This window comes from Frigoribacterium sp. CF331, from assembly GCF_057787905.1.
The window spans coordinates 2,946,497-3,003,779 of the sequence record NZ_CM173545.1 but is presented as its reverse complement, the minus strand read 5'-3'; the positions used below and the strand labels follow the sequence as shown (position 1 = coordinate 3,003,779).

At 71.6% G+C, this 57,283-nt stretch carries 54 protein-coding genes (2 of these 54 cut by a window edge); 9 read left to right on the top strand and 45 right to left on the bottom strand.

Annotated elements, in window-relative coordinates:
- Positions 1 to 69, bottom strand: the 5' portion of a protein-coding gene (locus AC3CCI_RS13960) for a hypothetical protein (RefSeq protein WP_354595185.1). Its footprint begins 573 nt before the window's first position; only the first 69 of its 642 coding nucleotides appear in the window; it begins with the start codon at positions 67 to 69; the stop codon falls past the left edge of the window.
- 88 nt (positions 70 to 157) lie between these two features.
- On the opposite strand from AC3CCI_RS13960, the gene rplU reads away from it, so the two are divergent.
- From rplU to AC3CCI_RS13940, 4 genes are all read left to right on the top strand, one after another.
- On the top strand, positions 158 to 469 hold the full coding sequence (gene rplU / locus AC3CCI_RS13955; protein WP_194594007.1) for a 50S ribosomal protein L21: 312 nt from the start codon (positions 158 to 160) through the stop codon (positions 467 to 469).
- 14 nt (positions 470 to 483) lie between these two features.
- A complete protein-coding gene (gene rpmA, locus AC3CCI_RS13950; RefSeq protein ID WP_488627549.1) occupies positions 484 to 750 on the top strand; it encodes a 50S ribosomal protein L27 in 267 nt (88 codons plus the stop codon).
- A gap of 125 nt (positions 751 to 875) precedes the next feature.
- A complete protein-coding gene (locus AC3CCI_RS13945; RefSeq protein WP_354592813.1) occupies positions 876 to 2,051 on the top strand; it encodes an alcohol dehydrogenase catalytic domain-containing protein in 1,176 nt (391 codons plus the stop codon).
- A gap of 230 nt (positions 2,052 to 2,281) precedes the next feature.
- Positions 2,282 to 3,250 carry a phosphodiesterase gene (locus tag AC3CCI_RS13940; protein ID WP_354592814.1) on the top strand — a complete coding sequence of 323 codons (969 nt, stop codon included), beginning with the start codon at positions 2,282 to 2,284 and terminating at the stop codon, positions 3,248 to 3,250.
- 9 nt (positions 3,251 to 3,259) lie between these two features.
- On the opposite strand, the gene AC3CCI_RS13935 is transcribed toward AC3CCI_RS13940, so the two are convergent.
- A complete protein-coding gene (locus AC3CCI_RS13935; RefSeq protein WP_488627548.1) occupies positions 3,260 to 4,093 on the bottom strand; it encodes an oxygenase MpaB family protein in 834 nt (277 codons plus the stop codon).
- 38 nt (positions 4,094 to 4,131) lie between these two features.
- Between AC3CCI_RS13935 and AC3CCI_RS13930 the strand changes: the two genes are divergently transcribed.
- On the top strand, positions 4,132 to 4,608 hold the full coding sequence (locus AC3CCI_RS13930; protein WP_488627547.1) for an NUDIX hydrolase: 477 nt from the start codon (positions 4,132 to 4,134) through the stop codon (positions 4,606 to 4,608).
- 9 nt (positions 4,609 to 4,617) lie between these two features.
- Here AC3CCI_RS13930 and AC3CCI_RS13925 read toward each other — a convergent pair whose 3' ends face one another.
- The 5 genes from AC3CCI_RS13925 to AC3CCI_RS13905 form a co-directional block, all read right to left on the bottom strand.
- Positions 4,618 to 6,279: a stealth family protein gene (locus tag AC3CCI_RS13925; protein ID WP_354593301.1), complete on the bottom strand. Its 1,662-nt coding sequence runs from the start codon at positions 6,277 to 6,279 to the stop codon at positions 4,618 to 4,620.
- Positions 6,280 to 6,406: 127 nt separating this feature from the next.
- Positions 6,407 to 6,778: a DUF6804 family protein gene (locus AC3CCI_RS13920; protein ID WP_488627546.1), complete on the bottom strand. Its 372-nt coding sequence runs from the start codon at positions 6,776 to 6,778 to the stop codon at positions 6,407 to 6,409.
- Positions 6,779 to 6,781: 3 nt separating this feature from the next.
- Positions 6,782 to 7,366 carry a GDSL-type esterase/lipase family protein gene (locus AC3CCI_RS13915; protein ID WP_354592818.1) on the bottom strand — a complete coding sequence of 195 codons (585 nt, stop codon included), beginning with the start codon at positions 7,364 to 7,366 and terminating at the stop codon, positions 6,782 to 6,784.
- Between the two features lie 79 nt (positions 7,367 to 7,445).
- A complete protein-coding gene (locus AC3CCI_RS13910) occupies positions 7,446 to 7,652 on the bottom strand; it encodes a hypothetical protein (protein WP_488627545.1) in 207 nt (68 codons plus the stop codon).
- Positions 7,649 to 9,265 (bottom strand): SDR family oxidoreductase, encoded by a 1,617-nt coding sequence (locus AC3CCI_RS13905; RefSeq protein WP_488627544.1) that lies wholly within the window; start codon positions 9,263 to 9,265, stop codon positions 7,649 to 7,651. Before AC3CCI_RS13905 ends, AC3CCI_RS13910 begins: the two co-directional genes overlap by 4 nt.
- Before the next feature lie 26 nt (positions 9,266 to 9,291).
- Here AC3CCI_RS13905 and deoC point away from each other — a divergent pair, with 26 nt between their 5' ends.
- The gene (gene deoC, locus AC3CCI_RS13900) at positions 9,292 to 10,020 is read left to right on the top strand and encodes a deoxyribose-phosphate aldolase (RefSeq protein ID WP_488627543.1); all 729 of its coding nucleotides are present in this window, start codon (positions 9,292 to 9,294) and stop codon (positions 10,018 to 10,020) included.
- Between the two features lie 121 nt (positions 10,021 to 10,141).
- Here deoC and AC3CCI_RS13895 read toward each other — a convergent pair whose 3' ends face one another.
- Genes AC3CCI_RS13895 through AC3CCI_RS13875 form a run of 5 tightly spaced genes read right to left on the bottom strand, consistent with a single transcriptional unit; the run spans position 10,142 to position 13,504 of the window.
- Entirely contained in the window at positions 10,142 to 11,083 is a 942-nt protein-coding gene (locus tag AC3CCI_RS13895) for a bifunctional riboflavin kinase/FAD synthetase (RefSeq protein ID WP_488627542.1), read from the bottom strand.
- 5 nt (positions 11,084 to 11,088) lie between these two features.
- Complete coding sequence (locus tag AC3CCI_RS13890; protein WP_354592823.1) at positions 11,089 to 11,592, bottom strand: hypothetical protein; 504 nt, start codon at positions 11,590 to 11,592, stop codon at positions 11,089 to 11,091.
- Positions 11,593 to 11,638: 46 nt separating this feature from the next.
- Positions 11,639 to 12,007: a hypothetical protein gene (locus tag AC3CCI_RS13885; RefSeq protein ID WP_354592824.1), complete on the bottom strand. Its 369-nt coding sequence runs from the start codon at positions 12,005 to 12,007 to the stop codon at positions 11,639 to 11,641.
- Positions 12,004 to 12,903, bottom strand: a complete 900-nt coding sequence (gene truB, locus AC3CCI_RS13880; RefSeq protein ID WP_488627541.1) for a tRNA pseudouridine(55) synthase TruB — start codon at positions 12,901 to 12,903, stop codon at positions 12,004 to 12,006. The genes AC3CCI_RS13885 and truB overlap by 4 nt, the downstream gene beginning before the upstream one ends.
- Positions 12,904 to 12,949: 46 nt before the next feature.
- Positions 12,950 to 13,504 (bottom strand): nucleoside/nucleotide kinase family protein, encoded by a 555-nt coding sequence (locus AC3CCI_RS13875; RefSeq protein ID WP_488627540.1) that lies wholly within the window; start codon positions 13,502 to 13,504, stop codon positions 12,950 to 12,952.
- A gap of 80 nt (positions 13,505 to 13,584) precedes the next feature.
- Here AC3CCI_RS13875 and AC3CCI_RS13870 point away from each other — a divergent pair, with 80 nt between their 5' ends.
- Complete coding sequence (locus AC3CCI_RS13870; RefSeq protein ID WP_488627539.1) at positions 13,585 to 14,454, top strand: HhH-GPD family protein; 870 nt, start codon at positions 13,585 to 13,587, stop codon at positions 14,452 to 14,454.
- Between the two features lie 31 nt (positions 14,455 to 14,485).
- Here the strand turns inward: AC3CCI_RS13870 and rbfA are convergent, their stop codons facing one another.
- The 20 genes from rbfA to AC3CCI_RS13770 all read right to left on the bottom strand — a co-directional run bounded on the left by rbfA (position 14,486) and on the right by AC3CCI_RS13770 (position 35,734).
- Positions 14,486 to 15,028, bottom strand: a complete 543-nt coding sequence (gene rbfA / locus AC3CCI_RS13865) for a 30S ribosome-binding factor RbfA (RefSeq protein ID WP_354592828.1) — start codon at positions 15,026 to 15,028, stop codon at positions 14,486 to 14,488.
- A gap of 102 nt (positions 15,029 to 15,130) precedes the next feature.
- Entirely contained in the window at positions 15,131 to 17,923 is a 2,793-nt protein-coding gene (infB, locus tag AC3CCI_RS13860; RefSeq protein ID WP_488627538.1) for a translation initiation factor IF-2, read from the bottom strand.
- A gap of 89 nt (positions 17,924 to 18,012) precedes the next feature.
- Entirely contained in the window at positions 18,013 to 18,315 is a 303-nt protein-coding gene (locus AC3CCI_RS13855) for a YlxR family protein (protein ID WP_488627537.1), read from the bottom strand.
- A 106-nt stretch (positions 18,316 to 18,421) separates the two neighbouring features.
- Positions 18,422 to 19,411, bottom strand: a complete 990-nt coding sequence (gene nusA, locus AC3CCI_RS13850) for a transcription termination factor NusA (RefSeq protein ID WP_354592831.1) — start codon at positions 19,409 to 19,411, stop codon at positions 18,422 to 18,424.
- A gap of 164 nt (positions 19,412 to 19,575) precedes the next feature.
- Positions 19,576 to 21,336, bottom strand: a complete 1,761-nt coding sequence (locus AC3CCI_RS13845) for a proline--tRNA ligase (RefSeq protein WP_354592832.1) — start codon at positions 21,334 to 21,336, stop codon at positions 19,576 to 19,578.
- Positions 21,337 to 21,362: 26 nt separating this feature from the next.
- A complete protein-coding gene (locus AC3CCI_RS13840) occupies positions 21,363 to 22,196 on the bottom strand; it encodes a hypothetical protein (protein WP_488627536.1) in 834 nt (277 codons plus the stop codon).
- Positions 22,193 to 23,281, bottom strand: coding sequence for a VWA domain-containing protein (locus AC3CCI_RS13835; protein ID WP_488627535.1), 1,089 nt, complete (start codon positions 23,279 to 23,281; stop codon positions 22,193 to 22,195). The genes AC3CCI_RS13840 and AC3CCI_RS13835 overlap by 4 nt, the downstream gene beginning before the upstream one ends.
- Positions 23,278 to 24,276, bottom strand: a complete 999-nt coding sequence (locus AC3CCI_RS13830) for a vWA domain-containing protein (RefSeq protein WP_488627534.1) — start codon at positions 24,274 to 24,276, stop codon at positions 23,278 to 23,280. The genes AC3CCI_RS13835 and AC3CCI_RS13830 overlap by 4 nt, the downstream gene beginning before the upstream one ends.
- Positions 24,267 to 24,749 (bottom strand): hypothetical protein, encoded by a 483-nt coding sequence (locus tag AC3CCI_RS13825; RefSeq protein WP_488627533.1) that lies wholly within the window; start codon positions 24,747 to 24,749, stop codon positions 24,267 to 24,269. Before AC3CCI_RS13825 ends, AC3CCI_RS13830 begins: the two co-directional genes overlap by 10 nt.
- The gene (locus AC3CCI_RS13820; RefSeq protein WP_488627532.1) at positions 24,736 to 25,623 is read right to left on the bottom strand and encodes a DUF58 domain-containing protein; all 888 of its coding nucleotides are present in this window, start codon (positions 25,621 to 25,623) and stop codon (positions 24,736 to 24,738) included. The genes AC3CCI_RS13825 and AC3CCI_RS13820 overlap by 14 nt, the downstream gene beginning before the upstream one ends.
- 5 nt (positions 25,624 to 25,628) lie before the next feature.
- Positions 25,629 to 26,660: an AAA family ATPase gene (locus AC3CCI_RS13815; RefSeq protein ID WP_488627531.1), complete on the bottom strand. Its 1,032-nt coding sequence runs from the start codon at positions 26,658 to 26,660 to the stop codon at positions 25,629 to 25,631.
- 56 nt (positions 26,661 to 26,716) lie between these two features.
- Entirely contained in the window at positions 26,717 to 27,376 is a 660-nt protein-coding gene (locus tag AC3CCI_RS13810) for a methionine ABC transporter permease (protein WP_354592839.1), read from the bottom strand.
- Position 27,377: 1 nt separating this feature from the next.
- On the bottom strand, positions 27,378 to 28,460 hold the full coding sequence (locus AC3CCI_RS13805; protein ID WP_488627530.1) for a methionine ABC transporter ATP-binding protein: 1,083 nt from the start codon (positions 28,458 to 28,460) through the stop codon (positions 27,378 to 27,380).
- Positions 28,461 to 28,543: 83 nt separating this feature from the next.
- On the bottom strand, positions 28,544 to 29,467 hold the full coding sequence (locus AC3CCI_RS13800) for a MetQ/NlpA family ABC transporter substrate-binding protein (RefSeq protein WP_488627529.1): 924 nt from the start codon (positions 29,465 to 29,467) through the stop codon (positions 28,544 to 28,546).
- Between the two features lie 229 nt (positions 29,468 to 29,696).
- Positions 29,697 to 30,845: a flavodoxin-dependent (E)-4-hydroxy-3-methylbut-2-enyl-diphosphate synthase gene (gene ispG, locus AC3CCI_RS13795; RefSeq protein ID WP_354592842.1), complete on the bottom strand. Its 1,149-nt coding sequence runs from the start codon at positions 30,843 to 30,845 to the stop codon at positions 29,697 to 29,699.
- 113 nt (positions 30,846 to 30,958) lie between these two features.
- The gene (locus AC3CCI_RS13790) at positions 30,959 to 32,290 is read right to left on the bottom strand and encodes a M50 family metallopeptidase (protein ID WP_354592843.1); all 1,332 of its coding nucleotides are present in this window, start codon (positions 32,288 to 32,290) and stop codon (positions 30,959 to 30,961) included.
- Between the two features lie 147 nt (positions 32,291 to 32,437).
- Positions 32,438 to 33,514: a 1-deoxy-D-xylulose-5-phosphate reductoisomerase gene (gene dxr, locus AC3CCI_RS13785; RefSeq protein ID WP_354592844.1), complete on the bottom strand. Its 1,077-nt coding sequence runs from the start codon at positions 33,512 to 33,514 to the stop codon at positions 32,438 to 32,440.
- A gap of 39 nt (positions 33,515 to 33,553) precedes the next feature.
- Positions 33,554 to 34,570, bottom strand: a complete 1,017-nt coding sequence (locus AC3CCI_RS13780; protein WP_488627528.1) for an FKBP-type peptidyl-prolyl cis-trans isomerase — start codon at positions 34,568 to 34,570, stop codon at positions 33,554 to 33,556.
- A 37-nt stretch (positions 34,571 to 34,607) separates the two neighbouring features.
- The gene (locus AC3CCI_RS13775; protein WP_488627527.1) at positions 34,608 to 35,168 is read right to left on the bottom strand and encodes an FKBP-type peptidyl-prolyl cis-trans isomerase; all 561 of its coding nucleotides are present in this window, start codon (positions 35,166 to 35,168) and stop codon (positions 34,608 to 34,610) included.
- Positions 35,169 to 35,242: 74 nt separating this feature from the next.
- Positions 35,243 to 35,734, bottom strand: a complete 492-nt coding sequence (locus AC3CCI_RS13770) for an OsmC family protein (RefSeq protein WP_354592847.1) — start codon at positions 35,732 to 35,734, stop codon at positions 35,243 to 35,245.
- 68 nt (positions 35,735 to 35,802) lie between these two features.
- Here AC3CCI_RS13770 and AC3CCI_RS13765 point away from each other — a divergent pair, with 68 nt between their 5' ends.
- Entirely contained in the window at positions 35,803 to 36,819 is a 1,017-nt protein-coding gene (locus AC3CCI_RS13765; protein WP_488627526.1) for an asparaginase, read from the top strand.
- Positions 36,820 to 36,830: 11 nt separating this feature from the next.
- On the opposite strand, the gene AC3CCI_RS13760 is transcribed toward AC3CCI_RS13765, so the two are convergent.
- From AC3CCI_RS13760 to AC3CCI_RS13720, 9 genes are all read right to left on the bottom strand, one after another.
- Complete coding sequence (locus tag AC3CCI_RS13760; protein ID WP_488627525.1) at positions 36,831 to 37,610, bottom strand: hypothetical protein; 780 nt, start codon at positions 37,608 to 37,610, stop codon at positions 36,831 to 36,833.
- 197 nt (positions 37,611 to 37,807) lie between these two features.
- A complete protein-coding gene (locus AC3CCI_RS13755) occupies positions 37,808 to 39,874 on the bottom strand; it encodes a zinc-ribbon domain-containing protein (protein ID WP_488627524.1) in 2,067 nt (688 codons plus the stop codon).
- A complete protein-coding gene (locus tag AC3CCI_RS13750) occupies positions 39,874 to 42,288 on the bottom strand; it encodes a transglutaminase TgpA family protein (protein WP_488627523.1) in 2,415 nt (804 codons plus the stop codon). Before AC3CCI_RS13750 ends, AC3CCI_RS13755 begins: the two co-directional genes overlap by 1 nt.
- Entirely contained in the window at positions 42,285 to 43,748 is a 1,464-nt protein-coding gene (locus AC3CCI_RS13745) for a DUF58 domain-containing protein (RefSeq protein WP_354592852.1), read from the bottom strand. Before AC3CCI_RS13745 ends, AC3CCI_RS13750 begins: the two co-directional genes overlap by 4 nt.
- Complete coding sequence (locus AC3CCI_RS13740) at positions 43,745 to 44,716, bottom strand: AAA family ATPase (protein WP_488627522.1); 972 nt, start codon at positions 44,714 to 44,716, stop codon at positions 43,745 to 43,747. The genes AC3CCI_RS13745 and AC3CCI_RS13740 overlap by 4 nt, the downstream gene beginning before the upstream one ends.
- 36 nt (positions 44,717 to 44,752) lie before the next feature.
- Positions 44,753 to 50,572 (bottom strand): Ig-like domain-containing protein, encoded by a 5,820-nt coding sequence (locus AC3CCI_RS13735; RefSeq protein WP_488627521.1) that lies wholly within the window; start codon positions 50,570 to 50,572, stop codon positions 44,753 to 44,755.
- Entirely contained in the window at positions 50,572 to 51,993 is a 1,422-nt protein-coding gene (locus AC3CCI_RS13730) for a serine/threonine-protein kinase (protein WP_488627520.1), read from the bottom strand. Before AC3CCI_RS13730 ends, AC3CCI_RS13735 begins: the two co-directional genes overlap by 1 nt.
- A 173-nt stretch (positions 51,994 to 52,166) precedes the next feature.
- The gene (locus AC3CCI_RS13725) at positions 52,167 to 52,964 is read right to left on the bottom strand and encodes a PP2C family protein-serine/threonine phosphatase (RefSeq protein WP_354592856.1); all 798 of its coding nucleotides are present in this window, start codon (positions 52,962 to 52,964) and stop codon (positions 52,167 to 52,169) included.
- Positions 52,961 to 53,509, bottom strand: coding sequence for an FHA domain-containing protein (locus AC3CCI_RS13720; protein ID WP_488627519.1), 549 nt, complete (start codon positions 53,507 to 53,509; stop codon positions 52,961 to 52,963). The genes AC3CCI_RS13725 and AC3CCI_RS13720 overlap by 4 nt, the downstream gene beginning before the upstream one ends.
- A 192-nt stretch (positions 53,510 to 53,701) precedes the next feature.
- Between AC3CCI_RS13720 and AC3CCI_RS13715 the strand changes: the two genes are divergently transcribed.
- The gene (locus AC3CCI_RS13715) at positions 53,702 to 54,262 is read left to right on the top strand and encodes a methylated-DNA--[protein]-cysteine S-methyltransferase (protein WP_354592858.1); all 561 of its coding nucleotides are present in this window, start codon (positions 53,702 to 53,704) and stop codon (positions 54,260 to 54,262) included.
- A gap of 48 nt (positions 54,263 to 54,310) precedes the next feature.
- On the opposite strand, the gene AC3CCI_RS13710 is transcribed toward AC3CCI_RS13715, so the two are convergent.
- The 4 genes in view from AC3CCI_RS13710 to AC3CCI_RS13695 are tightly spaced (at most 41 nt apart) and all read right to left on the bottom strand, a layout consistent with a single transcriptional unit that may run on beyond the window.
- Positions 54,311 to 55,063 carry a YaaA family protein gene (locus tag AC3CCI_RS13710; protein ID WP_488627518.1) on the bottom strand — a complete coding sequence of 251 codons (753 nt, stop codon included), beginning with the start codon at positions 55,061 to 55,063 and terminating at the stop codon, positions 54,311 to 54,313.
- 28 nt (positions 55,064 to 55,091) lie between these two features.
- The gene (locus AC3CCI_RS13705; RefSeq protein WP_056256999.1) at positions 55,092 to 55,352 is read right to left on the bottom strand and encodes a F0F1 ATP synthase subunit epsilon; all 261 of its coding nucleotides are present in this window, start codon (positions 55,350 to 55,352) and stop codon (positions 55,092 to 55,094) included.
- A 2-nt stretch (positions 55,353 to 55,354) separates the two neighbouring features.
- Complete coding sequence (gene atpD / locus AC3CCI_RS13700; RefSeq protein WP_354592860.1) at positions 55,355 to 56,815, bottom strand: F0F1 ATP synthase subunit beta; 1,461 nt, start codon at positions 56,813 to 56,815, stop codon at positions 55,355 to 55,357.
- A 41-nt stretch (positions 56,816 to 56,856) separates the two neighbouring features.
- A protein-coding gene (locus AC3CCI_RS13695) for a F0F1 ATP synthase subunit gamma (RefSeq protein WP_043594511.1) crosses the window boundary here: on the bottom strand, positions 56,857 to 57,283 show its final stretch. It continues 473 nt past the right edge of the window; 427 of the gene's 900 nt are visible here — the last part of the coding sequence; its start codon lies beyond the right edge, outside the window; it ends in the stop codon at positions 56,857 to 56,859.

The window sequence follows — 57,283 nt, the reverse complement described above, 5'->3', positions numbered from 1 at the left end:
TTCACGCGCGTCGTCGACGATCTCGGCCGTGAACTGCGGAGGGCGACGAAGTTTGATCGGTCGTGACATTTGTGAAAGACTATCCAAGTTGCCCTCGCGGCACCACGACGTCGTCCGGCAGTCCGGGCGTCACACCCCCCACATCTTTGGAGTTCCCATGGCTTTCGCAATCGTGCGCGCCGGTGGTCGGCAGGAGAAGGTCGAGGTCGGCACCATCCTGACCGTCGACCGCCTCAAGGCCGCGACCGCCGAGACCGTCTCGTTCGTCCCCGTCCTGCACGTCGACGGCGACACCATCCTCTCGGGCGACGACCTGGCGAAGGTCACGGTCGAGGGCGAGGTCCTGAACGACCTGCGCGGCCCGAAGATCGTCATCCAGAACTACAAGAACAAGACCGGCTACAAGCGTCGCATGGGCTTCCGTGCCGACCTGACCCGCGTCAAGATCACCTCGATCACCACCAACTAAGGGGCTGACACCACATGGCACACAAAAAGGGCGCATCGTCCACCCGCAACGGCCGTGACTCGAACGCACAGCGCCTCGGCGTGAAGCGCTTCGGCGGCCAGGTCGTGCTCGCCGGCGAGATCATCGTCCGCCAGCGCGGCACCCACTTCCACCCCGGCGTCAACGTCGGCCGCGGCGGCGACGACACCCTGTTCGCCCTCGCCCCCGGCTCGGTCCAGTTCGGCGCCAAGGGCGGCCGCAAGGTCGTCAACATCGTCGCGGCCGAGACGGCCATCGTCTAGTCGACGACGTCACGCAGCATCCGCCTCGGGGCGGTCGGGCACACGCCCGGCCGCCCCGAGGCTTTTCCGTGGCCGGTGTACCCCTCGTCCAGGAGGCACGGCGTGCGTGCGCGTAGACGGGACGGATGAAGGCACTCACCTACCAGTCCGTCACCAACGTCTCCGTCGAGGACGTCCCCGACCCCACGATCGTCGACCCCACCGACGCGGTCATCAAGGTCACCTCGGCGGCGATCTGCGGCAGCGACCTCCACCTCTACGACGCGCTCGGCGCGTTCCTCGACAAGGGCGACGTGCTCGGGCACGAGACCATGGGCGTCGTCACTCAGGTCGGTTCCGAGGTCAGCCGCATCAAGGTCGGCGACCGCGTCGTCGTCCCGTTCGTCATCTCCTGCGGCCACTGCTTCATGTGCGACCGGGGGCTCTTCTCGCAGTGCGAGACCACGCAGGTCACCGAGTACGACTCGGGCGCCACCCTCTACGGCTTCAGCAAGCTCTACGGCCAGGTGCCCGGCGGGCAGGCCGAGCAGCTGCGCATCGCCCGCGCCGACGCCAACCTCGTCACGGTCGGCGCCGACCTGCCGGACGAGCGCTACCTCTTCCTCAGCGACATCCTGCCCACGGCGTGGCAGGGCGTCGAGTACGCACAGGTGCCCGAGGGCGGCACCCTCGTCGTGCTGGGGCTCGGTCCGGTCGGCCAGTTCGCCTCGCGCATCGGGAAGTACCGCGGCTACCGCGTCATCGGCATCGACCCCGTGCCCGAGCGTCGCGCCATGGCCGAGCGCCACGGGATCGAGACCCTCGACCTCACGAAGGACGTCGCCGACGTCGTCAAGGGCATGACCGACGACCGCGGACCCGACTCGGTCCTGGACGCCGTCGGCATGGAGGCGCACGAGCACGCCGGCATCGGCCTCGTGCAGAAGTTCGCCGCGGCCCTGCCCGACTCGATCGGTCAGGCCGTCATGCAGAAGGCCGGCATCGACAGCCTCGGTGCCATGCACCTCGCCTTCGAGATCGTCCGTCGCGGCGGCACCGTCTCGCTGAGCGGCGTGTACGGCGGCACGGCCGACCCGACGCCGTTCCTGACGCTGTTCGACAAGCAGATCACCCTCAAGATGGGCCAGTGCAACGTCCAGAAGTGGATGGACACCCTCATGCCCCTCGTCGAGGACCCCTCCGACCCGCTCGGCACCGAGGACCTCGTCACCCACCCGGTGCCCCTCTCCGAAGCGGCCGCCATGTACGACGTCTTCAAGAACAAGGAGGACGGCTGCATCAAGGTCGTCCTCAAGCCCTGACGCCTCGACACGTCAGCGGCCTTCACGACGCGACCCCCGCCTCCTGGGGGTCGCGTCGTCCCGTGAGCTGAGCTACCTTCGTCCACCGTGGCGGCGGCCGTTCGTCGACCGTTCACCGAAACGCGCACGCACGTTCACCACCTTCATGGCATCCGGGTGATGGACTGGTGACGAATCAACAACGAGGGTCTCGCCCCGAGCCCCCGTCGGCGACATCGAATGAGAGAACCATGGATCTCCGGACGGCCGAACACCCCAGGCCGAACCACTTCATCCTGCACCTCAGCGACACGCACCTCGTCGGCGGCGACCGCGACCTCTACGGCGCGGTCGACAGCGAGGCCCGACTGCGTCAGATCATGGACGAGATCGAGGCGTCCGCCGGTCGGCCCGAGGCCATCGTCTTCACCGGCGACCTGGCCGACAAGGGTGAGCCCGACGCCTATCGCAAGCTGCGCGCGCTCATCGAGCCCGTCGCCGAACGCCTGGGCGCCCAGGTCATCTGGGCCATGGGCAACCACGACGAGCGGGGTGCCTTCCGGTCGGAACTCTTCGGGCAGCTGCCCTCGCAGCGGCCGGTCGACCTCGTCTACGACGTGAACGGCCTGCGGGTCATCACGCTCGACACCAGCGTCCCCGGGCACCACTTCGGCCGCCTGTCGGGCGACCAGCTCGACTGGCTGGCCGAGGAGCTCTCGACCGACGCGCCCGACGGCACCATCATCGCCATGCACCACCCGCCGGTGCCGAGCGTGCAAGACCTGTCGACACTCGTCGAGCTGCGCGACCAGGCCGCGCTGGCCGAGGTGGTCGAGGGCAGCGACGTCCGGTCCATCATCGCCGGGCACCTGCACTACTCGACCAACGCCACCTTCGCGGGCGTGCCCGTCTCGGTCGCCTCGGCCACCTGCTACACGCAGGACCTCAACGTCGCCGGCGGCGGCACCCGCGGCCGGGACGGCGCGCAGGCGTTCAACCTGGTGCACGTCTACGAGGGCACCGTGGTGCACTCGGTGGTGCCCATCGGCACCTACGAGACCGTGGGCGAGCACGTGCCGGCCGACGTCGTGGCCGAACGGCTCGCGGTCGCCGGGGTCCGCATCGCCCCGGCCGCGCCCCGACACCGGGCGACCGACACGGCCCCCGTGCCCGTCGTCCCGCGCGACCTCGCGCTGACCGGGCCGATCGACACGCTCTGACGCGACGGGTCAGCCGCCCCCGGTGGTACGGGCCTCGGCGGCCATCGTCGCCCGCAGCCGCCGGAGGTACGCGTCGCGCAGCACGTGACGGAGGCGCGGGGGCAGCTTCGGAACGATCGTCGCCGTCAGTCGCATGACCCCGTCGTACCGCCGCTGCGTGGCCGCCGTCCAGGTCAGGCCGAAGTCGTCGCGGAGTCGAGGAGGCAGCGACCCCGCCGTGACGAGCCGGGCGAGCGGCATGACGAGCCGCAGCCACCACGGGCCCGTCGTCGGGTGCAGCAGCTCGTGCGCGACCCGACGGGTGACGTCGTCGACCACGAGGCCCTCGACGGCCTCGTCCCAGTAGCGACGGAACGCCGCGAGGTCGGTCGGCCACAGCTCGCGGGGCATCTGCAGCGAGGTGCCGACGAGGGCGTAGTCCTGGTACACCGCCTCGGCGTGTGCCGGGTCGAGCGGCCCGTGCACCCGCTCGAACAGCCGCACGGCGGAGTCGTAGAGCGTCGCCGCCACCCAGAGCTGCAACCCGGGGTCGAAGGCGTCGTACCGCACGGACGAGGTCCCGCCGTCGTGCACCGGCCGGTGCGCCCGGCCCACCACGCGTCGGACCTGCGCGACCTCGGCCGGGGTGCCGAAGACGATGGCGTACAGGTACGTCATCGTGCCGTGCAGGCGCGAGAGCGGTCGTTCGACGAAGTCGCTGTGCTCGGCCACGCCGTGGCCGACCCCGGGGTTCGCGATCTGCAGCAGGATGGCCCGACCGCCACCCGCGAGCAGCACCGCCTCGCCCGCCATGTCGGAGATGCGACGCACGTCCGAGCCGTGAAGGGTCCAGGGCAGTCGCATCCGGTCAGCCTACGGCCGCCCCTCGGTAGGGTGCTGACATGGCCACCCCGGAGTTCGTCCTGTCACTGCGCGAGAAGATCGGCACGGCGCCTCTGTGGCTGGCCGGCGTGACGGCGGTGGTGGTCCGTGGCGACGAGGTCCTGCTCGTCCGGCGGGCCGACACGGGGGCCTGGACCCCCGTGACCGGCATCGTCGACCCGGGTGAGCACCCGTCCGACGCCGCCGTCCGCGAGACCCTCGAAGAGGCGGACATGCGGGTCACCGCGGAGCGCCTCGCGTCGATCGGGGTGACCCGCGAGGTCGTCTACGCGAACGGCGACCGGGCGCAGTACCTCGACCACACCTTCGTCATGAGCTACGTCTCGGGCGAGCCCTCCCCCGCCGACGGTGAGAACACCGAGGCCCGGTGGTTCGCCCTCGACGACCTGCCGCCGATGGACGACGACATGCTCGGGCGTCTCGACGCCGCCCTCTCGGGCGAACGGGCCGCCCGCTTCGGCACCCCGACCCGCTGACGCCAGGGCTCAGTCCGAGCCCTCGACGCCCCGCGTCGACGGACCGGCCGCCTCGTCCGTGCGTCCGGCCTGTGCGGCCTCGGCTCCGAGGGAACGGCGATCCTGTTCGGCGTTCTCGAGGGCGACGCGCTGCATCTCGTCCTTCTCCCACGGGGCCGCGAACGGGTAGTAGCGCTCGAGGAAGTCGGTGACCGTCGCCATGCGTTCGTCGTCGGTCACCTCGGGGAAGCTGCCGTCGTTGAGGCAGAAGAAGTCGAACGACCGTTTCTTGAGCACCTCGGACAGCGAGGCCAGGCCCGAGACCATCGTCGTGTCGACGTAGCTGACCTTGGCGTTCTCCTGCACGATCGCCCGACCGGTCATCAACGCGTAGTAGTGGTACAGCGAGTTGGTGACCGAGATGTTCTCCTTCGCCCGGAAGGGGCTGCCCGCCGTCGCGGCGAACTCGTCGGCGAACTCGTGCTCCATCTCGAACAGCACGCTGCGGCGCAGCGGGGCGGCGGTGTGCTCGAGGTGCCGGGTGGTGACGCGACCGAAACGCTGCTGCAGCAGGCGTCGGTTGACCCGGGCGGCGTTCTCGAAGCCGCTCCGCTCGATGTTGTTGTGCCCGAGCCCGATGCGCGTGTCGGCCTCGATGAACTTCGTCACCGACCCGGGTGAGAAGAACATGCTCGGGGCGACGGGGCGTCCGAAGAACATGTCGTCGTTCGAGTACAGGAAGTGCTCGCTGAGGCCCTCGATGTGGTGCAGTTGCGCCTCGACGGCCTGCGAGTTGTGCGTCGGCAGCATCGAGAGGTCGCTGAAGAACTCCTCGCTGCGCACGACGCGCACGCGGGGGTGGTCTCCCAACCACTCGGGCACGGGCGAGTCGGTGGCGATGTAGATGTTGCGCACCCACGGGGCGAACATGTAGACCGACCGCAGGGCGTACTTGAGCTCGTCGATCTGGCGGAACCGGGCTGCCGAGTCGTCGCCCTCGCCGACGACGTGGCGCTTGGCCTGTGCCGCCCGGGCACGCTGGTACTCGACCGAGTTGCCGTCGACCCACGAGAACACGATGTCGATGTCGAAGGTGATGTCGGTGGCGTGGTCGTCGAACATGTGCTCGAGGGTCGGCCACTCGATGCCGTAGCGCTCGACCGTCTCTTCTACCGCCTCGTCACGGGGCAGGGTCGTCCGCATGAGGGCGTTCTCGGTCGGGGCCAGGATCTCGTCGTCGGTGATGATCCAGAACTCGACCTGGACGGCGGTGCCGGCGCCGTACCGCAGGCGGCCGATGGGTTCGACACGCGGTCGGTAGACGCGGAACACCCGCTCGTTCTCGAGCTCGAGGCCCCCCTCGACGACGAGCGAGGCCTGGCCCTTGCGCGGCTTGGCGTAGAAGGGCTCGGTCGCCGAGGCCGCGACCATGGCCGCGGTGAATCGCTCACGGTGCACCGCGTCGACCGCGATCACCGGTCGGACGTCGTTGCCCCGGACCAGCAGGAACGGCACCTGGGCCGCGTCGAGCACGCGCCGGATGTACAGGAGGTCCTCGATCATCGACTGCTGGGGCGTGAGGTGACCGTTGAGCAGGGTGAACTGGCCCTTGCGGACGACGACGTCCTCTCGGTCGAGACCGCCGGCTCGGTGTCGAGGGGTCAGCAGAGGGCTCTCGGACGTGCCGACCATCTCCGACGTACCGGGCATCTCGGGGGCCATGCAGACTCAACCTTCCGTGCGGGCCTCGGGCGGGCAGGCGCACCTTCGGCATTTTACGGGGTCGCGACGACCCCCGCGGGCACGAGCCCCCCGGGGCTCAGCGACGACCGCGAGCGGGCGCCCCCCGTGACGTCGTCGCACCCTCGGTCGGCACCTTGACGAGCACCCCGACGGCGATCATCACCGCGGCCGCGACGAACTGCAGCCCCTGCCAGAGCTCGGCCTGGACGGGCACGACGAACACCGGGTTCCAGAGCACGGCCACGGCGGCGAGCAGCGGCAGCGCCCACCAGGCCCGGCCGCGGTAGGCGAAGACGAGCACGATCAGGGCGAAGATCGACACGACGTACCGGAAGACCGTGAACACGTCGGAGTCGAGCAGTGCGGTGCCCGCCAGCAGGGCGACCGCGGCGAGCAGGCCGGGCGCCAGGGCCGGGCGGGTGAACGCGGGGGCGGTGGGGGTGGGCACCGCCTACTCGATGTCGTACGCGACGTCGAGGACGCTGATCGGCCGGCTCATCGGCGGCTCGTCGCGGAGCCGCTCGAGGGCGGGACGCAACTCGGCGAGCCACGCCTCGTAGCCGGCCTCGGTCAGGTGGACGTGGTCGGCCGCGAACTCGGGCCGGAGCGCGTCGCCCGACTCGTCCGACAGGGCCGGCCACAGGTCGAGCCACTGCGCCCGCACCGTCGACGAGAACTGCCGCAGGTGCCGGTTGGCGTCCTTGAGGCGGGGAGCGAACTCGGCGCCCCGCGGGGCGATCGACTGCAGCAGCAGCCGGGTGCCCGGCAACTCGCGTCGCATGGCGACCATGAGGTTCTCGATGCCGCGGACGACCTGTTCGACCGACCGGCGGGCGGTGAAGTCGTTGGTGCCGATCATCAGCACCACCGAGTCCGGGTTCGCGTCCACGACGTCGTGGAGCCTCTCGGTCAGGCCGGCGACCGTGTCGCCGCCCACGCCCAGGTTGACGACCTGTTCGTCGGGCAGCCAGGCCGCCCAGTCGCCGCTCTCGGTCAAGCTGTCGCCGACGAACGCGACGGTCTCTCGGTGTGTCATCACGACCTCCTGGTGGTCTGCTGAAGTGCGTCCATCGTGCCATCACCCGCTGGGAAGCGGCGAACCGGCGCGCGAGGGCTCACTGCCGGAAGCGCCGCGGGCGCTTGGACCACACGCGATCCAGGGCCCGTCGGACCCGCGGCAGCAGCACGACGAACGACGACACGACCACGAGCACGCCGAAGAGCACGCCGAGCCAGAGCGGCACCGGCGACATGGCCGCGTCGCCCGCCGGGTAGAGCGGCGACGGCGCCGCCGACAGGACGAGGAGGCGCGGGTCGCTCATGCCGCGGCCGTCGCGTCGGTCGTCGACGCGGCCGCGGCACCGTCCGCGCGTCGGTCGGCGGCCCGAGCGGCCCCGGCCCGGGCGGCCTCGCGCTCGGCCGTCGCCGTGATGCATCGCAGCATGCCCGAGAAGATGACGCCGTGGAACGGCAGGATGGCGAACCAGTAGAGCCGGCCGCCGAGCCCGTGGGGGAAGAAGACGGCGCGCTGGCGGTAGTGCGAGCCGCCCCCGGGACGCGGGTCGACCGTGAGTTCGAGCCACGCGCCTCCCGGCACCTTCATCTCGGCCCGCAGCCGCAGCAGGTGACCCCGTTCGAGCTTCTCGACGCGCCACCAGTCGAGCGCGTCGCCGACGCGGAGGCTCGTCGCGCTCCGGCGGCCGCGGCGCAGGCCGACTCCCCCGACGAGCCGGTCCATCCAGCCGCGGGCCGACCAGGCCAACGGGAACGAGTACCAGCCGTTCTCCCCGCCGATGCCCTCCAGGACCTTCCAGAGCTCGGCGGGGGGCGCGTCCGTGTCGGTCCGGCGGTCGTCGGTGTAGACCGTGTGGCCGGACCAGTCGGGGTCGCTCGGCAGCAGGTCGCTCGGGGCGCCCGAGACCGAGGAGTCCTGCCAGCTCGTCTCGACGTCGCCGTCGTGCTCCTTCTGCAGGGCGAGGCGCACGGCGCGCCGGTACGGCAGCAGACCCTCGGCGGGCGGCGGCACGACGGCGTCGATGTCGTGCTCGTGGACGACGCAGTCGTACTGCAGCGACGCGATGATCGGCACGGCGAGGGCTCGGGGCACCGGGGTGACGAGGTTGACCCACTGCGAGGCCAGCCACGGCGTGAAGACGGGCAGCGAGGCGATCGGGCGCTGCTTGAGGCCGGCCTCGAGGGCGTAGCCGTTCATCATCTGGCCGTAGCGCAGCACGTCGGGCCCGCCTATGTCGAAGGTGCGGTTGACGTCGTCGGGCACGTCGGCGGCGCCCAGCAGGTAGTGCAGCACGTCGCGCACCGCGATGGGCTGGATGAAGTTGCGCACCCACTTCGGCGCCGGCATGTAGGGCAGCACGTCGGTGAGGTGCCGGACCATCTCGAACGAGGCGCTGCCCGAGCCGATCACCACGCCGGCCTGCAGCGCCACCGTCGGCACGCCGCTCGCGAGCAGCACGTCGCCGACGTCCTTGCGCGACTGCAGGTGCTTCGACAGCTCTCCCTCGGGGTGCAACCCGCCGAGGTACACGATGCGGCGCACCCCGGCCTCGCGCGCGGCGTCGGCGACGGTGTGGGCCGCGTCGGCCTCGGCGCGCCCGAAGTCGCCCTTGCCGCCCATCGCGTGGGCCAGGTAGTAGACGACGTCGACGCCCGCCATCGCGGGACGCACCGTCGCGGGGTCGGTCAGGTCGCCCTGGACGACCTCGACGTCGCCCGACCACGGCACGTCGCGCAGCTTCTCGGGCGACCGCACCAGCACCCGGACGTCCGCACCGGCGGCGACCAGGCGTGGGGTGAGCCGACCGCCGATGTACCCGGTGGCCCCGGTCACGAGCACACGCCGTGAGGCCACGGCGTGGTCGGTGTCGCTCGTGACGGGCGTGCTCGGCGAGGGGTCGTCGGGAGTGTTCGCTGACATGGGCCCAAGCTACGCTGGACCCCATCATGACTACCCAGCAGCTCCCCACCGTGTCCGCCGTCGCCGGCATGATCGACCACGCGATCCTCAAGCCCGAACTCACGCGGGCCGAGGTCGACGCCGCCCTCGACGACGCCGCCGCCAACCACGTCTTCAGCGTGTGCGTCCGTCCTTCCGACGTCGCGCACTCCGTCGAGCGACTCGAGGGCACCGGCGTCCTCGTCGGCACCGTCATCGGGTTCCCCCACGGCACGACCTCGACCGCCGCGAAGGCCGCCGAGTCGCGTCAGGCGATCGCCGACGGGGCCGCCGAGCTCGACATGGTCGTCAACATCGGTTGGCTGCGCAGCGGCATGACCGACGAGGTCGAGGCCGACGTGCGCGGCGTCGTCGAGGCGGCGGGCGACACGCTCGTCAAGGTCATCCTCGAGACGGCCCACCTCGACGACGAGCAGATCGTGGCCGGCTCGAAGGCCGCCGAACGAGCCGGCGCCGCCTTCGTCAAGACCTCGACCGGCTTCGCCGGCGGAGGGGCCACGCTCCCCCACCTCCGCCTCATGCGCGACGCCGTGTCCGACCGGGTCCAGGTCAAGGCGTCCGGTGGCGTCCGCGGCCTCGACACGGTGCTCGAGATGCTCGACCTCGGCGTCACGCGCTTCGGCACGAGCGCCAGCGGCACGATCCTCGCCGACCTGGCGCACCGCCTCGAGACGGGCCGGGCCTCGGGCGCGGGCGACGACACGACGTCGTACTGACGCCCCCGGGAGGCACGGCGTGCGTCGGTGACGCGTCGCGCGCCTCCTCGGGGCGGTCCGGTCGGGGCGATCGCGTCGGCACCGTCCACTCGACGCGGCCGACCGGGCACCCCCCCGACGCTCAGGCGGTCGGCAGTCCCAAGATCTCGCGGGTGCGGACGACGTCGGCCCTGATGTGCTCGATCAGTGCGTCGAGGCCGTCGAATCGGACGTTGCCCCGCACCCAGTCGACGAAGTCGACGGTCACCTCTCGGTCGTAGAGGTCGATCGATACGTCGAGCAGGTGCGCCTCGACCTGCTTGGCCGGCACCCCCTCGAAGGTCGGGTTGTTGCCGACCGACACGGCAGCCGGGTACCGCGTGTCGCCCACCAGCACCCAGGCGGCGTAGACGCCGTCGGCCGGGACGAAGCCCTCGCTGTGCGGAGCCAGGTTCGCCGTCGGGAAGCCCAGCTCGCGGCCGCGCTGCTCGCCGTGCACCACGACGCCGCGCACCGACGGCTCGCGGCCGAGCAGCACCCCGGCCTCGCGGACGTCGCCGGCGTCCATGAGCTCGCGGATCCAGGTCGAGGACGCCCGGCGACCCCCGCTCGGCCGCACGTCGTCGATCGAGACGACCCGGAAGCCCCGCGAGGCCCCGAGCTCGCGCAGGGTGTCGACGGTGCCGCTGCCGCGCACCCCGAACCGGAAGTCGTCGCCGACGAACACGACGCGCGCGTGCAGCGCACCGACCAGGATGCGGTCGACGAAGTCGTCGGGGCTGAGGGCTCGCAGCTCGGCGTCGAAGGTGAGCATCAAGGTGGCGGCCACGCCCGCCGTGTCGAGCAGCTCGCGTTTCTGCCGGTTGCTCACCAGGGCGGCCGGCACCGAGTCGGGTCGCAGGACCGCGAGCGGGTGCCGGTCGAAGGTGACGACGGTCGAGACGAGCCCCTCGTCGCGGGCCACCCCCTCGAGCATGTCGATGACGGCACGGTGCCCGACGTGCACGCCGTCGAACTTGCCGATGGTGACGGCGCTCGGCCCGAAGTCGGCCGGCACGTCACCGACCCGGTCGTAGAACTGCACGCGCGCTACCTCGTCGTGCCCGCGTCGGTCGCGGACGAGGCGCCACCCGCGGCCACGTCGCCGTCGCCCACCACGTCGCCGCCGGCCGCGCCGCCGCGGCCGGACGCCGTGAGTCGCCCCTGTCGGCGCAGCCACAGGATGCCCAGGACGGGCAGCACGAGCGGGACGAAGCCGTAGCCGCGGCCGAAGAACGACCAGACCGTGTCGTGCGGGAAGAGCTCGGGGTCGAGCACGGTCACGAGCCCGATGATGAGGACGCCCGCCAGCTCGAAGCTGATGGTCGCCCAGGCCACCGCGTACCAGCCCTGACCGCGGCCGATCAGGGCGACGGTGGCGACGATGTAGACGACGGCCGACAGCGCGCTCAACGTGTAGGCCAGGGGCGCCTCGCCGAACTGCGTCGAGATCTGGAAGACCGATCGACCGGTGGCGGCGAGGGCGAGGAGGGCGTACACGGCGATGAGGACCCGGCCGAGGCCGACCGCGCGCGTTGACTTCTGAGTGACCATCCCGTCAAGGATAGGACTCCGGCGGGCCCGCCGCCGACCGGGTGCGTCAGAGGCCCTGGACGGTCCAGATCTGGAACATCCGGTAGACCATCACGGCGACGGCGAACGACGACGTCGCCAGCACGAGGTTGCTCCAGCGCGTGCGGTCGACGAGCGCCCAGACGGTGGCGAGCGGCGGCAGCAGGATGGCCGAGACGAGGTAGATGTAGAACTCGACGAGGTTGCCCGTGGGGGCGTTGCCGACGAAGGGTGCCACGACGGCGACGACGAGCTGGGCGAGCAGCAGCACGAGGACGACGGCCCCCGTGCCGACGGTGATGTCGTCGGGCTGGCGCTTCATGAAGCAGGCGACCACGCAGACGAGGCCGGCCACGACGGCCACGACGACCTGCACCCAGGTGAACCACTCGATCATGCCTGCACCTCGTCGGTCGGGAAGTTCACGATGGGCTTGGCGGCGCCGCCCCGGACCGAGACGAGCCCGGCGAGCAGCCCCGACGGGGTCACGGCGGCGACGGGCCCCGGAGTGTCGGCCAGGTCGACGGCGACCCGCTTGCCGTGCCCCAGGTCGACGGCCTCGGCGGCGGACATCGTCCACACCGGGAACAGCGACGCGGCCACGTCGACCGGCGGCAGCAGGGCCGGGGCGACGTCGATGCCCTCGAGGACGGAGGCGCGGGTCACCTCGAACGGCCCGACCCGCGTCCGCCGCAGCGCGGTGAGGTGCCCGCCGACGCCGAGGTCGGCGCCGAGGTCTCGGGCGAGCGCCCGGACGTAGGTGCCCGACGAGCACGAGACGCGCACGTCGAGGTCGCGGACGGTGACGCCGTCGACGACGGCGTCACGGCGGTCGAGGACGGTGAAGTCGGAGACGGTGACGTCGCGCGCCTTCAGTTCGACCTCGACCCCGGCCCGGGCGAGGTCGTAGGCCCGACGGCCATCGACCTTGATGGCGCTGACCGTGGTCGGCACCTGGCTGATCGGACCGGTGAGCCGCCGGACGCCCGCGTCGACCGCCTCGTCGGCGACGCCGGCCGCCGACGTGGTCGCGACGACCTCGCCGTCGCTGTCGTCGCTGGTGGTCGAGACGCCCAGCCGGATGGTCGCGTCGTAGCCCTTGTCGAGGCCGACGAGGAAGGTCAGGAGGCGCGTCGACGAGTTCAGGCCGAGCACGAGCAGCCCCGTGGCGAGCGGATCGAGGGTGCCGGCGTGGCCGACCTTGCGCGTGCCGGCTGCCTTGCGCACCCGCGAGACGACGTCGTGGCTGGTGATGCCCTGCGGCTTGTCGACGAGGAGGATGCCGCTGTTCACCCGACGACGTTAGCGCAGCCGGACCGGGACGCTGCCGGGGACGCGCTCAGCACGCGTCGTCGAAGCGTCGGCGAGGGTGGTCGGGGTCGGAGTTGTCGACGACGGCCGAGGCCTTGGCCCGGGCGTCGAGACGGGAGTCGTCGGCGGTCACCCAGACGCGGTAGTGCCAGAGCCCGGCGAGGCCGGGACGTGCCAGGTCGGTGCCGTCGACGAGCAGGACGGCGTCGGCCGGGCCGGTGACCCAGGCCGGTTCGACGGCGCGGTCGGCGTCGGCGTCCCAGGCCCGCTCGACCCAGCCCGTGCTGCCGCCGAGCCGGAACGGCTCGACCAGCACGCGGCGGAACAGGCTCTCGTCGAGGACGGGGGCCGAGTCGCGAGGCGCTCCCTCGGCCCGCTTCTCGAAGCCGTCGAGCGAGGCGCGGAAGGCGGCGTGGCCCTGTTCGCCGAAGGCCTCGAGGAGGTCGTCGGCGAGACCGGCCGCACCCGCGCCTCCGTCGCTGTCGATCGCGACGAGCACGCGACCGCGACCGTAGTTGTGGACGATCTCGGTCGCGAGTTCGCGCAGCGTGTCTTTCTTGGCGGGGGCCCATCGGGTGGTCATGCCGCCACCGTACGCCCGCCCGCCGTCACGACGCCGGGCACGGCGTCGGGCACGCCGTCGACGCGCCGTAGGCTCGTACGGTGAGCATCTCCCCCGCCGTGAACGCCTGGTTCCGCGAGAACGGTCGAGACCTGCCGTGGCGACGTCCCGGCTTCACGGTCTGGGGCACCCTCGTCAGCGAGATCATGCTGCAGCAGACGCCGGTGGCCCGCGTCGTCCCGCGCCTCGAACGGTGGCTCGAGCGCTGGCCCACGCCACGCGACCTCGCGGCGTCTCCGGCGTCGGAGGCGGTGCGGGCCTGGGAACGCCTCGGCTACCCGCGCCGCGCCCTCGCCCTGCACGCCGCGGCCGTGGCCATCACCGAGCGGCACGGCGGCGTCGTCCCCGAGGACGTCCCCTCGCTGCTGGCCCTGCCCGGCATCGGCGACTACACCTCCCGAGCCGTCGCCGTCTTCGCCTACGGCCACCGCCACCCGGTCGTCGACACCAACGTCCGTCGCGTCCTCGCGCGCGCCGTCGAGGGCCTCGCCGAACCGTGGGCGCCGAAGGCGTCTCGCGACCTGCCCCTCATGGAGTCCCAGCTGCCGGACGACGACGAGGAGGCGCGGGTCACCAACGCGGGCGTCATGGAGTTGGGTGCGCTCGTCTGCACGGCGCGGTCGCCTCGGTGCGAGGCCTGCCCGCTGGTCGCGCAGTGTGCGTGGGTGCTGGCCGGCCGTCCCGAGCACACCGGCCCGCGCCTCCGGACCCAGGCCCGGTTCGAGGGCTCGGACCGTCAGGTGCGGGGCCTCGTCCTGGCCGAGCTGCGGGCCAGCGACGTGCCCGTCACGGCGGCCGAGGTCGACCGCGTCTGGCCGGACGACGAGCAACGCACGAGAGCCCTCGCCGGACTGATCCGTGACGGTCTGGTCACCGGGTCACCCGACGAGGGCTATCGACTGCCCGACTGACGCGGGCCGTGCGTCGCTGCGGCGGTGACCGCTAGCGGGTCGAACCGTCGGGCTCGGTCGAGTCGCCCGCGGCCGGGGCGCCGAGTTCGTCGTCCAGGGCGAGGTCGTCGTCGAGGTCGTCGTCTTCGTCGTCGAGATCGTCGTCCGCGTCGAGGTCGCGGGGCTTGACGTACGGGTCGGCGTCGCCCGCGTACTCCGCCGACGAGGCCATGGTCTGGCTCTCGTGGTCGCGCTGACGGGCCTCCTGCAGCAGACGGTCGATCGACGCGGCGTTCTCGGGGAGCGCGTCGAGGATGAACTCGAGGCTCGGGGTGAGTCGGGCCGTGATGTTCTTGCCGACCTCGCTGCGCAGCATCCCGGTGGCCGACTTGAGGGCCGCCCCGGTGTCGCGACGCTCGTCGTCGGTGCCGTAGACCGTGTAGAAGATCGAGGCGTGCTGCAGGTCGCCGGTCACCTTGACGTCGGTGATCGTCACGAACCCGAGACGGGGGTCCTTGATGCCGCGTTCGAGACGCCGTGCGACGATCTCGTGGATGCGGTCGGCCATCTTGCGGGCGCGTTGCGCGTCAACCATTGTTCACTCCTGTTCGTGCCGCTCGCCGTCGTGACGAGAGGGGTGAGGCCCCGCCCCGACCGTAGTCGGAGCGGGGCCTCGTGTGCTGCGATGACGCCGGGGTCAGCCCCGCGGCTTCTCGACCATCTCGATGGTCTCGATCTCGTCGCCGATCTGGATGTCGTTGAACTTGCCGAGGCCGATGCCGGCCTCGAAGTCCGTCCGCACCTCGGTGACGTCGTCCTTGAAGCGACGCAGCGAGTCGATCGCCAGGTTGTCGCCGACCACGACGCCGTCACGGATGACCCGGGCACGCGCGTTGCGCGTGATCGTGCCGGACCGGACGATGACACCGGCGATGTTGCCGACCTTCGACGAGCGGAAGATCTCGCGGATCTCGGCGACACCGGACTGCTTCTCCTCGAACTCGGGCTTGAGCATGCCCGTGAGCGAGTTCTCGATGTCTTCGAGGGCCGCGTAGATGACCGAGTAGAAGCGGATGTCGACACCCTCACGAGCCGCGCGTTCGCGCGCCTTCGTGTCAGGACGGACGTTGAACCCGATGATGATCGCGTTGTCGACCGTCGCCAGGTTGACGTCGCTCTCGGTGACCGCACCCACGCCGCGGTGGATGATGCGCAGCTGCACGCTGTCGTCCACCTCGATCTTGAGCAACGACTCCTCGAGGGCCTCGACGGCACCCGAGACGTCACCCTTGATGATGAGGTTGAGCGCCTCGACCTTGCCCTCTTCGAGTGCACGGGTGAAGTCCTCGAGCGAGATGCGCTTGCGGGCCTTGGCCAGCGAGGCGTTGCGCTCGACGGCTTCGCGCTTCTCGGCGATCTGTCGTGCCGTGCGGTCCTCCTCGGTGACGAGGAAGGTGTCGCCGGCCCGGGGGACGCTCGACAGGCCCTGCACGAGCACGGGACGGCTCGGGTAGGCCTCGTCGACCGAGTCGCCGTTCTCGTCGACCATCGCCCGCACGCGGCCGTAGGCCGTCCCGGCGACGATGGCGTCACCGACACGCAGCGTTCCCGACTGGATCAGCACCGTGGCGACGGCACCGCGACCCTTGTCGAGGCGGGCCTCGATGGCGACGCCACGAGCGCTCTTGTCGGGGTTCGCCCGGAGGTCGAGCCCGGCGTCGGCCGTGAGCAGCACGGCTTCGAGCAACGCGTCGATGTTCTTGTTGTCACGAGCCGACACGTCGACGAACATGACGTCTCCGCCGTACTCCTCGGCGACGAGGCCGTACTCGGTGAGCTGCTGACGCACCTTGGCCGGGTTCGCACCCTCTTTGTCGATCTTGTTGACCGCGACCACGATCGGCACGTTCGCCGCCTGGGCGTGGTTCAACGCCTCGACCGTCTGCGGCATGATGCCGTCGTCGGCCGCGACCACGAGGATGGCGATGTCGGTCACCTGGGCACCACGGGCACGCATGGCGGTGAACGCCTCGTGACCGGGGGTGTCGATGAACGTGATGGCGCGCTCGACACCCTCGTGCGGGGCCCACACCTGGTAGGCACCGATGTGCTGCGTGATGCCACCGGCCTCGCCGGCGACCACGTTGGCGTTGCGGATCGCGTCGAGCAGTCGCGTCTTTCCGTGGTCGACGTGGCCCATGACCGTGACGACCGGGGGACGGATCTGCAGGACGGACTCGTCCTCGTCCTCGAGCTCCTGCTCGAGGTCGATGTCGAAGCCCTCGAGCAGCTCTTTGTCCTCGTCCTCGGGCGAGACGACCTGGATCTTGTAGCCGAGCTCCTCACCGAGGACCTCGAAGGTGGCCTCGTCGAGCGACTCGGTCGCCGTGGCCATCTCACCGAGGTGGAAGAGCACGGTCACCAGGTTGCCGGGGCTGGCGTCGATCTTGTCGGCGAAGTCGCTGATGGACGCACCGCGACGCAGGCGGACGACCGTGTTGCCGTCGCCGCGGGGGACGCTGACGCCACCCAGCGACGGGGCCGACCGCATCTCGAACTCGGCCCTCTTCGTCCGCTTCGACTTGCGTGCCTTGCTCTTGCCGCCACCGCGACCGAACGCACCGGCGGTACCACCGCCGGGACCACGGCCACGACCGCCACCACCGGAGGGGCGGGGGCCGCTGAAACCGGGACGGAAGCCGCCGGCCGCGCCGGGAGCACCGCCGCCGGGACGCTGGAAGCCACCACCGGCACCACCGGGACGACCGGCACCGCCACCGGCGGGACGCTGCCCGAAGCCGTTGGGGCGGGGACCGGCACCGACGCCGGGACGCGGCGCGCCCGGACGGGGAGCACCGGGACGAGGGGCCTGCGGACGCGGGCCCGCGGCGCCGCCGGGGCGGGGCATGCTGCTGGCCGCACCCGAACCACCGGGACGGGGCGCGCTCGGGCGACCCATGCCCTGGTTGCTGGCGAACGGGTTGTTGCCGGGGCGCGGGGCACCGGGACGAGGGCCGCCGGGCTTGGGTCCGGCGGCTCCGGGCTTGACGGCGTCGGCGGCCGGAGCCGTCGCGCCCTCCGCCGCGGCTGCGGCGGCGGCGGCGCGCTGCGCCTCGGCCTGGGCCTGGCGCTCGGCGACCGTCAGGGGGGCGACGGGGGCGGGCGTCGCGTCGACGTCGGGTTCGGCGTCGGCCACGGGGGCCGGGACCGGCTCGGCCACGGGGGGTTTGGGGGCGGCAGGACGCGGGCCGCCGGGCTTGGGTGCCGAGGTCGCGGGCTTCGAGGCCGCGCCGGCCGACGGGGCGGCGGCGGCGGGCGTCGAGGGCTTCGCCGCGCCGGCGAAGGCCTGACGCAGCTTGCGGGCGACGGGAGGCTCGACGCTGGACGACGGTCCCTTGACGAACTCGCCCATCTCTTTGAGCTTCTCTAGTGCGGTCTTGCTGTCGATCCCCAGCTCGCTGGCGATCTCGTGTACGCGTGGTTTAGCCACAGTTCTCCTGTCTCGGGCCCTTCCCGAGACGGGAAGAGCCTTCAGTTCTGGACGGGTCTCATTTCGAGCCGCTCATTGGTGGTTGCTCATCAGTTGTCCATGTGCCGTTCAGCCTGTTCTGTCGTGGCGATGGGTCGTGCCGGAACGATCCGCGTGAGGTAGGCGCGGAGCTCGTCGGCGTCGGGTTCGGAGTCGAGGCGGAGTGCACGGCGGAAAGCCCTGCGCTTCAGTGCCGACTCGAACGCGTCGATCGACGGCGTCAACCACGCGCCCCGCCCGGGAAGGGTCGCGGTCGGGTCGACCACGAGACGTCCGTTCTGGGCGACGATCCGCACGAATGCGGATCGCGGAGCGCGCGCTCGAGTACCGATGCACGTTCTAACGGGTTCCACCTTACCCCCTCGGGTCGTCGGACGGGAGACGCCGGGGGCGAACGGCGCGGTGCGCCGCCCGCCCCCGTGACGGTGGCGTCGACCCGGCGTGCGGGTCGACGTCCGCCTAGTCGTCTTCGAGGATGCTGTCGGGCTGGATGTCGATGCGGGCGCCCGTGAGCTTCGCCGCGAGGCGGGCGTTCTGCCCCTCCTTGCCGATCGCGAGCGAGAGCTGGTAGTCGGGCACGAGGGCCCGGACGGCCTTGGTCGACGCGTCGATGACGAACGCCGACGAGACCTTAGCCGGCGACAGGGCACTCGCCACGAAGGTCGGCAGGTCGCTCGAGTAGTCGACGATGTCGATCTTCTCGTCGTTCAGCTCGGTGGTGACGGCACGGACGCGCTGACCCATCTCGCCGATGCACGCGCCCTTGGCGTTGACGCCGGGCTCGGTCGCGCGGACGGCCATCTTGGTTCGGTGGCCGGCCTCACGGGCCAGCGAGACGATCTCGACGACGCCGCTGGCGATCTCGGGCACCTCGAGCGCGAACAGCTTGCGCACGAGCGAGGGGTGGGTCCGCGACACGGTGATCTGCGGCCCCTTAGTGCCCTTGCTGACGCCGGTGACGTACACGCGGATGCGCGAACCGTGGGCGTACTTCTCGCCCGGCACCTGCTCTTCGGGGGGCAGGATCGCCTCGACCGTGCCGAGGTCGACGTGGATCATGCGGGGGTTGGGACCCTGCTGGATGACGCCGGCGACGATGTCGCCCTCTCGGCCCTTGAACTGGCCGAGCACCTTGTCGTCGCCGATGTCACGGAGGCGCTGGTTGATGACCTGCTTGGCGGCGAAGGCCGCGATGCGACCGAAGTCGCTCGGGCTGTCGACGGACTCGCCCACGACCTCGCCCTCGTCGTCACGCTCGATGGCGTAGACGGAGACGTGACCGGTCTTGCGGTCGAGTTCGACGCGAGCAGCCGGGATGCGGCTCTCGGGCTGGTTCGTGTGCTTGAGGTAGGCCGTGAGGATGGCCTGCTCGATGATGCGCACGAGTTCGTCGAAGGGGATTTCACGCTCGCGCTCCATGAGACGCAGCACGCTCAGGTCGATGTCCACTGAGGGCCTCCACTATTCAGATCTGCAGGCTGCACGCACGATGGCGCGCGCAGCATCCCTCTACGGTACCCGAGAGCGGGGTGCCCGGCGGACCGTCCGCGGGGTCGGTGCCGCGCCTCCTGCGGTGTCGACGAGGTCGGGCCGAGGAGGCGCGGCACCGGCGGTCAGGACTCCCGCGGAGCCGTGAGGGTCGCGACGGCCTCGGCGACCGGCACGGGCGTGCGTTCACCCGTGCGGCGGTCCCAGAGCTCGACGACGCCCTCGCCGGCCGACCGGCCGACGACGACGATCCGCGGCACGCCGAGGAGCTCGGCGTCGCCGAACTTCACGCCCGGCGAGACCTTGGGGCGGTCGTCGTAGAGCACGTCGAGACGGTGGGCCTCGAGGTCGGCCGTCAGCTTCTCGGCGACCTCGTAGACGACGGGGTCCTTGCCGGTGGCGACGACGTGGACGTCGAAGGGGGCGACGTTGGCGGGCCAGACCAGGCCCTTGTCGTCGTTGTTCGCCTCGGCGATGACCGCCAGGATGCGCGTGACCCCGATGCCGTACGAGCCCATCGTCACCGTGACCTGCTTGCCGTTCTCGTCGAGCACCTTGAGGCCGAGGGCCTCGGCGTACTTGCGGCCGAGCTGGAAGACGTGGCCGATCTCCATGCCGCGGGCCGTCTCGATAGGACCGGACCCGTCGGGCGCGGGGTCGCCCTCGCGGACCTGGGCGGCCTCGATCGTGCCGTCGGCGGTGAAGTCCCGACCCATGACGAGGTCGGCCACGTGGACGCCCTGCTCGTTCGCCCCGGTGACCCAGGCCGAGCCCTCGACCACGCGGGGGTCGACGAAGTAGCGGATGCCCGAGTCGGACTCGCCGCCGAGCACCTGCGGGCCGAGGTAACCGCGCACGAGCACGGGGTTCTTCGCGAAGTCCGCGTCGCCGGCGGCCTCGACCTCGGCCGGGGCGAAGGCGACCTCGAGGCGCTTCATGTCGACCTCACGGTCGCCGGGCAGTCCCACGACCACGAGCTCGCGGGTGCCGTCGAGGTGGGTGAGCGCCACGACGACGTTCTTCAACGTGTCGGCGGCCGTCCACGGAGCGCCTTCTCGGGGCTCGTGCGCCTGGAGCTGCGCGACCAACGAGTCGATGGTCGGGGTGTCGGCGGGCGCGAGGCGGCGCGAGGGGGCGAGGCCCTCGAGCGGGACGGCCTCGGGCACGATCGTCGTGAAGGCCTCGACGTTGGCCGTGTAGCCGCCGGCCGACCGGACGAAGGTGTCCTCGCCGATGGCGGTGGGGTGCAGGAACTCCTCGCTGCGCGAGCCGCCCATGGCCCCGGCGTCGGCCTTGACGATGACGTACTCGAGACCGAGGCGCGTGAAGATGCGCTCGTAGGCGTCGCGCTGCTTCTGGTAGCTCTCGTCGAGGCCGGCGTCGGAGGCGTCGAACGAGTAGGCGTCCTTCATGGTGAACTCGCGACCGCGCAACAGGCCGGCCCGGGGGCGGGCCTCGTCGCGGTACTTGTCCTGGATCTGGAAGAGCGTCAGGGGCAGGTCCTTGTACGACGAGTAGAGGTCCTTCACCAGCAGCGTGAACGCCTCCTCGTGCGTGGGGGCCAGCAGGTAGTCGGCGTCCTTGCGGTCCTTCAGGCGGAACATGCCGTCGCCGTACTCCGTCCAGCGACCGGTGGCCTCGTACGGCTCACGCGGGAGCAACGCGGGGAAGTGCACCTCTTGAGCGCCCGCAGCCTGCATCTCGTCGCGGATGACGGCCTCGATCTTGGCCTTGACGCGCAGGCCGAGCGGCAGCCAGGCGAAGACGCCCGGCGCCTGGCGACGGATGTACCCGGCACGGACGAGCAGCCGGTGGCTGGTCACCTCGGCGTCGGAGGGGTCTTCTCGGAGGGTGCGGACGAAAAGCTGGGAGAGACGTGTGGACACCCGTCCAGCTTAGGGGCGCGCCCGGCTCACCACGGCTTGCCGTCGTAGTCGCCGGGGTTCTGTTCGTAGTACCGGTCGCGATCGGTGTCCTGCTGCTGTTGCCGCTGGCTCTGCTCACCCTGCTGCTGCAGCTGGTCGAGCGGGTCGTCTGACGGGGCCTGCCCCTCGCCCTCGCCGGGCTGGTCTCCCCCGGCACCGGGGTCGCTGCCGTCGCCGCCCGGCTGCTGCTCGTCACCCTGACCGCCCTGGGCCTGCTCCCCCTTCTCGTCGAGCCGCTGCTGGGCGTCGTCGAGCGGTTGGGAGGTGTCGGGCTGCTGGGGGTCCTCCGGGGGCTGGAAGCAACCCTCCGGCGCCTCGTCGACGGTCTTCCGACCGAGGTCGTACAAGGCCTCGGCGTCGGCGTACCGCAGCTCGAGCAGCGCCGCGTCGCCCTGGGCCTCGATCGTGAGCACGAGGTTCACCCTGATGACGCACGAGATCGTCGCGTCGTCGGGGGCCAGGTCGAGGGCCGTGACGAACTCGCCACGAGCGACGTCGAGCACGCCGATCTGCGCGTAGGCCGTGCCGCGGTCGAAGTGGTGCACCCACGGCTCGATGACGTTGGCCACACCCAACGGCTCGGAGAGGGACGCACTGCGCTCGAACTCGCGGTCGCCGTAGGACCACTGCGTCAGGGCGGCGAAGGCGGGCAGGCTGAGCAGCTTCACCGCCACGAGCAGGACGACCACGACGACGGGAGCCGACCCGAGCAGCAGACGACGACGGAGGCGCCTCCGGTACTGCTCGACGTCGGGCCCGGCCTCGGCTTCGTGAGCCCGGCGGACCTCGTCGACGGGCGGGGGGACGAGGGTGTCGGTCACGGTCGCACCCCTCTCTCGGGTCGGCGGTCGCCGACGACCGGTGCCGAGGCACGCCGGCGCTCGGGGCGTGGCGGACGGGGCGGCCGGACCTCGCCCAGCGCCCGGGTGACCAGGGCGACGTCGAGCAGCAGCAGCAGGAACGCCGGGATCGCCGCGATCCAGTAGAGGTCGGTCAGGCTGTCCGCCCGGCCCTCGTCGGAGGCGACGGCGCCGTCGCGGGCGTCCGCGACCGCCGAGTCGACGGACGTGCCCGCCGTGCGGTGGACGTACGGCACGCCCAGTTGGTCCGCGATGCGCCGCAGGGCGTCCTCGTCGATGACCGAGATCGCGTCGGGGTCGCCCGGCTGCGTGCGGTCCTGGATGTACTCCTTCGTCGAGTACTCGTCTCCGTAGCCGTCGAACACGCGCATCTTGCCCCCTTGCTCGGTGCCGTAGCCGAAGACCGCCCCGCCGTCGACGTCGCCGGCCGATGCCGCGAAGCTCTCGGGCTCGGTGCCGCTGGTCTGCTCACCGTCGCCGAAGTAGTAGACGACGTTCGCCCGCTCGGGCGCACTCTGCCGGGCCTCGGTCAGCCGCTCGGCGAGCAGGTCGTTCGCCTCGCTGATCGAGCTGCCGCTCGAGTAGTAGGTGACTTCTTGGTTCATGGCGTCCGCGGCGGCCACCACGGCCGAGGCGTCGTCGGTCAAAGGCGTCCTCAGCACGGCCGTGCTGTCGAACGAGAGCAACGAGAACCGGGCACCGGCCAGCTGCGAGGCGATCTCGGCGATGTCCGACCGGACGCCGTCGAGACGCCGCCGGCCGTCGCCCCAGTCCTCGGCCGCGATGCTCGAGGTGGTGTCGACGACGAAGAAGACGTTGAGCTGCGCGACGGACGCCTGGGCCGAACCGCCGGGCAGGCTCGGCCGGACGGCCACCACCAGCAGCAGGGCCACGATCACCAGGCGGCGCACCCACGTGAGCAGGGCACGTCGGCGTCGTCGTTCGGCGACCACGCGCCATCCGGTGAAGCCCAGCAGCGCGACCGCGGCCACGATCAGCAGCCACCAGGGCAGGACGGGCTGGAACACCACCGCCCGGGCGATCACAGCCGCACCCGCCAGAGCAGGACGAGCCCACCCATCGCCAGGACGAGCGCCGCGATCGCGAGCGCCTGCGGGTGGTCGGTCACCACGAGCCGACGGGCCCCGGTGAACAACCCTGCCTCGCGGGCGTCGATCTCGTCGACGATCTGGGGCACGGTCGTCGAGTCGTCGAGGGCGTAGTAGCCGCCGTCGGTCGACTCGGCCGCCGTCCGGAGCTCGGCGGCGACCTGGTCGGCCACGGCGTCGGTGCCGTGGTCGGCGGGGTTGACGGCGTACACCCTGACGTCGCGCTCGGCCGCGAGGTCGGACGCCTCGGTGAGGGTCAGCAGGGCCTTGCCGTTGACGTAGTTGTCGGTGGCGAGCACGACCGACTTGGGCCGCGTGCCGCCGTCGTCGCCGAAGCCGAGCACGCACGAGGCCAGACCGTCGCCGATCAGGGACGCCCCGTCCCCGCGGTCCGTGCCCGTCCAGTACCGGGTGCCGTTCTCGCCCATCGTGTCGAACGAGTCGCGGTACTGCTCGAGCTGTGCACGGACGAAGTCGTAGTCGTCGGTGAGCGGGAACGCCTGGACCGCCGAACTGTCGAAGAGGTAGAGGCCGATCCGTTCGCCGTCGAGTCCCTGGGCGAGTGACGAGAACGTGTCGACGATCTGCGAGTCGACCTCGGTCATGGAGCCCGAGACGTCGAGGCAGAGCATGATGTCGCGCTTGTACGACTGCGGCTCGACGACGTCGGTGCTCGACACGCGGGCCGCGAGCAGCACGCTGATGCCCGTCAGGGCCACCATCGCGACGAGCACGACGGCCAGGGCCGCGCGGTAGCGGCGCACGACCCGGTGGTAGGCGGGCAGCGCCGTCAGTCGCTCGCCGTGCGCGACCGGGACGCCGAGCCGACGGAGGCGCGCGCGGTCCCGACGCCTCCACCTCACGTAGAGCCAGGCCGCGAGGGCCGCGACCGCCAGTGCGACCGGCGGCAGCCACCAGAAGATCAGCCCCATGACGACACCAGGTCTCTCGCGGTGGCGACGGCACGACCCGGGTCGCCGGGCTCCCCGAGCCGGAAGGCCGGCGGGTAGTACTGCTCCACGGCACCCGCGAGCCGGGGCAGGTTCGACTCACGGAGGTCGGCCAGGGTCATCACGTGCGTGTCGACGCCGTTCGTCTCGTGGGCGAAGAACCGCAGCAGCAGGCTGAGCCGGGAGTGCACCCCCCGGTCGTTCAGCCGACCGGAGGCCGCCGCGGTCTCGACCTCGTCGATCAGGGCGAGGTACTTGGCCTTCGTGTCGGCGAGGGGCACCGGTCGCGACGCCGCCAGGGCCGCGCGCCGGGCGGGTGGCAACCGCCGGGCCGAGAAACGGAACACGAAGACGTACCACGCGGCCACCAGGGCCAGCCCGACGAGGCCCAGGACGAGCCAGAGCACCCAGAGCGGGTACTGGTAGGGCCCGAAGAAGTCGTCAGCGCCCGACACGGCGGTGCTTCTCGATCAGGGCGAACAGGCCCGGCACGACCTCGGCCTGGCTGCCGAGTCGATGACTGCTGATGCCGAGGGCCTGCAGCTCGCGCTCGGTGTCGCCGACGCGGCGGACGGACGAGTCGTCGAACTCGCGTCGGAGTTCGGCGTTCTCGCGGAGGTACGCGGGCAGGCCGGACGTCTCGCGGACGTCGAACACCTCGCCGGCGTGACCGGCTCGCGTCATGAGGTCGGCGTCGCCGATGGTCAGCCAGACGACCTCGTGCTGGGCCCGCAGTCGACGCAGCAAGCGCGTGACGTGCTCGTCGACGGCCACGTCGTCGGTGACGATCAGCAGCATCGACCGCCGACGGACGCCGCGCGTCACCCACTCGAGGACCGACGGCAGGTCGCTCGTCGGGGCGTCGAGGTCGATCCGTCGGTCGACCTGGCGCAACAGGGTCTCGAGGTGGGCCTCGGTCGCACCGGCGGGGTGGGCACGCGTGCCGGACGAGTCGCCCGCCACCAACGACACGACGTCGCCGTGCTTCGCGGCGACGTAGGCCAGCGCCCCGGCCGCCATGAGTGCGATGTCCTTCTTCGACTCGCCGCTCGTGGCCGTCGCCGCCATGTTCCGTCCGGTGTCCATCACGAGCACGAGGTTCTGCCGCCGGCTGGCGATGTAGCGCTTGACCAGGGGCTCGCCGTGGCGAGCCGTGGCCTTCCAGTCGATGTCCTTGACCTCGTCGCCGGGCACGTAGGCCCGGAGGTCGTCGAAGTCGTGACTGCGACCGTGGTGCACCGAGGCGTAGCCGCCCTCGAGCAGGTCGATGGTGCGTCGATGGGCGAAGAGGCCCATCTTCGTCCGCACGCGCAACAGCAGGCTGGCCACCGGCGTCAGGGGGTCTGGACGGCGCCGAAGACGGCGTCGATGATCGTCTCGGGTGCGACCTCGTCGGCGGTCGCCTCGTAGTTGAGGATCAAGCGGTGCCGCAGCACGGAGTGCCGCAGGTGCTTGACGTCTTCGGGGATGACGTAGTCGCGACCGTGCAGCAGGGCGAGGGCACGCGCCGCCTGCATGAAGGCGATGCTGGCCCGGGGGCTGGCGCCGAAGTCGACGTAGTCGGCGAGGGTCGCGGGGATGTACTGCTGCGGGTGCCGCGTGACGTAGATGAGCTGGACGATGTAGTTGACGATCGACGCGTCGACGTAGACGCGCCTGGCCAGGTCTTGGAGGTACACGACGTCGCCCAGGCCGACGCCCGTCGACGGCGCGGCGGCCTCGTCGTAGACGCCGCTCTCGATGCGGCGGATGATCTCGGCCTCTTCGGCCGGCGACGGGTAGTCGAGGATCTCTTTCAGCAGGAAGCGGTCGAGCTGCGCCTCGGGCAGTTGGTAGGTGCCCTCTTGCTCGATCGGGTTCTGCGTCGCGAGCACGAGGAAGGGTGAGGGGAGCTGGTAGACCGTGCCCCCGATCGTGGTCTGCCGCTCTTGCATCGCCTCGAGCATGGCGCTCTGCGTCTTGGCGCTCGACCGGTTGATCTCGTCGAGCAGGACGAAGTTCGAGTGGACCGGACCGAGCTGGGTCACGAAGGTCGACTTCTGGGCGTCGTAGATCTGGGTGCCCGTGATGTCACTCGGCAACAGGTCGGGAGTGCACTGGATGCGCCGGAAGCTCGCGTCGATCGACTGCGCGATGGTCTGGGCGGCCGTCGTCTTCGCCAACCCGGGGACGCTCTCGAGCAGGACGTGCCCGCCCGTGATCAAAGCGACCAGCAGGGTGTCGCGGAGGGCGGTCTGACCCACCACCTTGCGCGCGAAGGCCTGCGAGACCGACCCGACGATCTGCCGGGCCCGCTCGAGCTCGGCGGGCGTCACGGGGGCCGGAGCCGGCGGCGGGGACTGGCTGGCGGTGGCGGTGTCGGTCACCCGCCCCACTGTAAACCAGTCCCCCGACAGCGCCGGCTCGGGCGCCCCCGTCGCCGTCAGCGCCGCAACGCCCGCCGGGCGAGCCAGTTGCCGAGGAACTGCACGAGCTGCACCAGCACGATGATGAGCAGCACGGCCGCCCAGGTCACGACCGGGTCGAACTGCCGGTAACCGTAGAGCAGGGCGAAGTTGCCGAGGCCGCCGCCACCGATGTAGCCGGCCACCGCCGACATGTCGACCAGCGCGACGAAGATGAAGGTGTAGCCGAGCACGAGCGGGCCGAGCGCCTCGGGCAGCAGCACGGTGCCGACGATGCGGGCCGGGCCGGCACCGGCGGCTCGTGCGGCCTCGATGACGCCCGGCTGGACGGTCAGCAGGTTCTGCTCGACGATGCGCGAGATCGCGAACGACGCCGCGAGCGACAGGGTGAAGATGATCGCGGGATTGCCGCTGCCCGAGCCGATCACGAACCTCGCCAGCGGCTGGGCCGCGGCCAGGAAGATGATGAAGGGGATGGGTCGGAACACGTTGACGACGACGTTGAGCACGCCGTAGACGGCCCGGTTCGCGAACAGCGCGCCGCCCCGCGTCAGGTAGAGCGCCAGGCCGAGCACCAGCCCGCCGATGCCGCCGAAGAACAGTGTCAGGGCGACGATGTACACGGTCTCGACGGCCGCCTGCCAGAGCATCGGCTGCAGTTCGATCAGGGATTCCATGTCAGCGTCCCTCCGTCGTGGTCGTGGCGGTCGTCGTGGACCGGGTCGAGGCCGGGCTCGACCGGGGCAACTCGGTCGCGGTGGCGCCGAGCTCGGCGACGGCGGCCCGCACGGCCGCGGCGTCGCCCGTGACGGCGAGGGTCAGGGTGCCGAAGGTGCGCCCCTGGATGTCGTTGACTCCCCCGAAGACGATCTCGAACGACAGGCCGTGACGGGCCAGCAGGGCGAAGACGTCGCGCTGGTCGACGCCGCCCTCGGCGATGCGCACCGACACGAGCGTGCCCTCGTGCCGGGCCCGGAGCGCCTCCAGCTCGTCACCGTGGGGCGTGCCTGCGATGACCGTCGAGACGAACCGCTTCGTCGACGCCTGCTGCGGGTCGGAGAAGACCTCGAAGGTGGGGCCGGTCTCGACGACCCGACCGGCGTCCATGACCGCCACCCGGTCGGCGATCGACTTGATGACGTCCATCTCGTGGGTGATCACGACGATCGTGATGCCGAGCTCGGCGTTGACGCGCTTGAGCAGGGCCAGCACCTCGCTCGTCGTCTCGGGGTCGAGTGCGCTCGTGGCCTCGTCCGCGAGCAGGATGCGCGGGTTCGTGGCGAGGGCACGGGCGATGCCGACGCGCTGCTTCTGGCCGCCCGACAGCTGGTCGGGACGCGCGTGCGCCTTGTCGCCGAGGCCGACGAAGTGCAGCAGGTCGCTGATCCGTCGCTGGTGCTCGGCCTTCGGCACCCCGGCCGCCTTCAACGGGAACTCGACGTTGCCCCAGACGGTCTTCGACGAGAACAGGTTGAACTGCTGGAAGATCATGCCGATGCCGGCCCGCACGCCGCGCAGCTCGCGCTCGCGCAGCCCCGTGATCTCACGGCCGTCGATCTCGATGCGGCCGCTCGTCGTGGGCTCGAGGGCGTTGACGAGACGGACCAGGGTGCTCTTGCCGGCACCCGAGTAGCCGATGATGCCGAAGATCTCGCCCTCGGCGATCTCGAGGCTCACGCCGTCGACCGCGGTCAGCGGGGCGGCGCCCTTCTCTCGGGGCGGGTACGTCTTGACGACGTCGGTCAGGGTGATGGCGGGCACGCGTTCTCCTCGGCACGGGCGGAGGCCCGGACCACGTGCGTCGTCCTGCGCGCGGTCCGGGCCGGGGTGGGCGACCTGGTGGGTCAGCCGTTCTGTTCGACGAGCTTCTCGGTCTCGGTCAACGACTCCACGAGGTCGCTCACGGGGATCTTCGTGATGATCGCCGTGCCGCCCGAGTTGTCGACGACGCCGTCGGTGACGGCCTTGGTGTCCTGGTAGATCCGGACGAGCTTCGCGTAGGTGGGGTCGTCCTTGTCCTCTGCACGCGCGGCGAAGACGTTGGCGTAGGGCACCGAAGACGGGTCGTTCGGGTCGTCCTGGGCGATGACGTCGTCGGTGGACAGGCCGGCCTTGGTCGCGAAGTCGTTGTTGATGATGGCGCCGGCGTAGTCGGGCAGCGACGTGGCGGCGAGGTCGGCGCTCACCGTGGCGACCTCGACCTTCGACTTCGACTCGTCTACGTCGTTGACGCCCGAGAAGATCGTGCCGCCGTCCTTGAGCGAGACCAGGCCGTTCGACTGCAGGACGAGCAGGGCGCGGGCCAGGTTGCTCGAGTCGTCGGGGATGGCGATCGTGTCGCCCTGCCGGAAGTCGCTCAGCTTCGTGTACTTCGACGAGTACAGCGGCAGCGGGTAGATGGCCGTCGACCCGATCGGCACGATGTCGTTGCCCGAGGCCACGTCGTACTGCGCGAGGTAGACGATGTGCTGGAACTGGTTCAGGTCGATCTCGCCGTCGGCGAGGGCGGGGTTCGGCTGCTCGTAGTCCGAGTAGTCGACCAGGTCGACGGTGATGCCCTCGTCGGCCGCGGCCTGGACGAAGTCGGCCCAGTACGGGTCGCTCGCTCCGACGACGCCGATGCGGACGGTCTCGTCGTCGCCTCCGCCGCGGGTGACGCCGATGGCGATGCCGACGGCGGCGAGCACGACGACGACCGCGACGATGACGGCGATCAGTCGACCGGGGCCCTTCTTGGGGGCGTCGATCAAGGGGGCACTGCTGGTCATGGGTTCCTCTCGGGGCGCTGCGGGGGCACCGCTCGGTGGTGGGCCGAGGCTGTCGCGGTGCGTCGTCCATGCTGGCCGACGCCCCGGGCCGCGTCACATCGGCGCGTCACACGACGACACACGCCTCGACCGGCCCGGGGCACGGACGGGACCACGCGCAGGAGGCGCGGTGCGAGGGGTCTCGCACCGCGCCTCCTGAGGGGTCGCGTCGCCGGCGTGGCGAGCCGGGTCAGACGGTGACGACCTCGGGCGAGCCGAGCTCGCCGGGGGGCATCTCGGCCGCGAGGCGGTTGGCCTCGTCGATGAGGGTCTGGACGATCTCGGACTCGGGCACGGTCTTGATGACCTCGCCCTTGACGAAGATCTGACCCTTGCCGTTGCCCGAGGCGACGCCGAGGTCGGCCTCGCGTGCCTCGCCGGGGCCGTTGACGACGCAGCCCATGACGGCGACGCGCAGCGGGACGGTCATGCCCTCGAGGCCGTCGGTGACGTCGTTCGCCAGCTTGTAGACGTCGACCTGGGCGCGTCCGCAGCTGGGGCAGCTGACGATCTCGAGCTTGCGCTCACGCAGGTTGAGCGACTGCAGGATCTGCAGGCCCACCTTGACCTCTTGGGCCGGAGGCGCGCTGAGGCTGACCCGGATCGTGTCGCCGATGCCCTCGCTCAGCAGGATGCCGAACGCCGTCGCCGACTTGATCGTGCCCTGGAACTCGGGACCGGCCTCGGTGACGCCGAGGTGCAGAGGCCAGTCGCCGCGCTCGGCGAGCTGACGGTAGGCCTTCACCATGACGATCGGGTCGTTGTGCTTGACCGAGATCTTGAAGTCGTGGAAGTCGTGCTCCTCGAAGAGCGAGGCCTCCCACACGGCGGACTCGACGAGCGCCTCGGGCGTGGCCTTGCCGTACTTCTGCAGGATGCTCGGCTCGAGCGAACCGGCGTTGACGCCGATGCGGATCGACACGCCCGCCGCCTTCGCCGCCGCGGCGATCTTGCCGACCTGGTCGTCGAACTTGCGGATGTTGCCCGGGTTCACCCGGACCGCCGCGCAGCCGGCGTCGATCGCCTGGTACACGTAGTTCGGCTGGAAGTGGATGTCGGCGATGACCGGGATCTGGCTCTTCTTCGCGATGATCGGAAGGGCCTCGGCGTCGTCACGGCTCGGCACGGCGACGCGCACGATGTCGCAGCCGCTGGCCGTGAGCTCGGCGATCTGCTGGAGGGTCGCGTTGATGTTGGGCGTCGGGGTCGTGGTCATCGACTGGACGCTGACGGGGGCGCCGCCACCCACGAGCACCTTGCCGACCTTGATCTGCCGCGTCTTGCGGCGCGGGGCGAGGACTTCGGGGACCTTCGGCATTCCGAGATTGACTGCTGGCACGGGTGCCATCGTAAACCTCGGCGCTGGACGGCGGGTGACCGACCGTCGACGCGCGGCCGACGGAAGGCGACCGGCCGTCGACGGGCGGCCGCCGACGGGTGGCGGCGGCGGCGTCAGCCGAAGATGTCGATCGGGTTGACGATGTCCGCGTACGTGAGCAACACGGTCATGCCGCCCAGCAGGATGACGACGGCGAAGGTCACCGGGATGGCCTTGGCGGTGTCGACGGGCCCCGGGTCGGGTCGACGGAACAGCTTCGCGAAGCCGCGGCGGACGGCCTCGATCAACGCGCCGGCCACGTGGCCGCCGTCGAGCGGCATGAGGGGCACGAGGTTGAAGACGAAGAGCGCCACGTTGAGGCTCGCCAGCAGGCCGACGAGCGTGCTGATCCGGTCGACCACGGGGATGGTGTCGAGGCTCGCGATCTCGCCCGCCATGCGGCCGACGCCCACGACGCTGACCGGCCCGTTCGGGTCGCGCTCGGCACCACCGAAGGCCGCCTGCGCCACCCCGACGAGACGTTGCGGCAGGCTGACGATGACCCCGGCCACGTGGGCGACGTTGTCGCCGACGGCGGGCAGCACGGCCGTGACCGGCTGACGCACCTTCTCGTAGGCGAAGCCGATGCCGACGAAGCCGACCTCCTGCGTCTGCGAGCTGCCGTCGGGGTTGGTCGCGACGGCCCCGCTCGAGGTCGTCACGTACCGCTCGGACAGCGCCGGGGTCACCTGCAGCGTGCGCTCCGTGCCGTCGCGGTCGACCACCACGTCGAGGGTCTCCCCGGGCGACCGCTGCAGGATGCCCGTGATCTGGTCGCCGTCGGTGACGGTCGTCCCGTCGATCGAGACGATCCGGTCGCCGTTCATCATGCCCGCGGCGTAGGCGGGAGCCTCGGCCGCGTCCGACGGGCAGCTCGTCTCGGTCGACCCGGCGGGCAGCACGCAGGTGCTGACGCTGCCGACGGTCGTGCTCGCCTGCTGGACCCCGAACCCGCAGAGCAGCACGGCGAACAGGGCGATCGCGATGAGCAGGTTCATGAACGGCCCGCCGAGCATGATGATCACCCGCTTGTGGACCGGCAGTCGGTAGAACGTCCGCGACTCGTCGCCCTCGTCCACCGTCTCGGCGCTGGCCGTGCGCGCGTCCTGCACGAGGGTGTTGAAGAAGCCGGTGCTCGATTGGCGCGCGCCTCCCCCGGTCTTGCCCGGAGGGAACATCCCCGACATCGAGATGTAGCCACCGAGCGGCAGCGCCTTGACCCCGTACTCGGTCTCGCCCTTCTTGCGCGAGAAGACGGTCGGCCCGAAGCCGATCATGTACTGGCCGACCTTCACGCCGAACTTCTTCGCCGGCACGAGGTGACCCACCTCGTGCAGGGCGATCGACACGGCCAACCCGACGACCAGGACCAGGACGCCGAGCACGAAGAGGAGGATCGTCTGCACCGGGCAAGGGTAGCCGCCCCTGGCCGGGCGTCCACCGCGCCGACGCCATGACGACGCTGGGAGCCCCGAACTGGGGCGGCGGCTCAGCGGGCCAGCAGCTCTGAGGGGCGGTGGCTCAGCGGGCCAGCAGCTCTGAGGGGCGGCGGCTCAGCGGGCCAGAAGCGAGTCCGCCTCGGCCCGTGCCCAGCGTTCGGCGTCGAGCACGCCCTCGAGGCTGCTCTCGCCCGGTGCGTGCCGGTCGACGACGGCGTCGACCACGTCGAGGATGTCGAGGTAGCCCACCCGGCCGGCGTGGAACGCCAGGACGGCCTGCTCGTTCGCCGCGTTGAAGACGGCCGGGTACGTGCCGCCGGCCCGCCCGACCTGCTTCGCGAGCCGGACGGCCGGGAACGCCTCGTCGTCGAGCGGCTCGAAGGTCCACGAGGAGGCGCGGGTCCAGTCGAGCGGGGCCCCCACGCCCTCGACGCGGTCCGGCCAGGCGAGCCCGAGCGAGATCGGCAGCCGCATGTCGGGCGGCGAGGCCTGCGCGATGGTCGAGCCGTCGACGAACTCGACCATCGAGTGGACGATCGACTGCGGGTGGACCGTGACGTCGATGTGGTCGTAGTCGACGTCGAAGAGGAGGTGCGCCTCGATGACCTCGAGCCCCTTGTTGACGAGGGTCGACGAGTTCGTCGTGACCACGAGGCCCATGTCCCAGGTCGGATGCGCCAGGGCCTCACGCGGTGTGACGTCGGCGAGGGAGTCGCGGGTGCGGCCACGGAACGGACCGCCCGAAGCGGTCAGGACGAGTCGGCGCACCTCGCGCGTGGTGCCCGACCGGAGGGCCTGGGCTATCGCGGAGTGCTCGGAGTCGACGGGCACGATCTGCCCGGGAGCGGCCCGCCGCTTCACGAGGTCGCCCCCCACGATGAGGCTCTCCTTGTTGGCCAGGGCGAGCGAGGCACCCGAGTCGAGGGCGGCGAGCGTCGGGGCCAGCCCGACCGACCCGGTGATGCCGTTCAGCACGACGTCGGCCCGGACGTCTCGCACGAGCTGGACCGACTCGTCCGTGCCGAGGGCGGTGTGCTCGACGCCGAACTCCGCCGCCTGCGCGGCCAGCCCGTCGCGGTCGGAACCGGCCGAGAGGCCGACGACCTCGAACAGGTCGGGGTGGGCCCGGACGACGTCCAGGGCCTGCACCCCGATCGAACCGGTGGAGCCGAGGATGGTGATGCGACGCATGTGGTCAGCCTAGGGCGACGGCGGTCGACCGGGCCGTCGTCAGGCCACGGCGAGGATGTCGATGACGAAGACCAGGGTGTCGCCGCCGCCGATGCCGGCCGACGGCTGGCCGGCGTCGCCGTACCCTTCGCTCGGCGGGATGATCACGACGACCTGCGAGCCCACCGTCTGACCGATCATGGCCTTCGCGAAGCCGGGCACGACCTGGTCGGTCGAGAACGGCGTGGGCGTGCCCTTGCCCCAGCTCTGGTCGAAGACCTCGCCCGTCGTCCAGTTGACGCCCTGGTACTGGACGGTCACGTTCGCCGGATCGGGCACGACGGCGCCGTCGCCCTTCTTCAACACCTCGATCCGGAGGTCGGACGGCGGGTCGGTGCCGGCCGGGATCGTGACGGTCGGCTGGCCGTCGTCGGCGAGCTCGACGGTCGGGAACCCGTCCGTCGGTGGCTGCGCCTCGCCGGTCGCCTTCGTCGGCACGATCGAGACGACGTCGGCCACGATCACGACGGGCGACGGCGCGGCGTCCTGCTCGGTGGCGGTGGCGGTCGTCATGTCGGCGGCCGAGGCGACGGTCACCGTGCGGCTGCCCGAGGCGACACAGGCGATCGCGTCGACGATGCCCGGCACGTAGTAGTCGGTGCTGACCGTCAGCTGCGTCGGCTGCTGCCCCTCGTCGAACCCGGCCGACGTCACCTCGGCCCCGGTCGCGGCGTCGTAGACCGCGATGCGGACGTTCGCGACCGAGCCCTGCTCGGCGACCTCTCCGCTGCCCTCGACGAGCGTGGTCCGCTGCGTCGAGGTGACCTCGAGCGGGGAGTCGAAGCTCACCTCGGGCTTGGAACCGACGTCGCCGGTGACGTCGACCGCGTCGGACGACGCACCGGGATCGGGTGCCCGGCAGTCGCCGGACGCTCCGCTCGCCGAGGGCGCCGGCTCGTCGGGACCGCTGGTGGTGCAGCCGCCCAGCACGAGCGCGAGGACCGGCACGGCCACGAGGGCGACCCACCGACCCCGGCGGACGGATGCCGAGGGCACGGGAGGCGCGGTGCGCGTCATCGGGGGACGGTCTCGTCGGTCGACGTCGGCGGCCGGCTCAGGAGACGGCGAGGATGTCGATGACGAAGACGAGCGTGTCGGTGCCCGAGATGCCCGCCTGCGGGGCGCCGGACTCGCCGTAGCCGTCGGCCGGCGGGATGACCACGAGGGTCTGCGACCCGACGGTCTGGCCGACCATGCCGTCGGCGAAGCCCGTGATGACCTGGTCGGTCGAGAACGTCGCGGGCGCCCCGCGCGACCAGCTCTCGTCGAAGATCTCGCCGGTGTTCCAGATGACGCCCTGGTACTGGACGGTGACGGTGTCACCGGCCTGGACCGTCGCGCCGTCACCCTTGATGAGCGTCTCGACGCCCAGCTCGGTCGGTGCGTCGGCGTTGGGCACGGTCACCGTGGGACGGCCGTCGGCGTCGAGTTCGACGGTCGGGAACCCGGCCTGCGGGGCCTGGGGTTCGCCGCTCGCGCGCCGGGGGACGTCGGAGGTCGCCGACGCCGAGCTGCTCGGCGTCGAGGCGTCGGTCGAGCCGCCCGCGTCGCCGGCACAGGCGGCCAGGGACAGGACGAGGGCGGGGACGGCCAGGAGGGCGAGGGAGCGGCGCATGGTGGTCTCTCGGTCGGGGTGGAGGGGGTCGTGCCGCAGGTGACGGCGCGGCGGACGTGCCGTGCCATTGTGCCTCACGCCCGGTCGGCTTCTCTGGACGCCGCCACCACGGTGGGCTCGTGCCCGACGGGGAAGGCGACGGACGCCGCGATGAAGCACTTCTTGCTCGCCTCGGCGTGCAGCTCGAGGGCGCGCTCGACCATGCCCTCGTCGGCGACCGTCACGACGGGCCGGAGGGTCACGGACGTGAAGCGCCCGCCGCCGTCGTGCGTCTGGGTCATCCGCCCCACGGCCGCGTCCTCGTAGGCGACGACCACCACGCCGGCCGTGGCCGCGACGTGCAGGTAGCTGAGGAGGTGGCACTGTGCCAGCGCGGCCAGGAGCAGCTCTTCCGGGTTCCACCGGTCGGCGTCCCCGTGGAAGGTGCGGTCGGCCGAGGCCAGGACGTCGTGCCGCTTGCCCGTCGCGACGATGGTGGCGTCGCGTCCGTACGAGCGGTACGAGGTCGTGCCCTCGCCGCGGTCGCCCGTCCAGCGGACGTCGACGGAGTAGTCGTGGTCGAGCATGCTGCCTCCTCCTCGGGCCCGGGTGGGGGCGACGTGGTCGCCGGTCGGGCCTCGGTACACTCCCCATCATGACCGACCCCCGCCCCGCCACGACCACCCGTCACCCCCTCACCGCCTCGGGCAGCGTCGAGCTGGCCGTGCTCGAGCGCTCGGGCTGGGACGAGAGCCGGCACCTCGGCGCGGGCGTCGTCGTGGACGCCGACGGTCGCGAGCTGAGGCGGGTCGGTGACGCCGACGCCACGATCTACCCGCGCTCGTGCCTCAAGCCGCTCCAGGCGCTCACGGTGCTGCGTTCGGGTGTCTCCCTCGACGGCCCCCAGGCCGTGCTCGCCACGGCGAGCCACGCCGGCACCCCGGCGCACCTCGAGGTCGTCGAGGCGCTGCTCGCCCGGTCCGGCAGCACCGAGGCCGACCTGCTCTGCCCGCCCGACTGGCCGGGTGACCGGGCCAGCGCGCGCCGGGCGACCGAGAAGCGACGCCTCGCCATGAACTGCTCGGGCAAGCACGCCTCGTTCCTGCTGGCCTGTGCCGAGAACGGGTGGGACCCGTCGAGCTACGTGGCGACCGACCACCCCCTGCAGGCCGCCGTCCGCGACACGGTCGCCGAGCTGACCGACGAGACCGTGGACCACTCCGGGGTCGACGGGTGCGGTGCCCCGGTCATCGCGACCACCGTGGCCGGTCTCGCTCGGGCGGTGGCGCGGATGACGGGGTCGGTCCACGCGACGGGTGCCGCGCGTGACGACCACGCCGCGCACCTGGTCGAGGCCGTCCTCGGCGACGCCTGGGCGATCGACGGCCCGGGCCGGGCCAACACCGTGACCATCGACGAGCTGGGCGTCCTGGCGAAGCTCGGGGCCGAGGGCGTCATGGTGATGGGCACGACGGACGGCGTGGCCGTGGCGGTCAAGGTGCTCGACGGGAACGTGAGGGCCGGCACCCTGGTCGCCCTGCGCCTCCTGGTCGACGAGGGTGCCGTCGACGCGGCCGCGGCCGACCGCGTCGTCGAGCGCACGCTCGAGAAGGTCACCGGCGGCGACGGCCTCGTCGGTCGCATCCGTCTCGGCGGAGGTCTCGACCGCTAGACGCGACGTGCTCACGCGTCGAGCACCGACACGAACGCGACGCGGAGGCTCTGCCGGCAGGGCCGGCCGCCGGTGGAGGTGACCAGGGCCTCGCCGTCCGCCCCCACCAGCAGGACGGTGTCGGCCGATGCGGGCTCGTGCGTGGCGGGCCCGGCCGAGAGCGTCCGTGGTCCGACCAGGACGCACTCGACGGCCGCGGCGGCATCGGCGGGCGGTGCCCCCGCGGCTCGCAGCTGCCGGCGCAGACCCGATGCGATGGCCTCGGCCACGACGGGCGGACCGACGACCCGGACGGTCGTCGCGAGGGGCACGCACAGCGGTGCCTCGTCGAGGGTGGCGGCCTCGTCACGCAGCCGCTCGAGGCGGGCCACGACCGGATCGTCCGGATCGAGGTGGTCCTCGGGGCGTCCCTCGAGCACGAGCCCGCTGGAGGCGCGACCCACCCCGAGCACCAGGGCCCGGGGCGCCCGCCGCGCGACGTCGTCCGCCCGGACCCGTTCGGCCGTCGGATACCACGCGGCCAGCTCCCGCGACCGCGCCGCCCGCAGGCGTGCGACGGTCTCGTCGACCTCGTCCAGCGCGGCCTCGAACCGCCTCCGCTCGCGACGGGTCGTCAGCATCGAACCGACGAGTCGGTCGGCCGCCCATCCCGGGACCACGGCGAGGGCCGTCGCCGCCGTCACGGCCGTCGTGCCCGCGGGCCCCGCCCCGAGGACGAGGCCGCAGACGGCGGCGGCGAGGGCGGCCGCCGTGACGCTGGCGACGGGGGCGGCGGTGGGGCGGGGACGCACCGGCGGGGGCGGCAACCGGACGGGCGCGGGACCGACCGGCGACCTCGTCGCCTCGGAGGTTCTCGTCGCCTCGGGAGTTCTCGTCGCCGCAGGAGTTCTCATGGCCTCAGTGGACCGCGTCCGCGACGGCCCGTGACACGACACGCACGCCCCTGGGGACGGCGGCCGTCTCGGACGCAACGGGGACGAGGCGTCGTTCAGACCACGACGAAGAACTGCTCGCCGATCTCGACCCTCGTGCCTCGCGTCACCCGGACGCGCACACCGGGATCGGCGCGGCGCGGTGGCAGGTCTCGGGGCCGCACCACCGTGCCGTTGCCGGACCACCGGTCGCTGATCCACAGGGCGCCGGCCTCTTGACCGAACTCGAGGTGGGTCTTCGACACGGACTTCCCCGGATCGACGATGCGGACCAGTTGGTCGAACCGCTCCCCCGGCTGAGGCGCCGGAGCGCGACCGACGAGCCCGGTGCCACCGATCGTGATGCTCTCGCCCGTGCTGAACTGCAGCACGAACTCGGACCCCAGGGTGCCGCGACGGACGATGCGCGTCTCGTCGACGTCGTCGTCGGTGGGCAGGTCGACGGGCGGACGTCGAGGCCGCCACGACGGAGCGGACGACGACGTCGGAGCCGGCGGGAGGTCGGCGACGGCCGGTCGCGGCGTCACGGCGGGACGCTCGGCCCGGAAGCCCGGGACGTGGTCGATCGGCTCGGGGGCGTGGCGAGCCGCGGGACGGTGGTGGGCACCACCCTGACCGTCCGGAGCGCCCGGGGCCGGGTCACCCGTCGGAGGATCGGCGGAGGTCCGCCGATCGGCGGCCTCGTGGTCGTCGGGGCGTTCGTCGGGGGCAGGCGTCGACGAGCGCGAACCCGTTCCGGATTCGGAGGCCGGGTCCGAACCCGCGTCGTCGGCCGGGGCGGGACGGCGACGGTGGTCGGCATCGTCGGCCGGACGCCACTCGGGAGGGAGAGGGGCGATCGGGCCGGTGAACGAGAGGGCGACCGACTGGACCACGGCACCGCACTCGCCGCAGAAGATGTCGTCCTCGCCGATCGAGGCTCCGCACTGCGTGCAGCGTTCGGGCACGAACGCCGAACCCGGTTCGACGAGCGGTGCGGGCTCGACGAGGGGTGTCGGCGAGACGAGGGGGGCGGGTGCAGGACGGACGGCCTCCCCGGGCTCTGCGAGCTCGGCGGCCTCGCCGGGCTCTGCACGCCCCGCGGGTTCCGTGGGCTCTGCGCGCTCGGGGGCCGGGGCCGCCGGCGAGGTCGAACGGACGCGGGCGTCGAGGGCCGCGACCGGCGCGGTGTCACCGTCCTGCGGCGCGTCGATCGTCTGGTGCACGAGGCGAGGAGGCGCGGCTGCGGGGACGTCGGCCCCCTCGTCGGCGCCGGCGGCATCGTGAGCGACGCCACCGGCGTCGGACGGGTCGCCCTCGCCGCGCTCGTGAGCCGCGACAGCCGCCGCGTCGGTCGACGTGCCGGTCGGGTCGTCGGACGGGGTCTCGCTCACGTCCTCGTCGTCGACCCGGTCGACGGACGCCCCGTGCCCGGGCTGTCCCGGGGCGACGTCGCGGTCGTCGGCCGTCTCGCGCACGGGGTGGTCGTCGGACGCGACGGGGGTCAGCGACGCCGTCCAGAGCGGGGCCGAGGCGGGCCGCGGCCCGTTCTCGGAGTGTCGGGACGGTGACCGGAGGGGCGCACCGGCCTCGCTCGCCCGAGGAGCCGGAGGGCTCGACGGACGTGAGGTGGCCGTCGGCTCGACCCGCACCTCCTCGGCGAGGACCGAGACGTCCGGAGTCGCCGGGGGCGTCCGCGCGACGACCGGGTCGCCGACGGGCCACGCCGGGGGGTCGGGCACGGAGGCAGGCCGGACGGCGGTGGGCGTGACGGCATCGACCTCGTCGACCTCGTCGACCTCGACGCCGTCGGCCTCACCGGTGGCAGGCACCGGCGCGGCCGGCATCGGGCCGTCGGGCCGGGAGACCGGGGTGTCGGGCCCTGGGGTCGGGGGCACGGGGGCCGGTTCGGCCTGCCGATCGCGCACCCACCAGGGTGGTTCCGCCCCGTCGCCGCGACGAGGACGGGACGTCGCCCGCGACGGCTGGGGGACGTCGGCTCCGCTCGTCGCGTCGACGTGCTCGGCAGCCGCCTCGGCACGCCGACGGGCGGCGGCGAGGTCCGAGCTCGAGACCGCCCGACCGCACTCGCCGCAGAACATCGCCCCGACGGGCAGGGGGCTGGCACAGGTGGGGCAGTACATCAGTTGTTCCTCTGGCGCTCGGGACGTGTGCGCCCATGGTAACCACGCAGCGATCGGAGCGAGACCGCCGCCGCGAACCGCTGGCGCCTGGTGAGCCCCACTCCGAGGGCTCGTCGCATCTCGGCGACGGCGGTCCAGACCCGGTCGGCGTCGGCCTCGGCCGGTGCGTTCGGCGAGAACACGGCCCGGTCGGCGACCCTCGCGAGCACGGCCGGACGCGACCCTCCGACCACGGCGGCGACCTCGCTCCGCGTCGCCGAGGGTGGGGTGCGGATGCCGTGGTCGACGACGGCGTCCTGGAACTCGTGCCACCCACCGCTGATGCGGGCCGAGGGGCTCTGAGCGGTCCGGCGTCGCCGGCGCCTTCGGGCCTTGAGGGCGACGACGGTGACGAACGGGGCCGCGAGCAGTCCGGCGACGAGGGCGCTCCACCCGGCGACGCGGGCGATGAGCAGGACCGTCGCCAGCCAGGCCGGAGGGGTCTCGGGGTCGTCCTGCTCGGACTGGGGCGGGGTCTGGTCGTCCCGCACCTGCGGGTCTCGGGGTGGAGGCTGGACGACGGACTCGGGACGCGAGATCTGCGTGGGGTCCTGCACCTGGTCTTCGGGGATCGGCCGTTCGACCGGGTTCGGATCGAGGGTCACCCAACCGTACTGGGCGGTGTCGACCTCGATCCAGGCGGTGATGCTCGACCCGGTGACGTCGACGGGCCCACCCTCGACGGTGTCGCCGGCGTCGGCCCCGCCCTCGGCTGCGGTGGGCGCGAAGCCCATGACGACCCGAGCCGGGAAACCCAGCTGGTCGGCCATGAGGGCCGCCGCGGTCGCGTACTGTTCGGCGTCGCCGATCATGACGGGGTCGGTGAAGAGCTGCGCGATGCGGTCCGCCCCGTGCCCCGAACGACTGACGGGCTCGTCGGCCGAGACCCCGTGACTCACGTAGCCTTCCTCGCGCAGCGCGGTCAGCGCGGCCTGCAGCCGCTCCCCCGGCTCCTGGAGGCCGGCGACGTCGTCTTCCAGCGACGACGCCAGTTCGTCCGGCACGTCGCGGGGCGACGGTACCGTGGCCGTGCCCGGGGTGAGGCCGTCGAGCTCGTCGTCCCCCGGCTGGCGGGGCACGACGGCGTCCATGCGGTACGAGTCGCCCTGCCGCAGGCCACCGAGGACGACGGCCGAGCCGGTGACGTCGTTGTAGAAGAACGCGTCGCGTCGGGCGTCCGCCGTCGGTCCGTCGAACGTCACCGACTCGAGCTGTCCGACGGTGGGCACCCACAGGTCGTCGTACGCCCCGACCGTGACCTCGACCGTGCTCCGCTCGCCCACGACGGCCGACTGGTCGACGGCGGACGGGACGCGGGTGAAGAAGCCCGAGGCGCTGTCGACCTCGCCGCTGCCGACGCTGTAGACGACGCCGTCGTAGGTGTCGAGGGTGGCGAGGCGGAGACGCTCTCCGTCGCGCAGGCCGGTGACCCTGAGCAGCGTCCCGTCGACGGCGGGTTCTTGCTCGTAGGCCCGGAAGCCGCTCAGGGGGCTGACCCGGTCCCGGGGGTCGAACGGTTGCTCGACGACCGTGCGCGCGACCGTGCGAGACGTCGCCGGCGGCGCAGCCGAGACGGCGAGAGTCCCGCCGGCCCCCGCGACGGCCAACGTCGCGAGGGTCCCGACGACCGCCCGGACGACGACGGGGCGGTGGCCGGCCGGCGTGCCGGGGACACGGGCCGTCAGGGCGTCCAGGGCCAGGCGCCGTCGGCGGAGGCGCCACCAGACCACCCACGCGACCACCGTCACGAGCACGGCGAGACCCGTCACGCGGGGCCACCAGGCCTCGGCGGGGCCGAGCACGATCCCCGCGATCCAGACGACCACGGGGACGACGGCCGCGAGTTCACCGCGTCGGCTGCGGAGCGCCACCGACAGCCCGACGACGGTGCCGACCAGCACCAGCACGAGGACCGGTACGAGCAGGGCCTCGTAGCTGCCCACCGGCAACGCGATGGTGACCAGGCGCTTCCAACCGAGGGCCGTCGCCGAGACGAGCGTGAGCAGTCCCCTGCCCGTGGGAAGCACCCCGGCCAGTGCCTGGGACGGCACGGCGAGGGGGACGCCCAGCACGAGGTACGCCACGAGCGTGGCCACGAGGACCCAGACGCTGGACAGCCTGAGGACGGCCGCGCCGAGGGCGATCGCGGCACCGACGACGAAGGCGACGAGCGCGAGGACGACGAAGGCGACGCTGCCGTAGACCGGCCAGAAGGTGGCGGTCGCGCTGCCGGTCGAGAGGGCGGACAACCCCACGGCGGTGCCCACGAACGGAGCCCGGAGGCGGGTCGGGCGGGTGCGGGCTCGGACGCGCGGAACGGGCGTCGCCGCAGCCGCGGCGGCCGCCGGCCCGCGGCCGACGTCGTCGGGGCTCATGCGCCGGCCGTCCGGGCGAGCGACTTCTGGAGGTCCTCGAGGTAGCCGATGGTGAGCACCGTCAGATCGGCGATGCGCCTCATGCCGGGCACCGTCTCGGGGTCGCACACGATCGCGACGGCCTCGACGCCCATCGGGAACTTCGTGGCCGCAGCGCGCATCTCGGTCACCGTCGTCGTCGACCCGACCACCAGGAAGGCCACCGAGATGCCCCCGATGCGGTCGCCGGCCACGCGGGCCACGTCCGTGATCGCGAGAGCCGACTCGGCCGTCGTCACGACGGCGAGCTCGTCGAGCAGCCTGTTGCGCGTGAGTGTGCTCAGGGTGCGGATCTCGAGGTTCTTGCGCTTCGCGAACTCGGGGGTCGTCTCACCCACGACGACGCTGACCTCGCGGGCGTCACGGATGGCCCGGGCTCCCAACGACCCCGCGACGCTCACCGCCAGCTCGAACTCGTCGTCGTTCGCGAAGTCCCCGCCCGCCAGGCTCAACGCGATGACGAGGTGGCTGCGGCGGCTCTCCTCGAACTGGCGGACCATGTAGGTGCCGGTCTTGGCGGTCGACCTCCAGTGGATGTTCCGACGCTCGTCGCCCGGCTGGTACTCGCGGAGGGCGTGGAAGGAGATGTCGCTCGGCGACAGGTCGCGCGTCGGGTTGCCCTCGAGGTCGCGGATGAGACCGGTGCTGGTGCTGGGGATGCCGATCGTGCGGGGGTGGACGAAGACCTCGGTCACGCCCGTCCATTCGATCTCCCGACGGGCGAGGCCCACCGGGTCGCCCCGCACCGTGCTCACGGGCCCGACGGCGACGACGCCCCGACGCGTCGTCGGGAGGTCGAACGACTCCGAGACCTCGTCACCGGCCCGGAGGCTCGGCAGGTCGATCTCGGCGAGCCCCGGGCCGACCGGCACCTCGACGGCCACGCCGAGGATGCGGCGTCCACCGGCGTTGCGGACCCGCACGCCGCCCGAGGCCGGGACGCCGACGGCCACCCGCTCGTGAGGGATCTCGAGCGTGATGCGGACCGCGTTGCGGCCGATCAGCGCGAGCCCGGCGACGACGAGCAGGACGACCATCGCGTAGCCGACCACCACGAACTCGGTCCAGCCGAGCAGGTAGCCGAGGAGCAGGGCGACGGGTGCGGCGGCCAGTGCCGTCCAGCCGAACGGCGTGACCACCGAGGAGGCGCTGGTGAAGGCCCGACGCACGCTGCGGCGGGCACCCCGGGTCGCCCTCACCACGAGGACGAGCACGTCGGCCCCGACACCCGTGCGGTCGCCCACGATGCGGGTCCGCGCGTTCGTCAGGCCCTGCGTGCCGGTCGAGAACGCCGAGTCGAACCGGTGCTCGACGCCACGCGAGCCTCCTCGTGGTCGCGTGCGACCCGTCCTCCCGGCGTCCGTGGTCGCACCCGGCGCGGACCGGGTGGCCGGGCCGGCACCCCGGGGATGCTCGCTCACACGGCTACCCGTTCGGCGGGCGGCGCCGTCTCGATCAACAGCTGACTGACGACGCTGGAAGGGGTGACGCCGTCGAACTCGGCTTCGGGGTCGAGAACGAGACGGTGTGCGAGCACGGGTTCGGCCAGGGACTTCACGTCGTCGGGGATGACGTAGTGTCGCCCGAGCGACGCGGCGTAGGTCTTAGCCGTGCGGACGAGGGCCAGGGCCCCGCGGACGCTCACGCCGAGTCGGACCTCCTGGGCGGTCCTCGTCCCGTCGACGAGTCGGGCGACGTAGTCGCTGATGGTCGGCTCGACGTGCACCGTCCGTGCCAGCTGGGCCATCTCGGTGATGACCCCCGCCTGGACGATCGGGTTGAGGCTGCCCTCGTGGACCCGCGTGGCGGAACCCTCGAGGATGCGCACCGTCGCCGCGTGGTCGGGGTAGCCGATCGACGTCTTCATGATGAAACGGTCGAGCTGAGCCTCGGGCAGACGGTAGGTGCCGGCCTGCTCAACCGGGTTCTGCGTCGCGATGACCATGAACGGCGAACCCACGGGGTGGCTGACGCCGTCGACGGTCACCCTGCTCTCTTCCATGACCTCGAGCAGGGCCGACTGCGTCTTGGGGCTGGCACGGTTGATCTCGTCGGCGAGCACGATGTTGGAGAAGATCGGGCCCCGGTGGAACTCGAACTCGCCGGCTTTCTGGTCGTAGATGCTCACGCCCGTGATGTCACCGGGCAGCAGGTCGGGCGTGAACTGGACCCGGTTGCTCGTGCCCTGGACGCTCTGGGCGATCGCCCGGGCGAGCGAGGTCTTGCCCGTCCCCGGGAAGTCCTCGAGCAGGAGGTGCCCCTCGCTCAGCAGCGCCGTGAACGACAGGCGGACGACGAAGGTCTTGCCCAGCAGCACCTGGTCGACGTTCGCCACCAGGCGTCCGAAGATGTCGGAGAACCAGGTCGCCTGCTCGGGGGTCATGCTCATCGTGTGCTGTCTCTCTCGTGGTGGAGGGTCACGTCGTCAGCCACAGCTTGCCGTGACCCAGTCGGACGCCGTCTGAGGATCGCCGGTCTCGGGGACGACCGTCGCCCTGATGCGCGCCCCCGCCGCGTCGGCGGGGACGGCCCTCTGGTCCTCCGGATCGGCGTCGACCCAGTTGGCGATGCCGAGCACCAGGGGCACGTTGTACTGGATCTGGAAGGTCGTCGAGGTGGTCCCACCGCTGTTCCGGGGGTCGCTCGTGGCGAGGCGTCCCCCGGGCTGACACGAGTCGATGGTTCCGACGGTCTGGAGCGGCGTCACCCGCTGACTCGCGTCGGAGGTCAGGTTCGAGCACGACGACGCCCGGCAGGCCCGGAGGACGACGGACGCGTTGCGACCGTAGACCGACGAGTCGGCCAGCGAGGTCACGAACCCGTCAGCCGACGGGGTGACCCAGTCCTTGTCCGCGAACCTCGCTTGGTAGAAGACGCCCTGGGCGTCTCCGTCGACGCCCAGGTTCGTGACCCTCACGTCGAACTGGTCCCGACCGTTGTTCTCGACGCTGATCGTTCCGCGTGCCTTGCCCGGCAGACTGGCCACCGAGGTCGCCGACGCCGAACAGAACACGGTGTTGTCCGCGTGGACGAAGTAGGTGTACCGCTTGCCGTTCTCCGCCGTCTTGTCGTCCGTCGGGCTCGAGGCCGACGAGGCGATCCTCGTCCGTGAGGTCGAGCAGTCGGTGCCCGTGGCCGTCCCTTCAGTCCGCCAGAGCGAATAGCTCACCGGGGCGGAACCGGCTGCGGACGCCGCGGACCACGAGACCCTGATCGTGCCGTCGGACTGGACGACGGCGCTCGGCGACGTCTGTCCGGGCGGACCGAAGGCCGAGGCCTGGGCGACGTCGCTCCGTGCCCAGTCGGCGTCGCTGCTGACCTGCGCCGAGTTCCGGGCGAACACCCGGAAGGTGTACTGCTGCCCCGGTGTCAGGCCGCCGACGACCGTGGACGCGGACACGGTGTCGCGTCGTGCGGGCGCGTTCTCACCGGTCATCTCGATCGTGTAGCCGACCACGGCGGTGCCGGGGCTCGGCTTCGGCACGGTGTTCCACGAGAGCTGGAGTTCACCCGCGTTGGCGGTCGGCACGGCCTTGACGCCGGTCGGTGCCGCTGGGACGTAGTCCGCGCTGTACGGTTCGCTCGAGGCGCTGGCGGCCGACTCGCCGATGCCGTTGACGGCGGTCACCGAGAAGCGGAAGGTCTGCTCGGGGTCGAGGTCGGTGAGGGTGCAGACCGTCGCCAGGCCGCAGTCCTTCGTGTACGAGCCGCCGGCGGACCCCGTGCCGGTCAGACGGTAACCCGTCAGGGGCGAGTTGTTGGCGGCGGGTGCCGTGTAGCTCAGCGTGAGCTGACCACCGGTGAACGTGCCCGTCCGCACGGGTGCGTTCGGCGCGTTCGGGACGTCCTGCACGCTGATCGTCACCGTGCCCCAGACGTACCGGTCGGGGTCGTTGGTCACGTCGGCGACCTGGTACTGCAGGCTCGTGTCGCCGGGAGCTGCCGAGGCGGCGACGGACACGGCGAGGCTGCGGTTGTCGCCGCTGGGGGTGATCGACACCCCTGACGGCACGGACCCGCCGTTCAGGCCGCGGATGGCCACGACCCGCAACGCCTGCCCGGGGAACGGGTTGGTCGCCTGGTCGTTCTGCAGGACGTCCACGGTGGTCGACGCCCCTCGTCGGACGACGGCCCGATCGGCGGCCGGCTGGGCGAGGGGCCGCGTCGAACCCACCACGGACAACGTCACGGTGCCACCACGCCCCGGGTTGAGAGCATCGCTGACGGCGACGGGGAGTGTCCTGCTCGTCCCTCGGACCGTGCCCGCGTCGGCCGACACCGTGAGCTGTGAACCCGACAGATCGAAGCCGAAGCCCGCCAGGCCGCCCTGGTCGACGGAGTACCGCAGCTCGTCGACGTCGTCGGGGTACGGATAGGTGGTGAGGCGGGCGAGGTCGAGCGTCCGGGACTGCCCGGGCTCGAGATCGACCGAGACGCCGTTGAAGACCGGGGGCTGGTTCTCGCGCGAGGTGACGGTGATCGGCAGGACGAGCGACGCGGTCCGGCCGTCCGGGTCGTCCGCGGACCGGCCGTCGGTGACCTGGAACGAGATGGAGGCCGTGCCGGAGAACAGGTCGGCCGAGGTGAAGCGGAGGGTCGTGTCGTCGACGACGAGGTCGTCTCCGTTGGAGTTGGTCGCGCGGACCGTCCCGGGGTCGGTGAGGCGCACGCCGTTGGTCCCGGCCGAGATGACGTAGCGGTTCAGGTCGATGGTGACGGCCTTCTCGCTCTCGACCGAGAGGGGGCGGACCGTCCGGTCGATCTGGGGCAGCGCGTCGTCGAATCCGGGCACCACGATGAAGGCGTAGGCCCTGATGCCGGGGTCGTCCTTCCGCGAGACGGAGAACGGGATGATCTGACTGGAGTCGGTGATGCGGACGGTGACCCTCGAGTTCGGGGTCACCTCCGCGGTCGTCCCGAAGCCCGGCTCGAGGCCGAGGTCGAGTCGCGACGTGCTGCCGTCCGAGAAGAAGACGTTGGTCAAGGGGTTCACGGTGACGGTCTGACGGCCGGCGATGTCGCTCAGGCCGAGCACGGTGTCGTCGGCAAGCGGGTAGTTGAGCGGCGCGTCCGGGTCGACCGTGACCGTGACGAAGGTGGAGCTCTGCCCTCCTTGCTGGTTCGACACGGTGTAGACGAGGCCGTAGGTCCCCGGCGACTCGGGGGGCGTCACCGACACCATCGTCCCCGACACCACCTCGGCCACGATGCCCTCGCCGTTGGGCTCGACCGCGTCGACCGACAACGCGCCGCCGTCGGGATCGGAGTCGTTGTCGAGCACGCGGACGGTGATGGAACCCCCGGGACGCATGGTCACGGCGTCGGCCACGGCGATCGGGTCGCGCGAACCGTCGGCGCGGGTCGAGATGCCCACACGGACCGTTCCCGTCGCCCGGGCGCCCAGACCGTCGACCACCGTGTAGGTGAACGAGTCCGTGCCCGCCGAACTGGCGTTCGCCTGGTACTCGACGTAGTCGGTCCCGACCGTCGAGACGTTTCCCTTCTCGGGGTTCGTCCCGACCCCGAGGAGCTGCACCGAGTCGCCGTCGGGATCGACGCCGTCGAGGGGGATGCCGACGCGGACGGTCTCACCGGCGACGACACGTGCCGTCACGGCCTGCGGCGCAGGGGCCGCGTTGCTCCCGGCGTCGACCTCCCTCACGGCGATGGCGACCTGGGCCGACGCCCGCTGCCCGTCCGGACCCTCGACGGTGTACGTCGCGGTCACGTTGCCCGGACTCGACGGAGCGAGGTAGCGCAGACGGTTGCCCGACGCGAACAGCAGGCCGCTGCCCGCGGGCACGTCGGTCTCGAGCCGAGGCACCAGGGCCAGTTCGTCCCCGTCAGGCTGCTCGTCGTTGGCCAACACGTCGATGTCGATGGAGTCGCCCACCCGGACGGTGACTTGGTCGTCGGTCGCGATCGGAGGTTGCGTGATCGCCCGCCGCGGGATCTCGACGACCGTCACGGTGCCGACCGCCGAGGCGAGGCCGTTGCTGACGGTGTAGCCGAACGTGACCGGGCCGTCCTCGAGGGGAGCCGTGAGCGTCACGCGCGCGTAGCGCTGGTCGAGCGTCTCGACCTTCACGCCGGACGAGGCGGGGACGACGTCGGTCGCCGTGAGCATGAGCACGTTGTTGGCGGGATCGCGATCCGTCGCGACGACGTCGAGGGTCTGCGTGCCGAGGGTCTCGACGAAGACGGTCTTCGGCGTCGTGATCGGTGGCGTTCCCGCGTCCGGAGGTGACTGCACGTCGACGCGCACCGTGCCCGTCGCGGTCTGGTCACCGTCCGTCACCGTGTACTCGAGGAGGTGGGTGCCGGGTGCGTCGCTCGCGAAGCGGAACGTGCCCTGTTCGTAGTTGGGTGTGATGCTGACGTCGGCCTTGGCCGGCACGCTGTTCAGCTTGATCGTCCCGGTGCCACCACGAGCGTACGTGAGGGGCCGCACGGTGAGCTGCTGACCCGCGTAGGCCTGCTGGGAGAACGGGAGGGCCTCGAGGGGCACCTGCCCGGGCCCCATGATGGTGACCGCGAGCGAACCCCGCCCTTCGTCCCGGCCGTCGGAGACGGTCAGCGGCACGTCGACGGCCGCCTCGCCCGCACCGGCGTCCTGGTAGACGACGTCTCCGGACGGCTTGTACGACACGCCCGCCGTTCCGCCCGCCGAGGTGAGGTAGAAGGCGTCACCGTCGGGGTCGACCCAGTCGCCCAGCACCGACGACGTGACGCGTCCGGACGACGACACCGAGGCCGTCGTCTGACGCACCTGCTGGGGTGCCGAGTTCTCTGCGGGCTGACGGACGGTGACGGTCACGGTGGCGGTGGCCTGACCGCCCCGGCCGTCGGAGATCGTGTAGTCGAACGAGAACGTGCCCGAGGCGGTGTCGGGAAGCGTCAGCAGCACCTGCTGACGGTCGTTGACCAGGTCGATGCGGCCCACCGACCCGGCGAGCGGCTCGGCCTGCTCGACGACGAGCGGGTCGCCGTTCGGGTCGTAGTCGTTCAGCAGGACGGGCAGGGTGCTCGCACGCCCCGGCCGGGCTCCGAAGGCGTCGTCGACGGCGATCGGGGCCTTCTGGTCGGGGTCGAGCTCGGGAGGTCGCTCGTCGTCGTTCTCTTGCTGCTCTTCTCGATCGCGGTCTTCTTGGAAGAGGTCGGACCAGTTGTCGATCAACTGGCCGGATCGCTGCACGGCCCAGGACCGGCCGGTCGCCGGGTCGTTCAGCACGACGCGGCGCTCGTTGACGTCGAAGACCAGGTCCGCCCCTCCGGGCACCTCGTCGAGGGCGAGGACTCCCCCGCGCGTCGACGCGCAATCGCTCCAGGCCGAGCCGCCCGCCCAGGCGGCGTAGCGGCAGTCGTCGACGACGACGGGCCGCGTGGGCTTGCCGTCTCGGCCGTCGACCACCTCGGTGACGCGGTCGCCGACGAAGGAGACGGACAGCAGCCCCGTGGACGTCGCCACCATCACGCCGTCCCCCGTGTCGGACCCGGCCTGCAGGGCGAGTCCGCCCGAGACGCGGTCGGAGAGGTCGATCCGACGGCCGTCGACCACGAGGGCGCCGGTCACGGTGTCGAGGACCGCCCAGTGGTCGCCCACGGAGGCGACCTGTTGACCGGCCGACGAGGCGGCCGGCACGTCGTGGGTCTCGGCGACGTCGGGCGACACCGTCCCGTCGAAGACCGACACCTCGCCGGTGTCGGTCGAGTAGGCGGCCACCGTGCCCCGGGGCGTGACGCTGGTGACCAGGCCCTTGCCGAGGCTCAGGTCGGGGTCGACCTCGTTGCTGAAGGACGGCAGTTCGGCGACGGGCTGGCTCCACACCTCGCCCGTCCCCTGCGACACGACCAGTGCCCGGTCGCCGGCGATCGACACCTCGGGCGACTCGGGCGGCAGCGGGACGCTCTCGGCGATCTCGGCCGTCGCGGTGTCGACGACGCCGACCGTGGCGTTGCCGCGGTCGACGAGCAGGACGTCCTGGCCCCGCTGGGCGACGGAGATGTCGGCCCCGCTGCTGCGGACCGCCGAGTTCAGCTGGAGCACGTCGGTGTTCGCCCGCCCGATCGCCGCGCGGTCGCCGTTGGCCACCCACACGGTGCCGTCGGACAGGTCGAGCCGCTGCGCCTCGTAGCCTGAACTGGCCACGGCGACCGTGGTCACGAGGGTGGCGACCACGATGACGCCGACTCCGGTCGCGACCGCCGACCGCCGACGCGAGGCCCAGTCGAGCAGACGCCCCATCAGCCCTGGCCCGCCGTCGCGCAGTTCTCGTTGCTGGCCGGCCCGGTCGACCCGCCGCGACTGACGGTGACGGTGATGCAGACCTCGTCACCCGGATCGGCCGGCGTAGCGACGAAACGGTCGGCGGACTGCTGGCTCGTCTGCCCACCGGTCGAGATCACGTAGGTGTCGCCCGCTCGGAGGCCGGGGTCGCTCCAGCTGAACACGACGGACGCCCCGTCGCTCGACGACGCGACGTCGGACACCCGGGGGATCTCGGTCGACGTCGACCGGACCAGCACGAGGGTCGCCGTGGCGGCCAGGCCGATGCCCACGACCGCCGCCGCGACGAGGGACCAGACGACGACGAGCATGGTGCGGTTGCGTGCCGGCCGGGTGCCGGTGCTGCGGGGCACCGCGCGGCTCTGCTGCAGCGAGACGCCCTGCTGCGCCTGGACCTGGGCCTCGGTGACGCGACGTCGGCGACGTCGGCGCGACGCCTGGACGGGTGTGACCCCCCGGAGGCGCGTCTTGTCCTCGAGGTCGGCGACGGTGGCGAGGGCCCAGTCGTCGACGGCCACCTCGATGGGCGTCTGGGCGACGCCGAGCTCGCTCTCGACCTGCTGGAGTTCGCGCACGAACTCGAGCACGCTGGCCTGACGCTGCTCGGGCCGCCGGGACATGGACCGTGCGAGCAGACGCTCGAGCGTCGGAGGGACGTCGGTCCGGCCCGTCGGCACGAGCTTCGCCTTGTCGATGCGGCCGATGAGGTCGGACGCGCCGTTCTTGTCGCCGCCCAGCACCTCGAAGGGGCTCCGCCCCGCCAGCAACGAGTAGACGGTCGCACCGAGCGACCACACCTCGGACTCGATCGTGCCGTTCGTCTCGTCGAGCAGCACCTCGGGTGCGGACCACGGGATCGACATGCCGACGACCTCTTGCGGTTCGCTCTCGCTGAGGGAGGCGGCGATGCCGAAGTCGGACAGGACCGGATGGCCGTAGGCCGTCATCAGGATGTTGGAGGGCTTGAGGTCGCGGTGCAGCACGCCTTGACGGTGCGCGGTCTCGACCGCGCTGCCGATCTTGACGCCGATGCGCAGCACGTCGGCGACGGGGATGCGGTCGCGGCGGTACCGCTCGCTGAGGGACGACGAGCAGAGCTCCATCACGAGGTACGGGCGCCCGTCGGCCGAGACGCTCGCCTGGAACACCGTGAGGATCGACGGATGAGCGCTCAGCTGGGCCATGAGGTTGGCCTCGGCCTGGAACATCTGTCGGACCTGGTCGTTCACGACCTCGCTCAACATGACCTTGACGGCGACCTGGCGGCGGGGCATGTTCTGCTCGTACAGGAAGACGTCGGCGAAACCACCCGACCCGAGGACGCGGACGTGCGAGAAACCCGGCAGCACGGGCGGCGCGGACGGCAGTCGTCGTGCCACGTCGCCTCCTCGGGGATCGGTGCGGGGTCGGCTCGGCAGAGCCGGTCGGCGTCGGTCCGACCGCAGTCATTCTAAGCGGCGGCCACCGACGCCCGAGAGGCCTGCCCACCCGCCTGTGGACGGGCCCTGTCCCCCCACTTCGGGGGACGAGGCGTCCGGACGGGCCGGAACGGCTACTCGGCGACCGGCGTCGACCTGCCGCGGACGTCGACGACGACGGCCGTCACGTTGTCGCGGCCTCCCGCCTCGACGGCGGCCTCGACGAGGGCCGTCGCGGCCGGTTCGGCCCCCTCGACACTCGCCAGGAGGTCGGCGATCCGAGCTGCCGACAGCTCTTTCGTCAGGCCGTCGGAGCAGACCAGGAGGCGCAGGCCCGGTCGAGCGGGCAGGCGCCAGTAGTCGGGCCGGGGGTCGACGTCGAAGCCGACGGCCCGGGTGATGACGTTGCTGTCGGGGTGCTTCTCGGCGTCGTCCGCGTGCAGGAGCCCGGCGTCGACCATCTCTTGGACGACCGAGTGGTCCACCGTCACCTGCCGCAGTCGACCGTCCTCGAACAGGTAGACCCGCGAGTCGCCGACGTTGAAGACCGTGAACTCGACGCCACCGTCGTCGCCGTCACGCGAGAGGAACGCCCCGGTCGCCGTCGTCCCGACCCCGAGCTCGGTGTCGGCTGCCGCCACGGCGATGTCCTCGGTGGCGACCCTCAGCGCCGCCTCCACGTCGTCGGTGGTGGCGAAGGGTCGTGACCGGATCTCGCTCATGCGGCGGACGACGGCGTCGCTCGCGACGTCGCCCGCGCTGTGCCCGCCCATCCCGTCCGCGACCACGAAGAGGGGCGACTCGGCCAGGTAGCTGTCCTCGTTGTGGGCGCGACGACGACCGACGTCGGTCACCCCCGCCCAGTCGAGGGTCAGCCCGACGTCGTCGAGTCCGAGGGCATGGGCGGTCGTGGGTCGGCCGAGCTCTGTCACAGGAGGGGTTCTTTCGTCGGGATGAGGCGCTGGGGAGGCAGGATCTCGAGAAGGTTCCCGTCACCTACGTCCACTATCGTGCCTGCACGCGCCACGAGCGACTCGCCTTGCCGCAGACTCACGGGAACGCGTCCCGGCTCGGTCACCCGCGTGCCGTTGGTCGAGCGCAGGTCGGTGACGACCACGGTCTCGCCCTGCTGGCGCACCTCGACGTGCGAGCCCGACACCTCGTGGGTCGCCGACGGCACGACCAGCAGACGGGGGGCGACGCCGTCGACCACGCGGGGCGCGGTCGGCCTGCGACCCACCACGACGGGCACGTCGAGGAGCACCTCGTGCCCGGCGACGCGCAGTCCGTGGAGGCGCGGTGCCGGTCGGCCGGACCCACGGGGACCCTGCCCCGTCGCCGGCGTCGACCGGCCCCGAGCCCGCAGGACCGTGTCGTCGTCGTCGGCCACGGCGGGCGGCGTCCGGGGACGGACGACGACCGTGTCCTCGACCCCGTGGAGGTCGTGCCACGGGTCGGAGGGTCGTTCGGTGGACATGCGGCTCCTCTCACCGGCGTCCGGCGAGGACGCCGACCGACACGACGACCACGCTACCGCCCGTCCCCGGCACGTCGACGACGGGACGAGGCCCGACCGACGTGTCCTCCCCAGGCACGCGACCCCGCGCCTCCGTCCACATCCTCGGAGCGCACCGGCATCGGGTGCAGCCCCACGCCCTAACGTGACGCCATGACCGACCTCGTCCTCGTGCCTCCGCTGCCACCCGGCCCGGCGGCCGACGACGAGCCACCGGGGCTCGTCCGGCTCGACTCCCCCGTCGGGCGCATCGAGATCGTCAGCCGTCACTTCGCGGTCGAGGCCCTGGCCGTCGAGCAGCACGGTGAACTGCCCCACGACCACCTGCCCGAGCGACCCGACAGCCTGCTCGACGCCGCACGACGACAGGTGGACGGCTACTTCGACGGCGTCCGCACCCGTTTCGACCTGCCGTTGCGTCTCGTCGGGTCGACCTTCCAGCGCTCGGTCTGGTCGGCGTTGCTCGAGGTCGAATGGGGCTCGTCCACGACCTACGGGCGACTGGGGGGCACCTTCGGCAACCCTCGGGCCGGGCGCGCCGTCGGCGGGGCGGTGGCCGCCAACCCGATGCCCCTGCTCGTGCCGTGCCACCGCGTCCTCGGCAGGACGGGCGGGGTCACCGGCTACACCGTCGGCGCAGGTGCCGAGACGAAGAAGTGGCTGCTCCGCCACGAAGGCATCGCCTTCCGCGACGGCCCCGTCCCCCTCGACTGACGGCTGCCCGTCGAGCCCGTGTCGGTGACCGGTCCGCCGGGGACGACGTCAGGCGGCGTCGAGGACCGACTCGGCCACGAGCACGGTCTCGAGCCCCGGCTCGATGACGAAACCGCGTCCCCGGGCCCAATCCGCCAGGTCGTGCACGTCCGCGAGGTCGGGCCGGTCCGTCAAGAGGGCCCGGACGAACAACCCCTTCGACTTCTTGTTGAAGTGGTTCAGGGCGCGACGCCGGTCGCCGGCGTCCGACACGACCCGGACGTACGTCGATCCGTCACCCGCGGGCCCGAGGCCGACGTAGCCCTCGGATCGGAGATCGACGACGGGCTCGTCCAGGCCCGCGAGGACTCCGGACACCGGCGCGCGCCACACCTTCTTCAGGGTCGTCCCGCCGACCTTCGAGTCGTGCGACAGACGGTAGGCGGGGATCTCGTCGGCAGCGCGCACCAACCCGAACAGGGCCGAGTGCACCACGACGTGCCGCTGCGCCCACCGCCACGATGCGGCGCCGAGGCTCGACACGTCGAGCGGGTCGAAGAGCACGCCGGTGTAGCGCGCCAGCGCCGGCATCGTCGGCGACGACGACACGACCCGGTTGCGCTCGATCTCGTGGGCCTGCGTCGGGCCGAGCCTCAACGCCCGGGCCGCAGCCACGTCGTCACGCGTCATCTCGTGCAGAAGGGCCAAGGAGGCGCGGCGCGGCGCCTCCAGGGCCCCGAACGACAGTCCCGTCACGTCCAGTCGTGAACCAGCGCTGCCCCCGTCGAGTTTGGTCTCGGACGGGGGCAGCAGGAACAGCATGGATCGAGGTGGAGCGGACGGACCGACGTCAGTTCAGCTGCGCATTGCGCGCGACGACCGTGACGGTGTCGTTCTCGACGGACAGGAACCCGTCGTCGGCGGTGGCCTCGACGGTGCTGCCGTCGGACAACCGGACCCTGACCTGGCCCGAGGCCAGGATCGCCAGGATCGGCTCGTGGCCGGGGAGGATTCCGATCTCACCCTCGGCGGTGCGAGCGACGATCGACGACGCCTCGCCCGACCAGACCTCGTGGTCGGCCGAGACGACGCTGACAGTGAGAGCAGCCACGATCAGCCGTTCTCCTTCTGGATCTGAGCCCACTTCTCTTCGACGTCCGAGATCGAGCCGACGTTGAAGAACGCCTGCGTGGCGACGTGGTCGAACTCACCGTCGGCGATCGCCGTGAACGACTCGATGGTGTCCTTCAGGGGGACGGTCGAGCCCTCGACACCGGTGAACTTCTTCGCCATGTAGGTGTTCTGCGACAGGAACTGCTGGATGCGGCGTGCACGCGACACCGTGATCTTGTCTTCCTCGGACAGCTCGTCGACACCGAGGATGGCGATGATCTCCTGCAGCTCTTTGTTCTTCTGCAGGATCGCCTTGACCCGGATGGCGGTGTCGTAGTGCGCCTGGCCCAGGTAGCGGGGGTCGAGGATGCGGCTCGTCGACGTCAGCGGGTCGATCGCCGGGTACAGACCCTGCGACGCGATCTCACGCGACAGCTCGGTGGTCGCGTCGAGGTGCGCGAACGTCGTGGCCGGGGCCGGGTCGGTGTAGTCGTCGGCCGGAACGTAGATCGCCTGCAGCGAGGTGATCGAGTGACCACGCGTCGACGTGATGCGCTCCTGGAGCACGCCCATCTCGTCGGCGAGGTTGGGCTGGTAGCCCACGGCGGACGGCATGCGGCCGAGCAACGTCGAGACCTCGGAACCGGCCTGCGTGAAGCGGAAGATGTTGTCGATGAAGAGCAGCACGTCCTGCTTCTGCACGTCGCGGAAGTACTCGGCCATGGTGAGGGCCGAGAGCGCGACGCGGAGACGGGTTCCCGGCGGCTCGTCCATCTGGCCGAAGACCAAGGCGGTCTTGTCGAAGACGCCCGCCTCGTCCATCTCGGCGATGAGGTCGTTGCCCTCACGGGTGCGCTCACCGACACCGGCGAACACCGACACACCACCGTGGTCCTGCGCGACACGCTGGATCATCTCTTGGATGAGCACCGTCTTGCCGACGCCAGCACCACCGAACAGGCCGATCTTGCCACCCTGCACGTAGGGCGTGAGCAGGTCGATGGACTTGATGCCGGTCTCGAAGAGCTGCGTCTTCGACTCGAGCTGGTCGAACTGCGGCGGCTTGCGGTGGATCGGCCAGCGCTCGGTGATCTCGACCGTCTCGTCGCCCTCGAGGTTGAGGATCTCACCCGTGACGCTGAAGACCTTGCCCTTGGTCACGTCGCCGACGGGCACCGAGATGGGTGCGCCGGTGTCGATGACCTCCTGCCCGCGGACGATGCCGTCGGTGGGCTTGAGGGCGATGGCACGGACGAGGTCGTCACCGAGGTGCTGGGCGACCTCGAGCGTGATCTGCGTGGTGGTGTCACCGATGGTGATCTTGGTGGTCAGCGCGTTGTAGACGCCGGGGATGGCATCGTGCGGGAACTCGATGTCGACGACGGGGCCCGTGACCCGGGCGATGCGCCCGACGCCGGGAGCCGACTCGGTCGCGACCGGTGCGGTTGCGGTGTCAGTCATGGCTTCTCTCTCTTCGGATGATGATGCTGTGGTGCAGAGCTCTACTTGGCCGACCCGAGGGCGTCTGCGCCGCCCACGATCTCGGAGATCTGCTGCGTGATCTCGGCCTGACGCGCGTTGTTCGCGAGGCGGGTGAAGTCGCGGATGAGGGTGTCGGCGTTGTCGCTGGCAGCCTTCATGGCCTTCTGTCGAGCGGCGTGCTCTGAAGCGGCCGACTGCAGCATGGCGTTGAAGATGCGGCTCTCGATGTAGACCGGGAGCAGGGCGTCCAGCACCTCGGTCGGGTCGGGCTCGAAGTCGTACAGCGGGAGGACCTCGTCCTCGCCGGGCTCCTCGATGCCCTCGACGACCTCGAGGGGCAGCAGCCGGACGACCTCGGGAACCTGGCTGACCATGTTCACGAAGCGGTTGTAGACGATGTGGATCTCGTCCACGCCACCCTCGGCCGCCTCGGTGAGGAACTTCGAC

Coding starts and splice junctions, on each gene's coding strand:
- AC3CCI_RS13715 (WP_354592858.1), top strand. CDS start 53,702: ATGACCGACCTCGTCCTCGTGCCTCCGCTGCCACCCGGCCCGGCGGCC.
- AC3CCI_RS13890 (WP_354592823.1), bottom strand. CDS start 11,592: ATGGTCACTCAGAAGTCAACGCGCGCGGTCGGCCTCGGCCGGGTCCTC.
- rpmA (WP_488627549.1), top strand. CDS start 484: ATGGCACACAAAAAGGGCGCATCGTCCACCCGCAACGGCCGTGACTCG.
- AC3CCI_RS13755 (WP_488627524.1), bottom strand. CDS start 39,874: ATGTACTGCCCCACCTGTGCCAGCCCCCTGCCCGTCGGGGCGATGTTC.
- AC3CCI_RS13905 (WP_488627544.1), bottom strand. CDS start 9,265: ATGTCAGCGAACACTCCCGACGACCCCTCGCCGAGCACGCCCGTCACG.
- AC3CCI_RS13875 (WP_488627540.1), bottom strand. CDS start 13,504: ATGACCACCCGATGGGCCCCCGCCAAGAAAGACACGCTGCGCGAACTC.
- AC3CCI_RS13930 (WP_488627547.1), top strand. CDS start 4,132: ATGGCCACCCCGGAGTTCGTCCTGTCACTGCGCGAGAAGATCGGCACG.
- AC3CCI_RS13770 (WP_354592847.1), bottom strand. CDS start 35,734: ATGCTCGACCACGACTACTCCGTCGACGTCCGCTGGACGGGCGACCGC.
- AC3CCI_RS13765 (WP_488627526.1), top strand. CDS start 35,803: ATGACCGACCCCCGCCCCGCCACGACCACCCGTCACCCCCTCACCGCC.
- AC3CCI_RS13935 (WP_488627548.1), bottom strand. CDS start 4,093: ATGCGACTGCCCTGGACCCTTCACGGCTCGGACGTGCGTCGCATCTCC.
- AC3CCI_RS13800 (WP_488627529.1), bottom strand. CDS start 29,467: ATGACCAGCAGTGCCCCCTTGATCGACGCCCCCAAGAAGGGCCCCGGT.
- AC3CCI_RS13925 (WP_354593301.1), bottom strand. CDS start 6,279: ATGGTCGGCACGTCCGAGAGCCCTCTGCTGACCCCTCGACACCGAGCC.
- AC3CCI_RS13940 (WP_354592814.1), top strand. CDS start 2,282: ATGGATCTCCGGACGGCCGAACACCCCAGGCCGAACCACTTCATCCTG.
- AC3CCI_RS13710 (WP_488627518.1), bottom strand. CDS start 55,063: ATGCTGTTCCTGCTGCCCCCGTCCGAGACCAAACTCGACGGGGGCAGC.
- rbfA (WP_354592828.1), bottom strand. CDS start 15,028: ATGGTTGACGCGCAACGCGCCCGCAAGATGGCCGACCGCATCCACGAG.
- AC3CCI_RS13740 (WP_488627522.1), bottom strand. CDS start 44,716: ATGAGCATGACCCCCGAGCAGGCGACCTGGTTCTCCGACATCTTCGGA.
- dxr (WP_354592844.1), bottom strand. CDS start 33,514: ATGCGTCGCATCACCATCCTCGGCTCCACCGGTTCGATCGGGGTGCAG.
- AC3CCI_RS13750 (WP_488627523.1), bottom strand. CDS start 42,288: ATGAGCCCCGACGACGTCGGCCGCGGGCCGGCGGCCGCCGCGGCTGCG.
- AC3CCI_RS13780 (WP_488627528.1), bottom strand. CDS start 34,570: ATGACGCGCACCGCGCCTCCCGTGCCCTCGGCATCCGTCCGCCGGGGT.
- AC3CCI_RS13945 (WP_354592813.1), top strand. CDS start 876: ATGAAGGCACTCACCTACCAGTCCGTCACCAACGTCTCCGTCGAGGAC.
- AC3CCI_RS13810 (WP_354592839.1), bottom strand. CDS start 27,376: ATGGAATCCCTGATCGAACTGCAGCCGATGCTCTGGCAGGCGGCCGTC.
- deoC (WP_488627543.1), top strand. CDS start 9,292: ATGACTACCCAGCAGCTCCCCACCGTGTCCGCCGTCGCCGGCATGATC.
- AC3CCI_RS13910 (WP_488627545.1), bottom strand. CDS start 7,652: ATGAGCGACCCGCGCCTCCTCGTCCTGTCGGCGGCGCCGTCGCCGCTC.
- AC3CCI_RS13915 (WP_354592818.1), bottom strand. CDS start 7,366: ATGACACACCGAGAGACCGTCGCGTTCGTCGGCGACAGCTTGACCGAG.
- AC3CCI_RS13735 (WP_488627521.1), bottom strand. CDS start 50,572: ATGGGGCGTCTGCTCGACTGGGCCTCGCGTCGGCGGTCGGCGGTCGCG.
- atpD (WP_354592860.1), bottom strand. CDS start 56,815: ATGACTGACACCGCAACCGCACCGGTCGCGACCGAGTCGGCTCCCGGC.
- AC3CCI_RS13775 (WP_488627527.1), bottom strand. CDS start 35,168: ATGCGCCGCTCCCTCGCCCTCCTGGCCGTCCCCGCCCTCGTCCTGTCC.
- AC3CCI_RS13885 (WP_354592824.1), bottom strand. CDS start 12,007: ATGATCGAGTGGTTCACCTGGGTGCAGGTCGTCGTGGCCGTCGTGGCC.
- AC3CCI_RS13720 (WP_488627519.1), bottom strand. CDS start 53,509: ATGTCCACCGAACGACCCTCCGACCCGTGGCACGACCTCCACGGGGTC.
- rplU (WP_194594007.1), top strand. CDS start 158: ATGGCTTTCGCAATCGTGCGCGCCGGTGGTCGGCAGGAGAAGGTCGAG.
- AC3CCI_RS13830 (WP_488627534.1), bottom strand. CDS start 24,276: ATGGGGCTGATCTTCTGGTGGCTGCCGCCGGTCGCACTGGCGGTCGCG.